Source organism: Rhizobium leguminosarum (genome assembly GCF_001679785.1).
Classification (GTDB): Bacteria; Pseudomonadota; Alphaproteobacteria; order Rhizobiales; family Rhizobiaceae; genus Rhizobium; species Rhizobium leguminosarum_R.
The window spans coordinates 169,398-227,068 of the sequence record NZ_CP016291.1; the positions used below are offsets into that span (position 1 = coordinate 169,398).

Genomic DNA, 57,671 nt, shown 5'->3' on the forward strand with positions numbered 1-57,671 from the left:
GCAGGTGGCCATAGGCGCCGAAACCGCGCAGTGTGAGGCTTGCGACGATCCAGACGAGCGCGACCAGAAGGAAGGTCAGGAGCGGCGGATTGCGGAACGCGGACCTGATGATGTTCATCGCCTTGCCCTCCATTCTCCGAGAAGTTCCGGAACGGCGACTGCGCCGACGATGATCAGGCCTTGAGCAACGTATTGGGCGACCGGCGGGAAGCCCAGGAAGAACATGACGTTGATCATCACCGAGAGCAGCAGGCTGCCGCAGATCGCGCCGCGCATCGTGCCCTTGCCGCCGAGGAAACCCACGCCGCCGAGCACGGCGGCGGCGATCGAGTTCAGCGTGAAGGGCGTGCCGATGACCGGATCACCCGATCCGGTCTGCGCAGCGACGAAGAGACCGGTCAGGGCGGCGAGAAGACCGGACAGGGCGAAGGCGACAACCTTCACCCGTTCGATCGGGACACCTGAGCGGAAGGCGCCGACCGGATTGTCGCCGGCCGCGTAGATGCCGAGGCCGAGCGGCGTTGCCAGGAAGATCTTCCAGAGCGCCAGGATCACGACGAGCAGCAGGAAGGCGACGGGCGTGTGGCCGGCCAGCGTCGTCGACAGCCAATCGGGAATGAACCCGCCCGGCCGCGGCAGCAGGATGAGCGCGACCCCGCCGATGATGAAGGAGCCGGCTAGCGTGACGATGATTGCGGGAAGCCTCAGATAGGTGACGATGACGCCGATGGCGGCGCCGATCGAAAGGCCGGCGAGTGCGACCGCAAGAATGCCGCCCGGCACGCCGAGCACCCCTTCCATCGTCGTCGCGGCAATCACCGCTCCAAGGCTGACGAGCGGGCCGATCGCCAGCGTGATGCCGCCGTTCAGCATGAGCAGCGCCTGCGCCATGGTGACGAGCGCGAGCGGGAACCAGTTCTGCGTGAACTTGGAGAAGCCGCCGATCGAAAGGATGCCGGGAAAGAGCAGCGCATAGAGGATGAGAAAGGCGGCGACAACCAGATAGAGGCCGGCAAGGCCGCGGTTGCGGCGAAGCTGGATTGAGCCGTAGAGCCGGGATGACGAACTTGTGCTCATGCTGCCTCTCCCTGCGTCGTCGTGGTGATACCCATGGCCGCGCCGACGATCGCTCCTTCGCTGATTTCATCTTGCGACAGCACCGCCGCGACGCGGCCCTCGCGCAGAACCACGACGCGGTCGCAGAGATGCACGAGCTCCGGCGTATCGGAACTGGCCAGAATGACGAGCCGCCCCTCGGCGGCGAAGGCGCGGAGCATGAGGTAGATTTCCCGCTTGGTCTCGATGTCGACGCCGCGCGTCGGATCGTTGAGGAGCAGAACGGAGGGATCGAGCGGTAGCCATTTGGCGAGCGCCACCTTCTGCTGATTGCCGCCGGAAAGCGCCTGCACCGGGCGGGCCGTGTCGCCCTTGATCGTCAGCCGGCGCGCGAGATCGGCGACCAGTCCGTTTTCCGCCGGCCGGTCGCGCAGGCCCTTGCGGGCGAGCCGTCCGAGCGAGGGCAGGATGAGATTGGAGGCAATGGAATGCGGCAGCACCAGCCCCTCATGCTTGCGGTCGGCCGGGACATAGACGATGCCGGCGGCATTCGCCTCGCCGACATCAGCGGGGAGGCCTGGTTTGCCGGATACCTCCGCTCTAGACGCTGCGGCCGGAATCGCGCCGTAGAGACCGAGCAGCAGGTCTTCCTGCCCTTGTCCCACGAGCCCGCCAATACCGACGATCTCGCCGGCGCGGGCAGAGAAGCCGACGTCACGCACCATGCCGGCGGAAAAACCTTCGACGCTGATGCGCATCGGGCCGGGCGCTGCGGCCAGCCGCGGCGGGAACAGGTCGCCAGTCTCGCGGCCGACCATCAGCCGCACCAGGCCCTCGCCGTCGATGCCGGACAGTGACTGGTCGGCGGTGACCAAGCCGTCCTTCAGCACCGTGACATGCGAACACAGCGCCTGAACCTCGTTGAGGCGGTGGGAAATATAGAGAAGTGCCGTGCCGCGGTCCCTCAGCGTCTCGATCAGGCGGGCAAGGATGCCGGCTTCGTGCGCGGAGAGCGATGAGGTCGGCTCGTCCAGAATGAGCACACGCGGCTTGCGGAACAGCGTCTTGGCGATCTCCACCATCTGGCGGCGGCCAAGCGCGAGGTCGGCGACGGGCATGTCGAGCGGCTCGGTGAGCCCGACCATATCGCAAACATCGCGCACGCCGCGATGAAGCGCTTTGTAGTCGATGAGGCCGAACCGGCGCGGAAAGGCGCCGAGCCCGATATTTTCGGCAATCGAGAGACTGGCCGTGAGGCTCAGCTCCTGCTGAACGACGGCAATACCCGCACCGCGCGCAGCCGCCGGGCTGAAGCGCTCGACCGGCTTGCCGTCAACGAAGATGGAACCGCCGTCTGGCTGGAGAGCGCCGGACAGGAGGTTGATCAGCGTGGACTTGCCGGCGCCGTTTTCGCCGGGCAGGGCGTGAACCCTGCCCGGCAGAAGGGCGATATCGACGCCCTTCAAAACGGGATTGCCGAAAAATCCCCTGAACACCTGCCGGGCTTCCAGCAGGGGTCTTTCTTCCGTCATGACGGCTTTCCTCAACCCGAGTTACTTGGGCGGATTACTTGGCGGCAAGCAGCTTGTCGAAGAGCGCCTTGTCGTAGTCCGAGTAGATATAGCCGTCAGCCGGGAACTTGTCGGCCCGGGCGAGGTAGCTGCCGATCGTGCTGTCGTCGATGACAGGCAGCGGCACCTTGACGAAGGCCGGAACGTCCTTGCCTTCCAGCGCCCGCACGGCGGTGTAAACGGACAGCGCGCCGAGCCAGTTGGGCTGCATGGTCGCCCAGCCCTTCAGTCCCTTCTCCTTCCAGAGCTCCAGGAACTGCCTGGCGTTTTCGCCTGTTGTCGGCACCTGGTCGCGGCCCTGGCGCTCGAAGGCCAGCACCGAGCCGGCCGATAGCGCGCCGCCGAGCGACAGCACGCCGTCGATTTCGGGATTGGCGAAGAGCAGGCTGGTCATCGCTTCCTGTGCCGGAGCGACGTTATATTCCGTGTTCGTCTCGGTGATCACCTGGAGACCGGGATTGGCGTCAAGGACCGGCTGGGCGCCCTTGCGGCGGTCGTCGCTCACCGAAATGCCGGCCGGGCCGTTCATGATGATGATCTTGCCCTTGCCGCCGAGCTGGCTGACCATCCACTTGGCAGCGGTCGTGCCCCATTCGTTGGAATCGGTGTTGATCTTCGCCGTCACCTTGTCGGTATTGACCAGACTGTCGAAATTCACGACGGCAATGCCCTTGTCGCAGGCATCGGATATGACGCGGTCGAGCGCGTTGGAGGAACCGGCGATCACGACGATGGCGTCGACATTGGCGTCGATCATCGACTGGATATGCTGGATCTGCGTCTGGGCGTTACCCTGCGCGTCCGTGATCATCAGGTCCTTGACCAGGCCCGCCTTCTTCAGCTCCTCCACTTCAGCTGTGATGGTGCCTTCAGTCTGCTTCATCCAGGTCGGCACCGAATAGATATTCGCCCAGCCGATCGTATAGGGCGCCTTCCTGTCACCCTTGATGCAATTGGCGGCGGCCGAGGCCGTACCTGCCGAAAAGACGAGGAGTGCCGCAGCGGCGGCAGCGCCCGCAAGAAGGCGGCGGCGTAGCGAAGCGGAAATGCCGTTTTCAAGATTCTTCATGTCGATCCCCTTTTTTGTGTGCGGCAGCGTTGACGGCTTGCCATCAGTATCCAATATAATGTACATGTGATCTATATATTGGACGAGGTGATCTTATGCCGATTTTTCTTCCTCGCAAGAGGGGTGGGAAAATTTCATTCGCTAGGAATGACGGGATCGATTGACAGATGCGTCAGACGGCTCGAAAAGCTTGGCCGGACAAAAAGGGATCGAGAGCAATGGATGCAGTTCAGGACGAAGCAGCCGGCAAGCGCGCCCGAGGGCTCGACCGCGCCTTCGAGATCCTCGATTTCCTGCGCCAGAAACGGCAGGCCCTGAAGCCGAATGAAATCGCCGCGCAGATCGGCGCGCCGCGCTCATCGGTTTACGAACTCGTCAACCTGCTGCTGCAGAATGGCATCCTGGAATTCACCGGCGGCGAGGGGCGTGTCTATCTCGGCCGCAAACTCTATTTCCTCGGCGCAGCCTATGAGAACCATTTCGACTTCACCCGCGAATGCGAGGCCGCACTGGAACAGCTTGCCGACGAGACGCGGGAAACGGCGCAGTTCTGCATGCTGGATGGAAACAGATACACCGTCGTCCGCATGCGCGAAGGCGCGCGCCCCTTCCGCATTTCGACGGATGTCGGGCAGTCGGTGCCGATCCCGTGGACGGCGTCGGGCCGCCTGCTCGTCGCGCATCTGTCGGATCAGGAAATCCTGAACTTCATTCCGCCGCAGGATTTTCGCCTGCCGAACGGCGAATGGCTCGAGCCGCAAACCTTCATCACCGAAGTGCGCCAGGCCGAGCGTGAAGGTCTCTTCACCTTCAACAGCATCGTCGACAGCTTCACCCATTGTTTTGCCGTACCGGTGCGGGGCGAGGAAGGCCATGCAGCCGCAACGCTCTGCCTCGTCACGCCACGCGACGATGGCATCGCCAACCGCGACCGCTACCTCGACTGCCTGAAGAAGGCGGCCGCCGGCCTCGACCATGCCCCGACCCGGCCAAAACGAGGCTGATGCCTGCGCACATCAAGGCATTGATACCCGTTACGGACGTCCCTTTGTAAGCCGGCATTGCTACCGCATAGGAAACCGCCCAGGAGTTCTATCGGGATATCAAGGTACGCGCCCGTGGTCTCGGCCGAAACCCCGATCATATTCTCGTCATGCCCGGCGTATCCGCTTTCGTCGGCAGGACCGAGGCGGAGACGCGAGAGAAATACGACCGTCTGACCTCGCTCATCGTCGAAGAGGACGGGATCGGCCTCCTCAACGGCCTGACCGGCGGCACGCTCGACCTGCACGGTTATGACCTCGACGGCCCTCTGCCGCCGGCGCCGCCGACGGAAGGCATGAAGAGCCGCCAAGCCCTCATCCGCTAGATCGTTCTGGCAGGTCTTAAGGATTCCGACACGGGAGAGGTCCTCGTCGATGGCAAGGCGGTGCGAGGCGTCGGCGCAGAGCGTGCCGTCATCTTTCAGGAACCGCGCCTTCTGCCCCTGGCTGACCGTGCTCGACAATGTCTCCTTCGGGCTGGAAACAAGAGGCCTATCGCGTGAGCAGGCGAGGGGACGGGCGCGCCACTATGCTCGTCGGCCTGCAGCAGTTCGAGGCTGCCTATCCCGGCAGCTGTCGGGCGGCATGGCCCAGCGCGTCGGCATCGCTCGGGCTCTGGCCGTCCAGCCCGAGATCCTGCTGCTCGACGAACCGCTCGGCGCGCTCGACGCGATGACCAAGATCGGCATGCAGCAGGAACTCGCACGGATCTGGCGCGATGAGGATGTGACGACATTCTCGTCACCCATGATCTCGAGGAGGCGATCTACCTGGCCGACCGGATCCTGATCCTGCCACGGGAGAAGGGCGGCGAGCCGCGCCTGATCGAAATCGATCTGCCCCGACCCCGCGACCGCAGCGCACCGGAATTCGTTCGACACCGCGAAGAGTTGCTGAACCTGTTCGGGCTGCATTGAGTCTGCGCGAAACCAAGGCGCCCGCATCGAATTTTGTTCGTGCGACGGGCGGCGGCGATACGAAGACTGCCGGACACTGCTATCTCGACCTGTTCTTCGGGCCGGTGGGCCACCGATCCAGTTCCGCCGACCTGTAGAACTGCGCAGCCGCAGCAGATCCTTGTGGGCGGCCAGGCCGCACAACTTGCCCGAGGCGGGGTCGGCGATGAATGCGCCCGCGAAGTGATCGAGCTTCTCCTCGAGCTCCAGAAGACCGCGCAGAAAGCTGGATGACTGCCGCGAGAGCTCACAAACTCTCGGCGACCAGTGGCTGGATGACCGGCTGACCGCGGCGATCCCGCAAGACCTCGACCTCGACGCCATAGGTCTGCGCGATCAGCGATGGCGTTACGATCGATTGCGGTTCACCGCTCGCCTTCATCGTGCCGTTTGCGATCACCAGCAGGTTGTCCGCATACTGGCAGGCAAGATTGAGATCATGCAGCACGACCATGGTTATCCAGCCATTGGCGCGCGTTTCCCGGCGCACCAGATCGAGCAGGGCAACCTGATGCTTCAAATCAAGCGCGCTGACGGGTTCGTCCAGCAGCATGATGCGGGGCTCGCGCATCAGTACCTGCGCAAACAGCGCCATCTGCCTTTGGCCGCCGCTCAGCGAAGCGATGTCGCGACCGGCGAGATGGGCGATACCGGCCTGCGAAAGGCGCATCATCGCCATGTCGAGCGTCTCGTCGTCGATATGCAGCGACAGTCGGCCAAGCCGCCCGAGAACCACGACTTCGAGAACCGAAAGGGCGATATCGGCGGCAGTGTCCTGGGGCATATAGGCGAAGTTTTCGCGCCAGGCCTTCAGCGCCCGTCCGCTCGTCCGTGCCGCGGACAGTCTGTTGTCGCCGAACGTCAGCCTGCCCTCGGCCAACGGCAGGTCGCCGAACAGCGCGCGCAGAAGCGTGGTCTTGCCTGCGCCGTTCGGACCGATGACGGCATGGATCTTTCCGGCCTCTAGACTGGTGTCGATACCGGAGACTATTTGCTGGCCGCCGTGCCGGATGGCGATTTTTTCGAGACGGATCATGCGCCATGTCTCTTCGGCGCAAAGATCAGCCACAGCAGGAACGGCACGCCGACGATGGCGGTGACGATGCCAACCGGAAACAGGGCGCCGGGAATGATCGATTTCGATACGACGGAGGCGGCCGACAGCATCAGCGCGCCGCTGACGACCGACATCGGCAGAAAGAAGCGTTGATCCTCGCCCACCGTCATGCGGGCGATGTGCGGGGCGACCAGACCGATGAAGCCGATCACACCGACGAAACTCGTGGCGGTCGCCGTCATGATCGCAACGATGACGAGGATCTTCATGCGCAGCAGCCGGACATTGACGCCGAGGCTCGCGGCCCGCATCTCGCCCATGCGCAAGGCCGCCAGTTTCCAGGAATCCGCCATCAACAAGGCGCAGCAGACCGATGTCACGGCGGCGGTCAGGCCGAGCGTCGGCCAGGTCGCTTTCGTCAGGCTGCCGAACAGCCAGAACAATATCTGCTGCGACAGCTCTGGCGAGGAGAGGAACTGGATGAGCGACAAAAGCGACTGGAACAGGAACAGGAGGGCAATGCCGCCAAGAATGATGGTTTCCGCCGTCATGCGGCGCATGGAGGCGAGCGTGAAGAGAAAAAGCGCCGCCAGCATGGAGAAGACGAAAGCGCCGAGCGGCACGGCGATCATCGGATCGAGGCCCAGCCCCCCGAGCGCCAGAACGAGTGCAGCGCCGAACCCTGCCGCAGCCGCCATGCCGAGCGTATAGGGGCTGGCCATCGGGTTGTTGAGAAGCGTCTGCATCTGCGCGCCTCCGGCCCCGAGTGCGGCACCGACCGCAAGCGCCATCAGCGCCATCGGCAGGCGCAGGCCGCGAACGATGGAATCCGTCATCACAGCCCGCTCGCCGAGCCCTGTCAGCGACCGCATCACTTCTGCCGGCGACAGCAGCGAGGGGCCTGTCGTGATGTCGAGAACGAGGCATGCCGCCATCAGAAGCACGAAAATCAGGACGATGCGCCAGCGCCGGCGTTCACGCAGCCGGTGCGCGCCGATCGCTTCGGCATTGCTCGAGGTAGCTGTCATGGGAAGCCTTGTCTCAACGGAAAACGAGCGCCATGAGACATGGCGCCCGCAAAACTAGGCAGGTCAGGATCAACCCTTGGCGGCAATGGCAAAGGTGCCTTCGGGAACCACCGGCAGATACTTCTTGTAGTAGCCGAGGTAATCGGCAACAGGATCGACATCCTTGAACTGCTCCGGATAGAGCTGCTTGGCGATATACTGCACCATCGCAAAGTCCGAGAGTGTGCGGGACGCGCCCTGATAGACGCCGAAGACCTGGCCGTCCTTGACGGCGGGCAGCTCGTTCCAGCCCTGGCGGGTTTCGAACGCCTTGAGCTTTTCGCGGGCTTCTTCGGCCTTAACGCCTTGCCCCATCGGCAGGGCCGTCTCGTTCTTGTTGTTTTCACGGCCGGAAATGAAGATGGCATCGGGCTTGGATGCCAGGACCTGCTCCGGATTGATCGGTCCCCACCATTCGACGAAGGGCGCCGCGATGTTGTCGCCGCCGGCTGCGGTGGACATGGCGCCCCACATGTTCTTGCCGTAGGTGAAGGAATATTCCGCCGGTCCCTTGTTGCCGAACTCGACATAGACCTTCGGCTTCGGTTTGTCCGATGCAGCGATGCGGTCGGCAACGTTCTTCAGCGCGCCGGCGTAGAAATCGGCGATCTCCTTGCCGCGTGCGTCCTGACCGGTCAACTGCCCGAAAAGCTGGGTCGAAGCGACATGGCGCTCGACCGTCTGGGCGTTGTAGTCGACGACGACCACCGGAATGCCTTGCTCTTCGAGACGATGGGCGTCTTGGCCGAGCGCCTGGTACTGCCAGTCCGCCAGGATGACCAGGTCAGGATTGAGGCTCAACACCTTCTCGATCGAAAAGGTCTGCGCTTCCACTTCGCCGACATCGGCGATGTCGCCGATCGACGGGCGGTGGGCAAGGTGCATCTTCCAGTTCGCGGGAACCCAACCCTCCCATGCTTCGCGGGAAATCCCGACGACGGAGTCATAGGCCTTCTCGCCGCCAACGGCCATGTAGTCCTCGAAATAGAAGCCGAGCACCACGCGCTTGGCCGGAAGATCGACCTTGACCTCACGGCCGATCACGTCGGTGATCGTCTTCTGTTCCGCCATGGCGGACGGTGCGAAGAAAACAGCGGAAACAGAAACAAGCGATGCAGCCAGCCAGCTGGCCACGGATCTAGAATTCATGACGACCTTCCATCAATTTGAGACAGCGCCGGGTTATAAAAGTTGATCAAATAAATCAAGTTATTTATCAAGGGGGCTTATTGCCCGAGAAAATATTGGTGCTTCAATCCCTAAGCGTCTTCCTCAGGCGATGGATATGGGCAGCGCCGATGCCGCAGCAGCCGCCGATGATCGTCGCGCCGGCTTCGGCCCAGGAGCAAGCATAGCGCGAATAGGCATCGTCATTCAGGTCGTTGCGGGTCTCATGCAGGCCTTCATTGGCGGCTGCCTCGCCTGTTTCCCCTTCGAAGGTATTGGCATAGACGCCGATTTCGATGGAAGCGTCCATTGTCCGGAACACCCGCGCTGCCGTCTCCACCGCCGCCTGCATGACCTCGGGCTTGCTGCAATTGAACAGGAGTGCTTCGGCGCCCGATGAAACCGCCCACGATGCCGCGTCCTCGACTCTTTCTTCGGAGCGAAGCTTCGGTTCGCCGCCCCTTATGGCTGCCTCGTCGTCCGCCAATGTGAACGAAATCCAGAATGGCTTGCCTGACGTTGCCACCGCATTGCGGACAGCCTCTGCCTCAGCGATCAGGCTCAATGTCTCGCCGAGCCATACATCGACGAAGGGGCCGAGGTTTTCGACAAGCACCTCGAGATAATCCTGCACCTGCGAAGGCTGAAAATTCTGCGGCTCGTATGAGCCGAAGATCGGCGGCAGCGAGCCGGCGACCAGCACCTTCCGATCCGTGACGGCATCAGCCGCCTCGCGCGCCAAGCGGCCGGCGAGACGGATCAGCGCCGCCCCCTCCTTCCAGAACCGGTCCGCACCAATATGAAAGGGCACCAGCGCATAGCTGTTTGTCGTAACGACTTCAGAGCCGGCGGCGATGAATTCCTGGTGTACCCTACGGACGATATCCGGCGCATTGATCAGCGCCAATGCCGACCATTCCGGTTGTTTCAGCTCGGCGCCCAGCCGCAACAGTTCGCGGCTCATGCCGCCATCGAGAATTCGCATCGTACTCATGAAGAGGTCTCCATTCAGGCTGTCGCGCCGTCAGCGGCGGCGGGCTTTTCATAACAAAGTGGGCGATATGTAGGTGGTTCGTGCGCCAGCGAGTTCATAGCCAATCTCTTTCCTGTCGGCCTAGCGGCGAACCGGCACCTGCGCTTCGAGACTTCTGAAGACGCGGGCGATGACGGCGGTCAGCGCCAGATAGAAGAGGGTAACGACCAGCAGCGGTTCATAGACGAGCAGCGTGTCCTGCCGAACCTTGTTGGCCACGGCATAGAGATCCATCACCGTCACCGTAAAGGCGAGCGGTGTCGCCTTGAGCTGCATGACGATTTCTCCTGCAATCGTCGGCAGGGCAATACGAATGGCGCGCGGCAGCCAGATGCGGCGGGTCAGCATCCAGGGCGAGAGGCCGAAGGCCCGGCCGGCTTCGAGCTCGCCCTTGGGAACGGCAAGCAGCGCGCCGCGCAACACCTCCGCCTCATAGGCTGCGTAGTTCAGGGTAAAACTGACGGCGGCGAAAAAGAAGCCCTCGCGCAGGATCGGCCAGAACAAGCTCTGGCGGATACCGGGGACCATGGGCAGCAGCGAGCCCACCCCATAGTAGAGAAGCCACAGCTGTATCAGCAGCGGCGTGCCGCGAAAGAAGGTGCAGTAGCTCCGCGCCAGGAGCCGCGTCAGTCTGCCGCCGCTGACCTGTGCGAAGGCGAGGCCTATGGCGAGGACGAAGCCGAACACCACGGAGATCACCAGCAGGCAAACAGTCTGCCAAGCGCCGGTCAGAAGCAGCGGCCAATAGGAAGAGATCCAGGTGAAACTCATGGGGCGCTTTCCTCAGGCAAGGCGCGGCTGTCCCCGCCGTACCCGTCCCTCGATCAGTTTGAAGACGACATTGGAAACAAGCGTGATGGCGAGATAGAGAAGGGCCGAAGCAAGGAAAAAGACGAAGTAATGCTTGGTGCTTGCCCCGGCAAGACGGGTGGCTAGCGCCAGTTCCTGGTAGCCGACGACCGCCACCAGCGCGCTGTCCTTGGTGACCGACATCCACAGATTGGCAAGACCCGGCAGCGCGTTTGGCAGGAGCGCCGGCAGCAGGACCCGGCGGAACCTCAGCACCGGTCCCATGCCGAAGGCTTTGGCGGCCTCGATCTGGCCGACGGGAATGGCGAGGATCGCGCCGCGCAGCACCTCCGTCATGTAGGCACCCTGGACGAAACCGAGCACCGCAACGGCCGCGACGAAGCCGTTCACATTAACCGGCGGCAGCTCCAACACGGCGAGCAGCCGGTTGAGGCCATCGGTGCCGGCATAATAGAGCCCGACGATCAGGATCAGCTCGGGAACGGCGCGGATCAGCGTGGTATAGAGATCGAGCATGAGACGAAGCATGCGATTGCCCGAAAGCTTTCCAAGCGCGCCGCCCGTGCCGAGCAGCAAGCCGATCGCAAAAGCGCAAGCCGAGATGGCGACCGTGGACACCGCACCTGCCAAAAGAACGCCGCCCCATCCCGGAGGATAGGGAGACAGCAGGTCCAGAATACCTTGTTGCGCGGTCGCCATTATCAGGACTGCTTACTTTGCGCCGTAGATGTCGAAATCGAAGTATTTCTTGTTGATGGCGTCATACTGGCCACTGGCACGGACGGCAGCGATCGCCGTGTTCAGCTTGGCCTTCAGCTCAGTGTCTTCCTTGCGCAGGCCGCCCGAAACGCCGGCGCCCAGAATCTCCTTGTCGTCGGCAACGTCGCCCATCTTGGCGCAGCAATCCTTGCCGCCATCGCTTTTCAGGAACGCGTCAAGCGCCAGTGAATCGCCGAAGACATAGTCGATACGGCCGGAGGCGAGATCCTGGAACGCCTCATCGAGCGTCTGGTAGGTCTTTTCCTCGGCAGCGGCGGCGAAATACTTCTTGTAATATTCCGACTGGATCGTCGACACCTGAATGCCGATGGTCTTGCCCTTCACGTCCTCGGCGGTGGCGCCCGGCTTCTGGTCCTTGGGACCGATCAAGGTGCTCGGCGTGTTGTAATATTTGTCGGTGAAGTCGATCACCTTCGAGCGTTCCGCGGTGTTCGACATCGACGACCAGATCACGTCGAACTTCTTGCTCTGGAGCGCCGGAATGAGACCATCCCAGGAGATCTCGACGATCGAGCATTTCTCCTTCATCTCTTCGCATACGGCATTCATCAGGTCGATTTCCCATCCCTGCCATTGGCCGGAGGCGTCCTTGGCGAAGAAGGGCGGATAGGATTCGTTCATGACGCCGAAGCGGACTTCGGCCTGTGCCGTGACGGCGGAAAGCACGAGTGCCGCGCCGGCGAACAGTGTGGGAAGCAGTTTCATTCGCAGGATTCTCCTGGTTTGTGTTGTGTTGTCGATGAGAGATCGAAATGCATCAGTGGGTGCTGAGACCGGTGAATTCCCGGCAGCGGGCGCTGACGGGCGCCCCGAATATCTGCTCCGGCGGGCCTTCCTCCTCGATCCGTCCCTGATGCAGGAAGAGAACACGGCTGGAGACATCGCGGGCGAAGCGCATTTCATGCGTGACGATCAGCATGGTCCGGCCTTCTTCCGCGAGATCGCGGATGACCTTCAGGACCTCGCCGACCAGTTCCGGATCAAGCGCCGATGTCGGCTCGTCGAACAGCATGACATCAGGATCGACGCACAGCGCCCTCGCAATCGCCGCGCGCTGTTGTTGACCGCCGGAGAGGAACGCGGGATAGGCATTGCGTTTATCGAAGAGCCCGACCTTGTGGAGCAGGGCCTCGGCCTTTTCGATGGCCTCGCGCCGCGAAATGCCCATGACATGCACCGGCGCCTCGATGACGTTTTCCAGCACCGTCCGATGGGCCCAGAGATTGAAACTCTGGAAGACCATCCCGAGCCCGGTCCGCAGCCGTTCGATCTGCCGCCAGCTGCGCGGCTGCAACCGGCCGTCCCGCCCCATCTTCAGCGCGATCTCCTCGCCGTTCACGGCGATGCGACCGCGATCAGGCGTTTCCAGGAAATTGATGCATCTGAGAAAAGTGCTCTTGCCGGAGCCCGACGAGCCGATGATCGAAATCACGTCAGACTTGTAGGCCTGCGCGGAAATACCCTTGAGAACCTCTTGCGAGCCGAAGCTTTTATGAAGATCTTCGACGCGAAGAGCAGGAAAGGGTTGATCTGGCATGCATGGTTCCGGGTGAATTGAGCTTGCGAAGGATAATGATAAAATAACGCGGTTTTTTCGCGCAGTTTTCATCTATTATGCATATTTTATGCAAAATATTCTTCTTCGTGCGGCAAGTACGGCAGAATGCGCGAGTTGCTGCGGCGAGAACTAGGATTGGACAATGGAACAGCTGGATCGTTTTGACCGTGACATTCTCGATATCGTTCAGCGCGACTGCCAGCTGAAAGCCGAAACGATTGCCGAACGGATCGGACTGTCGGTCTCGGCCGTGCAAAGGCGATTGAAGCGGCTGCGCGAGGAAGGCATCATCAAGGCCGAGGTGGCCGTCGTCGACCGCAAGGCGACGGGTACAGCGATGGTGTTCATCGTCGGAATGGAGATCGAGCGGGACAATTACGACGCGTTGGCGAAGTTCCGCCTCTGGGCGGAAAAGCAGGATCACATACAGCAGGTCTATTATGTCACCGGCGCGGTCGATCTGATCGCGATCGTTACCGCCCGCGACGTCGAGCATTATGACGATATCGCGGCCCTGATTATGGCTGACAATCCGCAGATCCGCCGCATGCACACGAATGTGGTGCTGCGGGACGTCAAGCTCGGCCTGTTCGTCCCGCTGGACTAGCGCACACGCGATGCCCCGCCGGCATTGGTTCCGGCTGCCACGGATCGGGCACCGACAAGCCGCTGGACTCGCATTTGACAAAGGGCATAATTCCCGGCGCAAATTCTCGGGAGGAATGATCGTTGACGTTACGACACCAGATCATCGCATTGGCGATCGTTCCGCTCGTTATTTCGATCCTTGCGATCACCACCTTCATCACCTGGCAATCGGCAAACCTCGCCAAGAACAGCATCGACACGTTCGAGCAGAACATGCTGAAGACCAAGGAAGCCGAAATCCTCAATCTGACCAACCTTGCCCTGTCCGCCATCCAGACGATCTATGACAAAGCCGGTGCCGACGACGAAGCCGCCAAGCAGCAGGTGGCAGCGATCCTGACTTCGCTCGACTACGGCAAGGACGGATATTTCTTCGTCTACGACTACGACGGCAACAACATCGTCCATCCGCGCCAGAGTTTCCGCCATGGGCACAACTGGCTCGACCTTACCGATCCGGATGGCGACAAGGTCATTGCCGAACTGATCGCCACGGCAAAAGCGGGCGGGGGTCTGCATCAGTACAAATGGCAGAAGCCATCGACCGGACAGATCGCCGACAAGCTCTCCTTCGTCGTCAGTCTCGACAAATGGCACTGGGTCGTCGGCACCGGCGTTTATCTGGATGACGTCTTTGCCCAAAGTGCCGCCGCCAACGCCGGGATGCGCGCCAACATAAAACGGACCTTCGTCATCGTCGCGCTGATCGCCGTGCCGTCAGTGCTCGTCGTTTTCACCACCTGCATGCTGCTGACGTTCCACGAGCGCCGCATGGCCGACAGCCGGCTCAAGCAGCTGACGCAGCGGGTCATCGATACGCAGGAAGAAGAGCGCGCACGGCTTGCACGGGAGTTGCATGACGGCATTTCCCAGAATCTCGTCGGCGTGCGCTATGCCATGGATCTTGCCGGCCGCAAGGTCAGAACCAATGTCGACGATGCTGCTGTCACCATCGACCGCGGTGTCGAGGCGCTGAACGGCGCCATCAAGGAAATCAGGCGGCTGTCGCACGATCTGCGCCCGCGCGTGCTCGATGATCTCGGCCTGACGGCTGCCCTCGAGGCGCTGTGTTATCACTTTGCCGAGCGAACGGGGATCGAAACGAAGATCGACGCTTCAGGCTTCACCGACACGCTGAAGGCCGAGGCGAACACCGCCCTTTATCGTGTCGCCCAGGAAGCGTTCAACAATGTCGAGCGCCACTCTGGCGCCTCCCGGCTTGCGGTCAAGCTCTGGAGCGACAACGGCCGCGCCCGCATGACCGTATCCGACAACGGCACTGGCTTCGACGGCACCAACGACGACCTGTCCGGCAGATCGGGTCTCGGCCTGCGCAACATGCAGGAGCGAATGGCCCACTTCCGGGGCCTGCTGCTGATCAACAGCAGCGAGGCGGGCACGACGCTGACGGCGATGCTGCCGAAATCGGCCAATCGCCCCGCCGGCAAGCAGGCAGAAGCGGCATGACGGAACGCCCGAAAATCAGGGTGCTCTTGATCGACAACCATCCGCTGGTGCTGGACGGATTGAAGGCCGTGCTCGAGACATTCGACCATATCGAAGTTGCCGGCACGGCCGGGCTCGCGCAAACGGGGCTGGAGATCGGCCGGCAGGTCCTGCCGCAGGTCGTGCTGATGGACATCAACATGCCGAAGCTGAGCGGCATCGATGCGATCGAACTGTTCAGGAATGAACTCCCCCAGGCACGGGTGGTGATGCTCTCCATGCATGACAGCCGCGAGTATATTTCCTCCTCGGTCATGCATGGCGCTGCAGGTTACATCCTGAAGGACGTTTCGACCGACGAGATCGTCTCGGCCATCGAGACCGTGGCGGGCGGGGGGACATATTTCTCGTCCGGCGTCTTCGACGCGCTGATGGGCGAACGCGCGGAGGAGGGAACCGATCCCCTGACGCCGCGCGAACGCGACATTCTCGGGCTGATCGTTGCGGGCAGGAGCAACAAGGAGATCGCCGAAACGCTCGGGATCACCTCCGCCACGGCGGAAACGCATCGCAAGAACCTCAAGAGGAAGCTCGGCATTACGACCACGGCTGGGCTTATCCGCTATGCCCTCGATCACGGCATCGTCTCGAAAGTCGGGTGAATCTACTGCACAATTCAGAGCTCTACAGCGTGCTTCGCGCGTCTGAAAAGACGCGACACTGTCGTCTACCCACTTCTGGGTAGACCCCGGCATTTCAGCGCCGCGCCCATCTTGTGAGGACAAAACCAACGCCATAGGACTCCATCCACGGCTGGCCGAGTGCGAGCCGTTGGGAGGAATTCACATGCGTTACATCAGCTTCCGATCGGTCGGAAAACCTCAAGCGACCCGAGCCGGGCCTGCCGCGTCCGCCGGCTGAAAGACCTGCCTTCCACGCCGACAACTGGAACATGGCGACCGCGTTGCGGCGCCTGAAAGGTATCCCGACATGGAAAAACCACGTAGCAAGGCAGCGCTCTGGCTGCTTGTCATTCCCTATCTAGGTCTGCTCTGGCCGCCATTTTACAATGTCCGCGAGCCATCTCTGTTCGGCTTTCCCTTCTTCTATTGGTATCAGCTTCTCTGGGTGCCGATCACCGCGACGTTGACCTGGATCGCCTATCGGAGCACCCGCCATGACGACTGACATCAACGGCACGGCACTTGCCGTCTTCATCTTCTTTTTCGTGCTCGTCACCGTCTTGGGCTTCGTCGCCAGCCGCTGGCGCAAGCCCGAGACACTGGCCCATATCGATGAATGGGGCCTCGGCGGACGCAACTTCGGCACCTGGATCACCTGGTTCCTCGTCGGCGGCGATTTCTATACCGCCTACACCGTGATCGCCGTCCCGGCGCTGGTCTATACGGTGGGAGCCTACGGCTTCTTCGCACTGCCATACACTATCGTCGTCTATCCCTTCGTCTTCATGGTCATGCCTGTCCTGTGGAAACGCGCCAAGGATTTCGGCTATGTGACGGCTGGCGACGTCGTCCACGGTCAATACGGATCGCGCAGTCTCGAACTCGCCGTGGCGGCAACAGGCGTCATTGCCACCATGCCCTATATTGCCCTCCAGCTCGTCGGCATGACGGCGGTGCTGAAGGCGCTCGGGCTGCATGGCGAACTGCCGCTGGCGATCGCATTCATCGTGCTGGCGCTCTACACCTACTCCGCGGGCCTGCGCGCCCCGGCTCTGATCGCCTTCGTCAAGGACATCATGATCTATATCGTCGTGATCGCGGCCGTCGCACTGATCCCGTCGAAGCTCGGAGGCTACGCCAATGTCTTCGCCTCGGCCGATGCGGCCTTCCAGGCCAAGGGTTCCGGCAACCTGCTGCTTGGTGGCAACCAGTATGTCGCCTATGCCACGCTCGCTTTGGGCTCGGCACTCGCGGCCTTCATGTATCCGCATACGCTGACCGGCATCTTTGCCTCCAACAGCGGCAAGACGATCCGCAAGAATGCGATCATGCTGCCCGCCTATACGCTGCTGCTCGGCCTTCTGGCGCTGCTCGGCTATATGGGGCATGCCGCCAACCTGAAGCTCGACAGCGCCAACGACGTCGTTCCGACGCTGTTCAAGACGCTGTTTTCGGGCTGGTTCTCCGGCTTCGCCTTCGCGGCGATCGCCATCGGCGCGCTGGTGCCGGCGGCGGTGATGAGTATCGGCGCCGCCAATCTCTTCACCCGCAATTTTTGGAAAGCCTATGTCGATCCTGACGTCAGCGATGCGGGCGAGGCCAAGGTCGCAAAGATCACCTCACTCGTCGTGAAGGTTGGAGCGCTTCTCGTCATCATCTTCCTGCCGACGCAATTCGCACTCGACCTGCAGCTGCTCGGCGGCATCTGGATCCTGCAGACGCTTCCGGCCCTGGTCTTCGGCCTGTACACCAACTGGTTCCGTGCACCCGGCCTGCTTGCCGGCTGGTTCGTCGGCTTTGGCGGCGGTACTTTCCTCGTCTGGGATGCCGGTTGGAAGCCGCTGCATCTGATCAGCCTCGGCGGCGAACCCTTCACCGTCTATACCGGACTACTGGCGCTTGCGGCCAACATCGCCGTTGCGGTCGTGGTCAACGCCTTGCTTCCGGCCACGGCTCCGGCCCGGGCATAAGATTCAAATGCGAAGGGCAGCAAACGCTGCCCTTCGCAAGAATCATACGGCTTTGCTTTCCAGTATCAGCCGGAAAGAGATCAGAGCGACTTAAAACTCTTCCCAATCGCCGGCCAATGCCGCATTCCCATTCGTCTGGAACGACTTACCTACCTTGGCAATCATCTGGCGCGCGGGCGAGGGCGCCGGTTGAGCGCGAGGCGCTGCGGCAGCGGGCGGCGATACGCGCTTCGGTGCCACCGCTCCGCCAATGTTGAACTGGCCCAGCAGTTGGAACAGCGCGTCGGCTTCCTTGGCGAGGTTATGAGCGGCCGCCGTGGCTTCTTCGACCATGGCGGCGTTCTGCTGCGTCCCCTGATCCATCCTGTTGACGGCGGTATTGATCTCTTTCAGCCCCGTCGCCTGCTCTTGCGAAGCGCCGACGATGGCCCCCACATTGCCGTCGACCTGCTGCACCTGCTCGGCAATCTCCTTCAGCGCCTTTCCGGTCTCGCCAACCAGGGCAACACCGCTTTTGACGTGGCCGTTCGAAGCGTTGATGAGTTCCTTGATTTCCTTTGCGGCCTTGGCGGAACGTTGCGCCAACTCGCGCACTTCCTGAGCGACGACCGCAAAGCCCTTGCCTGCCTCACCGGCGCGGGCGGCTTCGACGCCGGCATTAAGCGCCAGCAGATTGGTCTGGAACGCGATTTCATCGATGACGCCGATGATGCTGCCGATTTCGGTGGCGGAGGATTCGATCTTGCCCATGGCATCGACTGCATCCCGAACGACGCTGCCCGAGCGCTCGGCACTGTCCTTCGTCTTGCGAACGAGCTGGCCGGCTTCCTGAGCCTTGTTGCTCGAGTCGGCAACGGTGGTCGTAATCTCTTCCAGAGCAGCGGCGGTTTCCTCGACGGAGGCTGCCTGCTGTTCGGTCCGCTTGGCGAGATCGTCCGAGGCGGAGCGGATCTCCTGTGCACCGGCCGCGATGGCGCTGGCGTTCTGGGCAACCTTCTGCATGGCGGCACGGAGCTTTTCGACTGCAGAATTGAAGTCGGCTCTGAGCTTTTCCAGAGACGGAATGAACGGAGTGCCGATCTGCTGTGTCAGGTCGCCGTCAGCCAGTGCTTGCAGCGCATCGCCAAGCTGGCCGACAGCCTTGTCCGTCTGTTCGGCAAGGGTGCGGCGTTCATCGGCATCCTGCTCGAGCCGATGCCGCTCCGATACGGCTCTCTGCGCCTCGGCGTCGGCTTCCCGTTCGGCCTTTGCCGAAATTGCGTCGCGCAGCCCTGCCACCGCCCGTGCAAGCTTGCCGATCTCATCGCCCCGCGCTTCGAGGCGGCGATCGCCGTTGAGATTGCCGTCGGCCATCGCTTTCAGCGAAAGCTGAAGTTTTGCCAGCGGGCCGACGATCGTGCGTGCGGTCACGGCGGCGGCAACCAGTGAAAGAACGGCCGCAATGCCAAGCGCGGTCAGGGCCAATGGCTTGAAGCCGCTTGCCGTGCTGCGAACCTCGCCGCCAATCGATTTGTTCAGCGCTTCCTGGTAGTCGATGAATTTGTTGATGGCGCCAAGCCAGGCAACGAAGGCCGGCCGAGCCTGTTCGAGCAGGATCTTGCGGGCCGCCTCGCCGTCGCCCTTCTCCTGCAGCGCAATGATCTGGGCGACCAGAGGATTGGTCTTCGCCTGGATGTCTGCGATCTCACCGAGAATGGTCTTTTCCTGTTCCGTCGCACCGGCCGGAGATGCAACCATATCCGCCATGCGCTTTTCATTCTCGGCGTAAGAGGCTGCCAGCTTCTCGATCAATGCCTCGGCCGTCTTCCGTTCATCGTCAGACGTCACCAGAGTGACGTCGCGGATGGCGATTGCCCGATCATGCACGCTGCCGCGATAGTTGATGGCAAACCGCTGCTTCACGCTGTTGACGTCGTTGATGGTTCCAAGCTTATCGTTGATCTGCGCAACTTTTCCCGTCGAATAGATGGTCAAGCCGACCATCAGCAAGAGGAGAACGCTGAAGCCAAGCGCCAAGCGCGCCACAACCCCGAAACTCATGATATTCTTCATATGCACTCTCCCCTCGCGGTGAGGTTTGTTGGAAGGATGTCTCGGCAGCCAGGATTGCTTGTCATATCTCGTTCAAATGCAGAGCCTCGGTGTCTCCGAGTGCATCCGACGGGCACCCCTGTGCCCGGAATCGCGCTTGAGATACGGGACATCCGTCAAAGCAATAAGAGCCGATTTCATGCGAAATTCGGGTGCCTGGCCCGCCATCATGGCGGAGGTGACGGTCCTCAAGAACGTCGCCCCGATATCTAAAAAAATTAGAGTAATATATTTTAGAGAGTGTAAACGGAGCCGACGGAGCATGGCTATCCGCTTTATTTGGATAGCGTTTGCGCTTTTCGGATGGACAATTTGACGAGCGCTCTCCCGATGGTTGCGAAATCACCAACTTCCCCCGCATAGCAAGGTTCTGCGGCTTGCCCGCGACTACCCGACGCCGTCCTGGCATCGGGTAGTGATTTACCGAAAGGTCTTGGCAATCGGCATGAATTGCAGTTGCGGTGCCGGAGCGCTGGCGCTTCGCGCTTCAGCTACGCAGCAGCGGAAGAAGCTGATCGCCCTGCCGCTTGATTTCCGAGAGATAGGGCGTGTCGGACAGCACGAAATGGGTGATGCCGAGATCCTGGTATTTGCGCAGCGATCGGGCGACGTCTTCCGCCGAACCGACCAGCCAGGTGGTGCCGGCACCGCCGCCGCCGAACTTGCCCGGCGCGGTATAGAGGTTGTCATCGAGGACGTCGCCGCGCTCATGCAGATCGAGCAGCCGCTGCTGGCCGACAGCGAGCGCGCGCTGGTGATCGTGCCAGCCGGTACCCTTGCTTCTGGCCATCTCGGCGACCTTCGCCTCGGCATCGGCCCAGGCCTGCTCGGTGGTGTCGCGGACCAGCGTCGTTATCCGCAGTCCGAATTCCAGCGGCGGGAGGTCGCGGTCCAGCTCCCTGCTCAACGCCTTCAGTCGCGCGATCCGTTCGCCGACACCGTCGAGCGGCTCGCCCCAGAAGAGCTGGACATCGGCCTCGGTGGCGGCCACCCGCTCGGCCGCCTCCGAAGCGCCGCCAAAATAGAATTTGGGGTGCCGACGGTCGTCGCGGACCTGGATGCGCGGCACCACGGTGGATTCAGCGACGCGGAAGTTCTCGCCCGCCGACATGACGTTTTCTTCGGTCCATAATCTGCGGACCAGCCGCATGAACTCCTTGGTCCTGGCATAGCGGTGTGCCTGATCACCCTCGCTGTCGCCGTAGGCAGCCAGGTTGTCCTTGCCCGACACGATGTTGATCCGCACGCGGCCGCCGGTCAGGTGGTCCAGCGTCGCCGCCGCGGAAGCGAAGTTCGCCGGTCGCCAATAGCCTGGGCGGATCGCAATGAGCGGTTCGAACGTGGTCGTCCGGGCGGCGAGCGAGGTTGCGATGGTAAACGTGTCGGGGCGGCCCCAACCGGTGCCGATGAGCGCGCCCTTCCAGCCATGTTCTTCCAGCGCCCTGGCGTGGCTGGTCAGCGTATCCAGGCTGTTGTGATTCTCGACGGCGGAATCACCGCGATGACCGGCTTTGACGTCGTTCGGAATATACCAGAGAAATTCGGAATTATTGCTCATGCGATGCTGCGGTTCTGTATGTGATTGGAACAAAACGAGCGGGAGGGAAGCCCCCTCAAGAGATCATACGGCCGCCTGCACCTGCTGCTGCCCCGCCTGAACCACAAAGCCATTTGGCGGGCGTTGAAGGCCAAGGTTTTCCCGCAGCGTCGTGCCTTCGTATTCGTGCCGGAACAGGCCGCGCTTGCGCAGGATCGGGACGACCTGATCGACGAAATCGGTCAACGCGGTGGGCAGGATCGGCGGCATGATGTTGAAGGCGTCGGCAGCACCGTTCTCGAACCAGCTCTGCATCGCATCGGCGATCTGCTCCGGTGTTCCGACGACCGTCCGGTGGCCACGAGCGGTGGCGACCGCCAGATAGAACTGGCGCAGCGTCAGATTGTTGCGCGATACCAGATCGGAAACCAGCTTGAGGCGGCTTTTGTTGAGTTCGGTATTATCAGGCAGGGCAGGGGCGGGATCGTCCAGCGAGTAGCCGGAAAGGTCGACGCCCTTGAAGTGGCGGGCAAGGATATTCCAGGCGATGGAGGGATGAACCAGCGATTGGATATGGTCGTAATTCGCCTGGGCTTCCGCTTCCGTCCCGCCAAGCACCGGGAATATGCCGGGACTGATCAGCAGTTCGTCCGGCCGGCGTCCGTAGCGGGCCAACCGCCCTTTGACGTCGGAATAGAATTCCTGCGCATCCTCGAAGGTCTGGTTGGCAGTAAAGATCATCTCGGCCGTGCGGGCGGCAAGTTCGCGCCCCGGTTCCGATGCGCCGGCCTGCACGATCACAGGATAGCCCTGCACCGGGCGGCCGACGTTGAGCGGACCGGCCACCGAGAAGAACTTGCCCTTGTGATCGACGAGATGCACCTTGTCGGGGTCGAGATAGATCCCGCTTTGCTTGTCGCGGATAAAGGCATCGTCCTCATAAGAATCCCACAGGCCCTTCACCAGGTCGACGAATTCCTCGGCCCGCTCATAACGATCGGCATGGGCGGGATGGCCTGCGATTGAAAAATTCTTCGAAACATCGGCGCCTGTCGTGACGACGTTCCATGCGGCGCGGCCCTTGGAGATATAGTCCAGCGACGCGAACCTGCGGGCGAGAAGGTAGGGGTCCTCGTAGGTGGTCGATGCCGTGGCGACGAAGCCGATATGTTTGGTCACCTGTGAGAGGGCGGCCCAAAGCGTCAGCGGCTCGAAATGCGCGCCCTGGGCGGTGCGGCGAAGCGCTTCCGGGTCCTTGGCGCGGTCCCATCCAGCCGGACTGTCGGCGACGAAGACGAGATCGAATTTGCCGCGTTCGGCGGTCTGCGCGAGCTCCCGGTAGTGATCGATATTGAGGCCGGCATCGGCCTGCGCCTCCGGATGGCGCCAGGCGGCGATATGATGGCCGGTCGCCATGATGAATGCGCCAAGCCGCATTTGCCTTTTCGATGTGCTCATTGGCTTATCCCCAGATCAAATTGAACTGTTGCTGATGTCAGGCGGCCTTGCGGCCCGGAAGCTCGACACCGAGCCGGCTGAGAAGACGGTTTCGGAATTGCCCAAAGCGCGGATCGCCGTGGTCGCGCGGCGTCGGCAGATCGATCTTGAGATCCTCGATGAGGCGCCCTTCGTCGAGAACCAGGATGCGGTCGGCCAACGAAATCGCCTCATCGACGTCGTGGGTGACGAGCAACACGGCAGGACGGTGTCTTGCACACAGCTCCCGCAGCAGATCGTGCATTTTCAGCCGGGTCAGCGCGTCGAGCGCGCCGAACGGCTCGTCGGCGAGAAGCAGGGCCGGCTCGCGCACCAGCGAACGGGCAAGCGCGACCCTCTGCTGCTCACCACCCGAAAGCTGGTTCGGCCACGCCGTTTCCCGGCCTGCAAGTCCTACCTCCGCCAAAGCCTTCCGCCCGGCTTCCTGGCCGGAGGCGCCAGTCAAGCCGAGCGTGACGTTCTGGATGACGGTGCGCCACGGCAGCAGGCGGGCATCCTGGAAAACCACCGAAAGGCTCTCCGGCGTCTCGAGGGTGCCCGTTCCCTCGACACCGTGATCGAGACCGGCAAGAGCCCTGAGGAACGTGCTTTTGCCGGAGCCGCTGCGGCCAAGCAGGGCGACGAACTCGCCTTCCTCGATATCGAGATCGACGCCGTCGAGGATCGTCTTCGTCGCAAACCGCCGTGCGAGGTCTCGCACGTGGACGGCTTTGTTTGCAGGCTTCAGTTTGCCAGGGTGCGGCGCCATGAGAGGGCCCTCCGTTCAAGCAGGCGGACGAGACCGTCCGAGACGAGACCGAGCAGCACATAGACCACCAGGCCGACGAGAATGACGTCGGTCTGCCCGTAATTGCGGGCAAGATCGATCATGTAACCGAGCCCGCTGGTGGCGTTGATCTGCTCGACCACGACGAGAGAAACCCAGCAGAGGGTGACGGCAAACCGCAGACCCAGAAGGAAACCCGGCAAGGCACCAGGCAGCACGACCTGAAGGATGAAGTCCTTCTGGCTCATCCGCAGGGTTTCGGCCAGTTCGACATAACGGCTGTCAATGCTGCGGAGCGCGTTGTGGGTGTGGATATAAATCGGCACGATCACGGCAAGCGCGATGGTCGTAACCTTCATGCTCTCGCCGATGCCGAACCACAGGATCAACAAAGGGATCAGGGCCAGCGTCGGTATCGCGCGCTTGATCTGCACCGGCCCGTCGATCAGGGCTTCGCCGATCCGCGAAAGGCCGGCGATGACCGCCAGGATCGTGCCTATCAGCAATCCGATACTAAGGCCGAGCAGGGCGCGTGTCGCTGACGTCACGAAATTGTCCTGCAGGCGACCCTGCTCGATCAGCCTTACGAAAGCCTCGGCCACTGTCCACGGCGCCGACAGGATCCGCGGGTCGATCCATCCGAGCGCCGAGCCAACGACCCAGGACAAGACGAGTAATGCCGGCCCGATCTGCAATCCGAAAGGGATCGCCGGTCCGGGGCCCAACCTGCGCCGGGCTCGGGGGCCAGCGGAACCAGCCGGGTTTACGAGGCGAGAACCTGCCCGCACAATTCTACCGCCGGACGACCGCGACAGTTTCGCCTCATCTGCATCCCAAGTGGTTGCCATGCTTCAAATCTCCTCTCCGAAGGGGTGTCGAGCGTTACTGGCTCTTGGCCAAAGCCGCGGCGCCGAGCTTTTCGAAGCGATTGTCGAAAATCTGCTCCACATTGAAGGGCTTGTAGCCGAGCTCGCCTGCCAGCAGGTCGATGGTTTCCTGGTGGCGCTTCTTCACTTCGCTCCAATCGCTGGGAACGACCTGTTCGCCGGTCAGCTTGACGAGATATTCCCCGTCCTCCTGGCTCAACCCCTGCTGACCGACGTAATATTCCTTGATCCAGAGATCCGGGTTCCGGTTCACCCATTCGGTGGCGCGTGCCCACAGGCCGACATATTCGGCGAGAGCTGCCGCCTTGGCGGGATCGTCCAGAACCGATTGCGGCGCATAAAGATGGCTCGGATCGTCGCGCAGGCCATGTTCCACGAGGGTCGCGCCATCAGGCCCGTATTGGGTGATATAGCGCCTGATGTAGACGCCGCCGAGCGGCGCGATGTCGACCTGCTTGCTCGCCAATGCCTTCGGGTAGACGTCACTGGTGCTCGGCAGTTCCACCAGGGTGACGTCACCGCTCTTCAGACCTGCCGCGTGCAGCGCGCGTAGAACGAGCGTGCCCTGTGCCTGACCCGGGCTGAAGGCGATGCGCTTGCCGCGGAAGTCCGCGAGCGTCTTGACGGCCGCGCCTGGCGCGATGCCGAAGCGGTAGATGGGATTGGCGATCGGGTCACGGCGTTCGCGATAGGCGATGTTGCGGACGGGCAGATTGTTCCAGTTGGCGAAGATCGAAGGGATCTCGGCCACCGACCCGACATCGAGTGCATGGGCGCGGAAAGCTTCCGACGTCTGCGGCCCGCCGCTGATATTGGCCCATTTGACCTCGAAACTGAGCTCCTTGCCCAGGCCGGACACTTCGAGCGCTTTCTGCGTGACCGGATCGCCGACCGTCAGCACCGTGCCCGGCGGCACTTTGGGAAGCAGGGGAGCGTCTGCCTGGGCTGCCGCCGGACCGTGAATGGCACTGAGACCAAGCAGACTGAACAACGCAATTTTGAATGTCTTTGCCAATGTCATCGTCGATCTTCCCGTTTAGGATTGCTGATTGCAGGAGCGATGCACGGTAAGATGGAATATAATCTACTAAATCGATAGACTATTTAGTTTAATGAAAGTGGCGCTGAGGGAAAATTGTCCTCAAAAGTCGGGCAACCGGACCGATCGCATCCGGCGCGTCCGAAGGATGCTCGGCGCGTCCCGACATGAAAAAAGCGCCTGGGACGTTCGTCCGCGGGCGCTTTCCGGGTCTTTGTTCAAACCCTTACTTTTGTTTAAGGCCGGGCGCGGACCGCAGCGACCGCCCTTCAGACGCCAAGCCGTCGCGGACGTCGGGATCGCCTTATGTCAGGCAATATGCGGTGCATATTCGTTGGCCGCGAATACATGATGATGCACTTTGCCGGTAAAGAGCTGCAGGAGTTCGCCGGTGACCTCGCGGCTCTGCGACCGCACATCGGAGAGAAGTGCCGCGTTCACCGCATCCATATCGGGATAGCGAATGGCGAGCGCCATGGCATAGATCGGGGCGCCTTCGTCGCGCTCCATCCCATCCAGCACCCGGATTTCCTCGGCGCCCGGAAACTTCGTCCAGAGAGGGACGAGCCGCTGCCGCACGAATTCGCGGAATTCCCCTTCTCTGCCGGGATGGATTTCGCCTTCAAACAAAGCATAACGAATGATCATAGGTTCTCTTTTCCAAAACTCGCCGGAGCTGGATCGATGTTGGCGTGCTCTACAGCGCCGCGCGTCTTTTTAGACGCGCAAAGGACGCTGTAGCGCTTTGAATCTACGCATCGTGCTTCCGATGCGTCGTAAGATCGGGGCGTATCGATCGATACGCCCCGATTGGAAGGGTTATTTGCCCCAGATTTTCTTGTATTGATCGCGATAACCGTTGTCGGGATCGAAGCTGTTCTTCGGCCCACCGTCAAACTCGACGTTCTCACTGGTCACCACATGGAGCGGCGACACGTAGCCGGACCATGGAGCACCCGCAAAGGCGCGGTTCAATTCGTCGACGAGCTGCCAGCCCTGGAGGTTGAGCGGCTCGGCGACGGTGACGGCCTGGAACTGCTTGGCACGGATACGCTGATAGGCGCTCTCCGAACCGTCGCCGGCTGCAACGTTCACCGGCTTTCCATCACCGGCAATGCCGGCCGAGGCGAGCGAAGGTCCCATGAAGTCGTAATAGAGGTCGTTAATCGCCAGCGAATGCGTCCACTTCGCGCCATACTTCTGCAGAAGCGACGTGGTTAGCTGCGGCATGCGCTGAGAGGTTTCGGCGATCGGCGTATCGACATATTCGAGCACCGTGCCGCCGAGATCCTCGATCTCCTTCTTCATGCGATCGGCCTTGGCAATCGCGATCGCATAGGTGGAGTCGGTAAAGATGATGACGCCCGGCTTGCCGGCGGCATCGGTAAAGGCCCAGTCCGCCGCGGACTTCGACACTTCCATCGCATCGGTGGTCACGTTTGCGAAGACACCGACTTCGGGAACCGGACCGACCGCCGAGGCAGCGTGCCAGGAAACCATCGGAATGCCGGCAGCCTTGGCTGCTTCCATCGCCGGCTTCTGCTCGACCGCGTCAAAGCCGTTGATGATGATGCCATCCGGCTTCAGCGCCATGGCCTGGCCGAAAGCCGCGGTCCGCCCGCCGATCGAGCCGGCGCCGTCAAGCGCCTTCACCGTCCAGCCGAGCGCGCCTGCCGCTTCCTGAACGCCATTGACCACGCCGAGGATGCCACCGTTTTTCATATCGCCGGCAAGAATGACGATGTTCTTTCCGGCAGCGCCCTTGGGGCCGCTCGTCGGGCCATCCCAGGCGCTCACCTTGGAAGCATACTTTTCGACCACGGCTTTGGCGTCGGCCATCGAATCGGCCCATGCCGGCATGCTGAGCATAACGGCGACGGTTGCGACCGTTGCCTGCAATAACGTTCTGCGCTTCATGTTCACTCCTCCATTTTGTTTGTTATGAAATGCCGGGATCAGCCGGCATCCTCATTTGGATGCGGGTGTGATCCTCCTCACAGCTCCGCGCTTGCGCTGGGCGTAGCCTGCTATGCCGATGGCAATCAGCAGGGTGACGCCGTTGAACAGCGGTTCGACGAAGAACGACCCGCCGAATTGCTGAATTCCTGATATTCCGACCGCCAGGATGATGACGCCGATCAAGGTGCCCCAGACGTTCACCCGCCCAGGCTTGATCGTCGTCGATCCGAGGAACGCGCCGACAAGCGCCGGCAGCAGATATTCGAGGCCGACGCTCGCCTGGCCGATGCGCAGTTTCGAGGCGAGAAGGACCCCGGTCAGAGCCGCGAGCAGCCCCGAGGTGACGAATGCGCCGATCACGAATTTGCGGACCGGAATGCCATTGAGGGCCGCCGCCTTCGGATTGGCGCCGATGGCGTAGAGATAACGGCCGATCGGCAGGTATTCGAGCACGATCCACATGCAGATGGCGATCAGCAGCACGTAGAAGCCGGTGATCGGCAGGCCGAACAGCATGGTGCCGTTCAGCGCATAGAAACCATCAGGCAGGACGCCGACCACCTGCCGGCCGCCGGTGTGCCAGAGGGCCAGCGCATATAGGACGGTTCCGGTGCCGAGCGTCGCTATGAAGCTGTCGATCTTCGCGACCTCGACCAGCAGGCCGTTGATGCAGCCGGTCAGAACGCCGAGCGCGAGCACGATGACGACCGCGACCGGCCAGGGCAGGCCGTAGGCCGTCTGCAGGCTGATGGCGAGAATGTGCCAGAGCACGATGCCATAGCCGACGGTCAGATCGATGCGACCCGATGCCATCGGGATCATCGCAGCCAACGATAGAAGCGCGATGATCGCCTTGTCGGACACGATCGAGCGGACATTCAACACGGTCGGGAACGTATCGGGCAGAAGGATCGAGAAGATCACGATCAGGCCGACGGTCAGGATCACCAGCCCGTAAACCGGGATCAGGCGTCCGATCTTCTGTCCTGTGGACAGACCGGCCATTTCGCTCTTGGTCGGCTCCAGGGCCGTGGATTCAATGGATTGCATGGCTGTTCTCCCGATGGCTCAAGCGGCTTCCGATGCGGATGCGGCCGTGATGACCGCCTCCGTCGTCAGAGCGCTTCCAGTCAGTTCGCTGACGATTTTCCCGCGCGAGAAAACCAGCGCGCGGTGGCAGATATGGGCGATTTCCTCGAAGTCCGTCGACACCACGACAACCGCGAGACCGGCCTCGAGCGCCTGGGTGATCAGACGGTAGATCTCCGCACGCGCGCCGATATCGACGCCGGCGGTCGGATCTTCCGCGACGAGCAGCTTGCGGCCGGTCGCCAGCCAGCGGCCGACGACCACTTTTTGCTGATTGCCGCCCGACAGGGCCTCCACCGGCAGATCCGGGTCGTTCGGTCGCAGGCCGACGGAATGGCCGATCTTATGGGCAAGATCGGCTTCGCCGCGCGGCGACAGGAAGGACAAAAGCCCACGCCCGACGGCTCCCGGATTAAGATAGGTATTTTCCCGAATGGACAGCGAGAGCGCCACGGATTCCTCTGTCCGGTCACGGGCAATCAAGCCGATGCCCGACGCCATTGCCCCTCGCGGGCTGGAAAGGTCGGGGGCCTCGTCATGCAGCAGAACCGAGCCGTTGAAGGGCTCGCAACCAAACAAGGCGCGGCCGATCCGTTCCTGACCGGCGCCGCGCAATCCAGCCAGTCCCAGAAGCTCGCCCTCGCGGATATCGAAGGATATCGGGCCTGTGCCGGCGCAGACGAGATCGCGGACCTCGACGATCGCCTTGCCGGGCGTGATCGCCGTTTTGGAAAAGAGGCTGTCGCCGCTGCGGCCGATGATCATCGTCACCAGTTCCTCGGGGCTGGTCTCGCTGACGGGCTTCTGTCCCACCATGCATCCGTCGCGCAGAACGGCGACCCGATCGGCAATCCGGAAGATTTCGTCGAGCCTATGGGAAACGTAGATCATCCCGACGCCCCGATCCTTCAACGGACGGATCGCATTAAACAGCCGATCGACTTCATCGGCGGGAAGGCTAGCCGTCGGCTCGTCGAGCACCAGCACGTCGGCTTCGACGGCAAGCGCACGGGCAATGGCGACAAGCGACTTTTCGGTGCGCGACAGCGCCGAGACCCGGGTGGTGGGATCAAAATCGCAGCCGACCAGTTTCAAGGCTTCCTTGGCGCGCGCCTGTGTCCTGTTCCAATCGATCAGGCCGCGACGCATCGAGAAGCCCTGCGACAGGCCCATGTTCTCGCCGACCGTCATCCACTCAATCAAACCGAGATCCTGGTGGATGAAGGCAACCGGCTGCCGCTCGTTCGGCTTCGGGGGACGATGGTGGTAGCTCTGGCCGCGAAACAGGATGTCGCCGCTATCGGGCTTGTAGATGCCCGCAAGCGTCTTGATGAGCGTCGATTTGCCGGCGCCGTTTTCTCCCAGCAGCGCGAGGATTTCTCCTTCGCGCAGGTCGATCGAGACGTCGCGCAGCGCCTGCGTGCCGCCGAAGCTCTTGGTGATCGACTGGAATTCCAGCAGTCTCTTGGCTTCCACTGTGGCTCCTCCCAAAGCTGCGGTTTTCATGGACGTATGTTATCGATAACATTTATGGATGGTCAAGCGGAAAGATGACGATCTCGAATTTCTCGGAGAGTTTGACGTCAATCGGCCTGAAATCCATCGAGAAGGCGCATCATCTCGGCCGAGTCTTTTGGCCCAAGCCCGGCAGCGCAGAGCAGGCGGTGGATCTCGACCACAGAGCCGGTCATCGGCAATGGCGTCTTCGTCTTCAGCGCAAAGGCTTGAAGCGAATCCAGGTCCTTCAACATGTTGTCGATTCTGCCTGTCGGCGAGAAATCCCGGGCGGCGAATTTAGCCATGAATTCCTGCAATATGCGGCTGTCCGCCCTGCCGCCGCCAAGGGCGGCCGGAATGGCGGCCGGATCGACGCCGCCGGCTTCAGCGAGCTTGACCGCCTCCGCGACGGCCTGAAACAGCACGGCGCAAAACAATTGATTGATCAGCTTCGTGGTCTGCCCCGCGCCGGATACACCCATCAGCGTGTAATTGGCGGCAAGATGCCGCATCACCACGCGTGCCCGTTCGAAATCCTCAGAGCTGCCGCCGGCCATAATCGTCAGGCGTCCGCTCAGCGCACCTGGCACGCCGCCGGAAAGCGGGCAATCCACCCATGCCATGCCGGTTTCTCGACGCAGCCGCGTCGCCATGTCGGCCGTGTCGGCCGGGTCGATCGAGGACATATCGATCAGCACCTTGTCGGCATCCGCCGCCGCCGCAACGCCCTTTTCGCCGAAGACGACAGCGCGGACGATGTTTGCGTGATTGAGGCTGAGCACGCAAAACGTCGACCATGAGACCGCTTCCTCCACGGAGCCGGCCGCGCGCGCGCCCTTGGCCTGCAAAGCCGCAACTTTTTCGGTATCCAGGTCGAAGACCGATACCTTATGCCCGGTTTCGATCAATCGGGTGACGATCGCCGTTCCCATGATGCCGGCACCGATGACGGCGACATCTGCTCTGTAGTCATCCTGCATGATAATCTCCTCCCTTGACGGCCATGCCGCTCAGTCCCTTGCAAGCCAGTGCCACAATATCATCCAACGCATTATCGATCGCCACCGTCACGACATTAGCTTCACCGGTCGGCGGCTCCAGCGTCTGCAACTGGCTGTCGAGCAAAGTCGCGGGCATGAAATGGCCCTGACGGGCCTGCATCCGCGACAGCAACAGGTCGCGGGATCCTTCCAGGAAAACAAAGGCGAGATGCCCGTCCGCCGCTTGACTCAACCTGTCCCGATAGCTTCTCTTCAGCGCCGAACAGGAAATCACCAGCCCTTGCGATACTTTTTGCGCGGTCCTTATTTCCTCGCCGATCCGGTCGAGCCACGGCAGGCGGTCGTCGTCGGTCAACGGTATGCCCTGCGCCATCTTCTCGACGTTTTGAGCCGGGTGGAGCTGGTCGCCCTCCAGAAACGGCACGCCGTTTCGAGCTGCGAGATGCTCTCCAACCGAAGATTTACCGCAGCCACTGACGCCCATGACGACGACGGCCAGAGGTGGCGCCTTTTTCTCGAAATCCATGGTCTCGTCTCTATCAGAGGCAGGTCGTGATGCCGCCGTCGACATAAAGCGTGTGCCCGTTGATGAAGGACGAGCCCCGGCCCGACAGGAAAACGGCGACGCCGACCAGTTCCTCGACATTGCCCCAGCGTCCGGCCGGCGTTCGCTTCTCGAGCCAGGACGAGAACTCGGGATTGTCGACAAGCGCCTGATTGAGCGGCGTCTTGAAATAGCCCGGCGCAATCGCATTGATCTGCAGGCCGTACTTGGCCCAGTCGGCGCACATGCCGCGGGTAAGATTGCGCACCGCGCCCTTGGTCGCCGTATAGGGAGCAATGCCGGGGCGCGCCAGTTCGCTTTGCACGGAAGCAATGTTGATGATCTTGCCCTGCCCGCGGGCGATCATGGGTTTGGCCGCCGCCTGGCCGACATAAAACACGCTCGAAATATTCGTGGTTAGCAGCAGCTCCCATTTGTCCGCCGGGAAATCTTCCAGCGGCGTGCGAAACTGCATGCCGGCATTGTTGATCAGGATGTCGAGCGGCCCGATATCGGATTCGATCGCGTCTATGCCTTCTTTGGCGGCATCCTTGCTGGTCACGTCGAAGATCGCCGCATGGGCAGACAGGCCTTGATCCTTGAGGCTCTCGACCGCGCGTTTGACGGTTTCGGGTGTGCGGCCGTTGATGATCACCTCGGCGCCATACTGCGCCAGGCCTTCGGCCAGGGCATAGCCGATCCCCTGGCTCGAGCCGGTGATCAGGGCGCGCCGTCCGGTAAGATCAAACAAGTTCTTCATGCAAATCACTCCTCCGGTCTCGCCGCGGGCGACGGCTTACGCTGCCGCTGACGGTGAAACTCACTTGACATCCCTTTTCCGAATTATATGTTATCGATAACATAATCAACTGTCAAAATGCGGGATGGAAAACGGAATGCCTGAGGTAGAAATCTTGATGACCGGAGCTTATCCGGAATGGGACATGGTGGATCTGGAGGCGACCTACCACATCCATCGCCTCTGGGAAGCGGCAGACCGGCAGGAGCTGATCTCCAGGGTCGGCAAGGATATCCGCGCCATAGCGACCCGTGGCGAACTCGGAGCGTCCGCAGAGTTGATGGCGCAATTGCCGAAACTGGAAATTGTCTCCTGTTACGGCGTCGGCACCGACGCCATCGACTTGTCCTATGCCCGCGCCAACGGCATTCGCGTCACCAACACCCCTGATGTGCTCACCGAAGATGTCGCCGATATCGCCATCGGACTGCTGCTTGCGACGGCAAGGCAGGTCCCGCAGGCCGATGTTTTCGTCCGCTCCGGTCAATGGGGCAGCGTTGCCATGCCGCTGGTGACGCGCGTCTCGGGCAAGAAGGTGGGGATCGCCGGCATGGGGCGGATCGGCAAGGCGATCGCCGGAAGGGCTGCCGCTTTCGGCTGCGACATCTCCTATTTCGCCCGCCATGATCACCAGGATGTTGCCTACACCTACGAGCCCGACCTGATCGCGCTTGCCGGTTGGGCCGATTTTCTGATCGTCATCGTCCCCGGTGGGGAGGCGACCATGAAGATCATCAACGCTGAAGTGCTTGAAGCACTCGGCCCGAAAGGCATCTTGATCAATGTTTCGCGCGGAACGACCGTCGACGAAGAGGCGCTGATCGCAGCCCTTCAAGACCGCACCATTCAGGCTGCGGGCCTTGACGTCTTCCTGAACGAACCCAAGATCGATGCACGTTTCCTGACCCTCCAAAACGTCGTGTTGCAGCCCCATCACGGCTCTGGCACTGTCGAGACCCGCAAGGCCATGGGCCAACTGGTCAGAGATAATCTCGCTGCGCATTTTGCGGGTCACCCGCTTCCAACTCCCGTCGTGTGAGGGTCCCGATATGAAAGCCATCGTCATTCATGCCGCCAAGGATCTCAGGATCGAAGAGCGCGAGCCGGAGGTTGCGGGCGCCGGGCAGGTGGAGATTGCCATCGAAGCCGGCGGCATATGCGGTTCCGATCTGCATTATTACAATCATGGCGGGTTTGGCACTGTTCGCCTGCGCGAACCGATGATCCTTGGCCATGAGATCGCCGGCACGGTCAAGGCGCTGGGCTCCGGCGTCGACGATCTTGCCGTCGGAGACCGTGTCGCGGTTTCCCCGAGCCGGCCGTGCAACCATTGCCAATATTGCCTGAAAGGACAGCAAAACCACTGCCTCAACATGCGGTTTTACGGCAGCGCCATGCCGATGCCGCATATTCAGGGCGGTTTTCGCCAGCGGCTGGTGGCAGAGCGTTGGCAGTGCCACAAGGTTACGGACGGCATTTCCATCCATGAGGCAGCCTTTGCCGAGCCCTTTGCCGTGACGCTGCATGCGGCAAACCGCGCCGGGTCGCTGCTCGGCAAACGGGTGCTTGTCACCGGTTGCGGCCCCATTGGGATGTTGGCGATCGTCGCGGCGCGCGTCCTCGGCGCCCGTGAGATCGTCGCGACCGACGTGACCGACAGCGTTCTGGCGATTGCCCGCACCAGCGGCGCCGACCAAACCATCAACGTTGCCACGCATGCTTCCGACCTTGCGGCCTACAGTGCCGAAAAGGGATATTTCGATGTCATGTTCGAGGCGTCGGGCAATGAGAAAGCCGTGCGCGCAGGCCTGGAGACGCTTAAACCCCGCGCTATTCTCGTGCAGCTCGGCCTTGGCGGCGATGTTTCCATTCCGCAAAACATGATCGTTGCGAAGGAAATCGAGATGCGCGGGACATTCCGTTTTCACGAGGAATTTGCGCTCGCCGTCGAACTGATCAACGCGCGTCGAGTCGATCTGAAGCCGTTGCTGACGAGTGTCTTTGGGATCGAAGAGGCCGTTGCCGCCTTCGAATTGGCGAGCGACCGCAGCAAGTCCATGAAAGTCCAGATCGCTTTCTGACCGACTGCACCACTCCTTAAATCGGAATCGATTTGAGGATAAAATTATCCAGCCATTCAAAGTTTTACAGCGCCGCGCGTCTGAAAAGACACGCGGCGCTGCAGTACTCAAGCGGTTGGCGCGCCGTTACGATCCGTGCTTTCGCGCAAGACAACCTTATAGCTCGTCAATGTGATCTCATCGCCAGTCGCCTCGCCGGTATGGAGGGCATCCAGCAGGCGGGCGGCGGCCTGACGACCGATGCCGTAACAGTCCACATTGATGGTGGTGATGCGCGGATGACATATGGACGAGATCTCGTAATCGCCGAAACCGGCAATGGCGATGTCCCGCGGAACCTTCATGCCCCTGCGCGTGCATTCCATGATGGCCCCGAAGGCCGAAAGGTCGGAGACGCAGAGAACCACTTCCGTGTCCGGCCAGCGCTCCAGCAGGCTGACGACCGCCTGGCCGCCCTGTTCCATGGTGATGGGCGGCACGCCGAAGGAAATCATTCGTCCCGGTCCGAGGCCGAGTTCTTCGACTGTTCTCTGGAAACCGCTTCGCCGCTGGCTGCCGCGCGTATCGCGCGCCGTCGTTCCACCGATATAGCCGAACTTCCGATATCCCTGACTGGCAAGCGTCCGCACCAGCAGGGCCATCGCCTCGCTGTTGGAAAAGCCGACGACCTGATTGATCGGATTTTCCGGAAGCTCCCAGGTCTCGACAACGGGAATGCCGGCTTTTGCCAGCATGCGCCGCGCGCGCGCCGTGTGCGAACCACCGGTCAGGATGATGCCTTCAGGCCGGCGGCGCAGCATCGCCTCGATCAGCTCTTCTTCCTTCTCCGCCGAATAGTCGGTATAGCCGAGAAGGAGCTGAAGGCCGGTATTCTGCAGCGCATCGGTCATGCCGCGGGCGGTGTCGGAAAAATTCGAATTGTTGATCGAGGGCACCAGGGCAGCGATGAAGCCGCTCCGCCTCGACGAAAGACTGCCGGCAGACAGGTCGAGCACATAGCCGAGTGCGTCGACGGCCTCCATGATGCGCTTCCGAGTCTCCTCGGAAACGCTCGCATCCTGGCGAAAGGCACGCGAAACGGTCATGGCAGAAACGCCGACATATTTGGCGACCTCCGCCATCGTCAGCTTTTGAGCGTCTCCCGGCTTGAGACGTTTGTCTTTCGGCTCATCCTCGTTTTTCACTGGTCTCCGCTTTCACAAGGCTTCCTGATTGGGTAATTCGTAACGATAAAGTTATCGCTATCATCCTACAATCGATATTATTACAGCAATACACCATTCCAGTGCCCAGAAACCACCATTCTCTAGGAATTTTCGCAAACGCCACCAGATCGGGCATCTGTACGAAGCCGTCAAAACACGGCAATATGATATCGATAACAATTTCAGCAAAAATGGAGGAGCATCATGTTCGGGCAAATTGACGGGACGGGGTTTGAGGTTCTCGACCCTCGCTTTGAAAGCTGCTTCGTCGGTCACGCCCGCGTCGAGCGGCTTTGGACCGGCGGCCGCTGGCTGGAGGGGCCAGCCTGGTTTGCCGCCGGGCGTTATCTGGTTTTTTCGGATATCCCCAACAACCGGATGATGCGCTACGACGATACCAGCGGGCAGACGTCGGTATTTCGTTCGCCCAGCAACAATTCGAATGGCAATACCGTCGACAATCAGGGCCGGCTGATCACCTGCGAGCATCTGACGCGCCGTGTCACACGGACGGAATTCGACGGCAGGATCACCGTTCTGGCCGATCGAATTGCAGGCAAGCGGCTCAATTCTCCAAACGACGTCACCGTCAAGTCCGATGGAACCATCTGGTTCACCGACCCGAGCTACGGCATCCTCCACGATTATGAGGGCGACTACGGCACAGAAGAAATCGGCGGATGCCACGTCTACCGGCATGATCCGGCATCAGGCACGACCGATCAAGTGGCGTCCGATTTCGTCAAGCCGAACGGGCTGGCTTTCTCCCCCGATGAGACAGTGCTTTATATCGCCGACACCGGGGCAACACACCTGTCCGGCGGTCCGCGTCATATTAGAAAGCTCGCAGTCTCGAATGAGGGAAGGCTGAGTGATCTCGGCGTTTTCGCAGAATGTACTGCAGGTCTGTTCGATGGTTTTCGCGTCGATCGGAAGGGCAGGATATGGACGAGCGCCGGCGATGGTGTGCACGCTTACGATCCGGATGGAACGTTGATCGGCAAGATCCATATTCCTGAGGGCGTCTCCAATGTTGCTTTCGGCGGAGAGAAATTGAATCGCCTGTTCATCACCGCGAGCACGTCTCTCTACGCTGTTTATCTCACCGCCAACGGGTCGAGACTGGGATAACGCCGAAAAGAGGCCGCCTTCCGGGACGGCCTCTCGTTTGGCGCGGCTTTTACGTCTTGCCTCATCGTTGGCTGAGGCCGTCCGCCAAACGAACGAGGCTGAGGAAATCCGACCTGTAGCCGAAGGTGTCAGTCCCCCGTGATGCCGCGGCGAGATCGGCAATCGCCTGGTAGGAATACGAGTCGAGAGCGGCGATGCGGCTCAGTTTCTGACTGAAGGCGGCGACGGCCACCGAGAAGCGGACATCCTGCGGCGCGGCATCGATGGTGGCGACCGCGTTGCCGTCATTAACAGGGGTGGTGATGAGAGCGCTCTTGTCCTCTCCCGGCCGCTTGTAGCGCATCTTGACGAAGGCAAGCTCGCCTTGACGGGTGCTGTCGGCGGTGTCGGCCGGCACCTTATTGGCTGCGCCATAACGCAGGTCGTCATTCATCACCGCGGGGCTTCCCTTGGGCGTAATCTCGTAAATCGCCGTGACGCTGTGGCCGGAGCCGATATCGCCGGCATCGACGCGGTCATTGTTGAAATCCTCGCGGTTCAGCGCCCGCGTCTCGTAGCCGATCAAGCGGTATTCGGCGATCCGTTCCGGGTTGAACTCGACCTGGAACTTGACGTCGCTGGCGATCGGAAACAGCGTCGATCCGGCCTCTTCGACCAGCGTCTTTTGCGCCTCGGCCAAGGTGTCGATATAGGCGGCGCTGCCGTTGCCGTTCTGCGCCAGCGTCTGCATCAGAGAATCGTTGAGATTGCCCCGCCCGAAACCGAGAACAGTGAGGAAGATACCGTCCTTGCGTCTTTCCTCGATGATGCGCTTCAAATCCTCATCGCTCGACGGGCCGACATTGAAGTCGCCATCGGTCGCCAGCATCACCCGGTTGACGCCGTCCTTGACAAAGGCCTGTTTGGCAAGGTCATAGGCCGCCTCGATGCCTTCTGCGCCGCCAGTCGAACCTCCGGGCTCCAGCCTGTCGATCGCCGACAGGATCTTCGATTTCTCCGCCACGCGTGTCGGCTGGAGCACCGTGCCGGCATTGCCGGCATAGGTGACGATCGAGACGGTATCGTCGGGTTTCAGCCTGTTGACGAGGAGCAGGAAGGCGCTCTTCAGCAGCGGCAGCTTGTCCGGCTCGTCCATCGAGCCCGACACGTCGATCAGGAAGACCAGATTGGCGTGCGGCGTGGTCGCCGGCGCGATGTCATAGCCCTTGATCGCCACATGCATCAATTCCGTGTCGTGGTTCCACGGGGTCGGCATGACAGTCACCGTCGCCTTGAACGGCTGGTCGGGATTGTCAGGGCCCGGCCAGTCATAGGGGAAATAATTGATCATCTCCTCGACCCGAACCGATTGCGGATCGGGCATCGTCCCGCCGGTCAACGACCGGCGGGCGAAGGCATAGGACGCGCTGTCGACGTCGGCGGCGAAGGTCGAAACCGGATCCGTCGCGACGCTCTTGATCGGATTGGCCGCCGCATTGGCAAACCGCTCGCGATTGGGATCGAGCTGCATCTGCACGCGCCCCTCCGCAGGCGGAGCAGGCGAAGGGGCGATGGCGGCCATCGGTTCGGCAAACTGCTGCTGGGGGGCGATGCCGGGAGCGGCAGGCACGGAGCGTTTGGCCCCTCCGAGTGCAGCGGCAGAACCTTCCGATTTATTCAGGAGAGTGGATATCTCGTCGGCGCTGAAATCAGGGAGCTGCGACGCAGCCGATTTCGCGGCGGCTTGCTGCTCCTTGTCCTGCAAAGCTGGCGCGCTGTCAGCAGCGGGTTGTTCGGCAAGTCCGCTCGTTTCGGGGATTGCCGGCCGAAGCTGAGGCACAACCGTAATGGGTTTCGCAGACTGGCGCGCCGCTTCGTCGATCGGTTTCGGCGCGTTATTCTTCGAAAGGTTACCGGCGATCTCAGTCTGGTCGACGATTGGCAATTGGTTGCGGGTCAGCTCGATCGCGAGATAGCCGGCGGCGGGAATGACGAGCAGTGTCGCAAGGGCTGAACCGGCGAGGAATTTCTTGTTCACGACAGGGCTCCATATCCAGTTGATGATGGAGCTTTGACGCCAGCCTTTCGCATTTCCTTGGGCGGCCGGCGCATTATTTTCTGCGGTGTCGAAGGCCTGCATCGCGGCAGCAAGCGCACGCGCACGCGCCTCCGACGTCGCGGCCGGCGGTGTCAGGCGGGAGAGCTTTTCGAGTTCCTTGTCCACGGTCATACCTCTTCCTTGCCGAGCACGGCCTTCAGCCTCTTGCGCGCCTCATGAACCTGCCAGGACACGGTCGCCTCCGAGCAGCCCATGACATCGGCGGCGGCAGAATGACTGAGACCTTCGCCGTAAACGAGCAGCACCGCGTCGCATTGCCTTTCCGGCAAGGCGCGCACGGCTGCCCATAATTCGCTCGATAGCTCGTCGTCATTTCCGGCCGGCGCATCCTGCTGCGGTTCGGCGGCGTAAGCGCGGAATGTCTGCGCCTCTCGTGCAAGCTTGCGTCTATGGTCGCGGGCAGCGTTCAGCGTCAGGGTATAGAGCCATGTCCTGAAGCGGCTGGCGCCGCGAAAGCTGCGGATCGCCGCGCCGAGCTTGACGCAGACCTCCTGGGCGATGTCGTCGGCGTCGGTGGAACTGCCCGACCACCGCCACGCCGTCGCATGGACGAATTCATAATGGCGCGACACCAGTTGCTCAAAGGCCTCCCGGTCGCCGACCTGCGCTCGTTCTATGAGCTCCGCGTCCAATTCCGCACCTACCCCATGCTACCAAGCAAGACGCTATTTCGAGATTGAGACGTTTCTCGGATGGCTTTCCTTGGGTCGGCGATGAAAAAATTATCGCGAATTTTGAAAGCCGCGACATCCATGGGTCGCGGCCAGACAGATCGTCCCCGTCGCAAAGGCGCATGATGAGGACAGAGTCGGCCAGGGACATGATCTGTCATCTCCCAAATCGCGAAAGGACCTCCATGTCCGCTCAACCGCCTGTCCCCACCGAAAGGGGCATCCTGCAGTTTCTCGCGATTTGCGATTCCTTCTATCCGCCAGACGCCGTTCAAGCATCGATCGAACAGCAGCGACATTGGTACGACGCTCTCTGCGCGCGTTTCGACCGCCCGCTGCCCCCGGAGATGATCTTTGCGGACGGCATGCTCCAGCGCATACCGATCCGGCGTTACCGTCCACGGAAAATCGGCACGCGCACCATTCTGCTCTATCTTCATGGCGGCGGCTTCGTTGTCGGTTCGCTCGAGAGCCATCATGCCATCTGCGCCGAGATCGCCGATTTTGCCGGCGCGGAACTTGTTTCGGTCGATTACCGGCTGGCCCCTGAATATCGCTGGCCGGCGCAGACGGATGACGGCTTTACCGTATTGAAGCATCTGCTTTCCGCCAACAGCAAGGTCGTGTTGATCGGCGACAGCGCCGGGGCCAATCTGGCGGCGGGCCTTGCATTGCGCGCGCGCGACGAGGGCCTGTCCGGAGTCGTCGGCCAAGTTCTGATCTACCCGACGCTCAGCGGGAACCTCGATGCGGGTTCCTATGCCGAAATGGCTGCAGCGCCGGGACTGACGACGGCGGATGTCGCTTATTATCGTGAGATGCTGCAGGCGCCGGCAGGCAATGAGATCGCCGAGCCGCTGCAGGCAGCTTCGCTTACCGGACTGCCGCCGGCCTTCATCACGGTCGCCTATTTCGATCCCCTCCGGGACGACGGCCGGCACTATGCCGCCCGGCTCGCCGCGGAGGGCGTTGAAGTCTGGTTCCGGGAGGAGCCGCAGATGGTGCACGCCTGGCTCCGCGCCCGCCACATGAGCGATGGCGCACGCGATGGCTTCCGCGCCGTCTGCGAGGCCGTCCGGCGTTTGGCAATGGCCTAACGATCACATCAGGTCACGCGCGATCCGCTTTTCCGCAAAGACCTTTTCGAAGATCTGCACGTCGTCCTCGAAGGCGGTGACGACAGCGCTGATGATCCAATCGGTCCGGGTGCAGGCAATCCGTGCGGTCGCCACCGTCCGGGCGAACCAGCCGGGGCGGCGCATGTCGCAGGTCCAGGTCGAGGTCCCGGTCATCGACTGGGGATTATCGGGTGAAATCGACCAGACTTCTTCCCGCGATTGCCGGGTCGAGAGACCTGTCTCAGGGTGTTCGGTGAGCCCCGTATCCTCGTGGATGTGATAGTCCGTTCGGGCGGCTGAGAGGTCGCGGACGACCTGCCGCTTCGTTACGGCGGCCGCGTGCTCGATGTATTTCGGCAGGGGATCGGGATTGGCCGGTTCCTTAATGTCGATCCGCTGGTGCTCGCCGAGCACCGGCAGCCCCAGGCCGAGCGCCGCGATATCGACCTCGATGCCTTCGTCATCAGGCGGCGGCAGGATCATCGGCCAATATGCGGTGGAAAGCGAAAGGCGGATGCGATGCCCCTTGCGGAAGCGGTAACCGCAAGTATCGAGCACGAGCCGGATCGACACCGTCTCGCCTGGCATCAGCGGCTTGGGATCGGCATTGCCGTCGCGGTGGGTAAGATTGACAACGCCGAAGGCGACACGCGTTGCCGTGCCATCGGGATGGACATCGACGAGCCGGGCGCAGAGATTTCCGTTTGCCGCCCGGGAGCGCAGGCCAAGTGTCAGCACCGGCCGGCCGAGATAGTCGTGATCCCTCGTAAGCGGCATCGAATCGAAGACTAGCGAGCCGGCATCGTCCGAGCGTTGATCGATCGCCATTTCCGCATCGGGTTTCAGCGTGAAATATTCACCCGATGCCGTCCCGGTGTCGAGCGGAGAGCGGAGATAGACGGGATGTTCGGGCGCGTGCGGAATCGGCATGCCTTCCGTCAACTTGCCGAACTGCTCGACATAGAAGCACTGCATCTGCGGCGGCGACCAGAGATCCTTGGCGATCCAGAAACCCGGATCGCTGTCGCGTCGCGGCGCAGGGCGGATGGCATCGAGAATATAGGCGCGGGCCTGCGGCAGCCTGTCGATCCCATTGTCCTCCCCCCGCAGCCATTTGTTCCACCAGGCGATCGCTTCGCCATGAAAATCGGTGCGCGGCTTCGGCCAGGCGAAATGCGGATACTTGTGGACCCAGGGGCCGATCAGCGCCTTTGCCCTGTCGCCCAGGCCTTCGACCGCCATCAGAGGCGTATTGCGATAGCCGTCAGCCCAGCCGGCGATGACCAGCGCCGGGATTTCCACGCTCGAAAAATCCTCCGAGATCGAGCCATGACGCCAGAAATCATCGCGCCGCTGATGGGCCAGCCACTCCTCCATGAAGAAGGGTTCGCCTGCCAGGCGTTCCAGCCACATTTCCTTCCAGCGCTCGCCGACAAGCGCGGGGTCGGGCGGCCGCGACTGGTAGCCAAGCATCGTCGCCGCCCATGAGAGCTGGGCGGAGAGATGGCAGCCGTTCTTGTAGTGGATGTCGTCGTTGTATCGGTCGACGGTCGAGGCGATCGAGATGACGGCCTTCAGCGCCGGCGGGCGCAATGCTGCGACCTGCAGGCTGTTGAAGCCGCCCCAGGAAATGCCCATCATGCCGACCGCGCCGTTCGACCATGGCTGCGCGGCAATCCAGGCGATCAGCTCGCAGGCATTGGCAAGCTCGCTTTCGGTATATTCGCCGTCGATGACCCCGTCGGATTCTCCGGATCCGCGGATATCGACACGCACGCCGGCAATGCCTGCGGCCGCGAATACCGGATAGGTCGACTCGTCCCGCAGACTGGTCCCGTCCCGCTTGCGATAGGGCAGGAATTCGAAAACGGCGGGAACGGGATCTTCGCTAGCGCCATCCGGCATCCAGATGCGCGCGGCAAGCCGCGTCCCATCCTTCAGTATAATCCATTCATTCTCGATGGTGGTGAAGCCGCGCGAGATCATGCTCATTCCTTGATGCACATTTCATGAGACGAGGGTTCCGCCCCCGTCAGGTCAGTTACCGGCGCTCTCCATGCGGCGCGTGGCAAGCACCCGTTCCAGCCAGCCGATTTCCATTTCCGGCACGGATTTCAACAGCAGATCGGTGTAATCGTCAAACGGCGGCGACAGCGCCGTCGATTTCGGACCGAACCGCACCAGCTGGCCGCGATGCATCACCGCCACGCTGTCGGCGATCGCCCGGACGATTGCGATGTCGTGGGTAATGAAGACGTAGGACAGCTGCTCTTCTTCTTGCAAGCGCAGCAGCAGCTTGAGGATACCCTCCGCCACCAGCGGATCGAGCGCCGAGGTCGGCTCGTCGCAGAGGATGAGTTCCGGCTTGGCGGCAAGCGCTCGCGCGATCGCCACGCGCTGCTTCTGCCCGCCGGAGAGTTCGGCCGGGTAGCGATCGACGAAGCCCTTGCCCATCTCGATCTGATCGAGCAGTTCCTTCACCCGCGCAGTTTTCTCGGCACCTCTCAGACCATAATAGAAGGTCAGCGGGCGGCCGATGATGTCGCGGACCGTCTGGCGCGGGTTCATCGCCGTATCGGCCATCTGGTAGATCAGCTGGATTCGCCTCAGATCGTCGTTCGGCCGGCTCTTCAGACCCGGCATCAGCGGCTTGCCGTCAAAGACGATGCGCCCGCTGCTCGGCGGCAACAGGCCGGTAATGACGCGCGCCAGGGTCGATTTGCCGGAACCGGATTCGCCGACGACCGCGAGCGTCTGCCCCTTCGGCACGTGCAGCGTGACATCGTGCAGCACTTTGAAGCCGTTGGAATATTCGGCGCTGACATTTTCGACCTTAAGAAGTGCCGTGGACTGGTCGGCGGCTTCCTCGCGGTAGGCCTGCCTGACATTGACGAGAGCGCGGGTATAGTCCTCCCGCGGCGCCTCGATGATCTGCTGGACACTGCCATATTCTACCTGCTTGCCATAACGCAGGACCATGATGTCGTCCGAAATCTGGGCGACGACGGCAAGGTCATGGGTGATGTAGAGGGCGGCCGTGTGCGTTTCCTCGATGGCATGCTTGATCGCCGCCAGCACGTCGATCTGCGTGGTGACATCAAGCGCTGTCGTCGGCTCGTCGAAGACGATGAGTTCGGGGTTGGAGCAGAGCGCCATCGCCGTCATCGCGCGCTGCAGCTGGCCGCCGGAGACCTGGTGGGGAAAGCGCTCGCCGAAGGTTTCGGGATTGGGCAGGCCGAGAACCCCGAACAGATAAAGCGCCCGTTTGCGCGCCTCGTCTTTGCTCATCAAACCATGCTTGACCGACGCTTCGATCACCTGATCGCCGAGCCTGTGCGCCGGATTGAAGGCGGCCGCCGCCGACTGCGCGACATAGCAGACCCGGGCGCCGCGAATTTTACGGATGCCGTTCTTGCCGAGCGCCAGGATATCGGTGCCGTCGAGCCGCACCTCGCCGCCGGTGATTTCGGCGCCGCCCCGGCCATAGGCAAGCGCGGAAAGGCCGATCGTCGACTTGCCGGCGCCCGATTCCCCGATGAGGCCGAGAACCTTACCCTTCTGCAGGTCGAAGGAAACGCCGTCGACGATCGTCACCCGCCTGGGCGGTTCGCCCGGCGGATAGCTGGTCGCTTCGATCTTCAGATTGCGAACGGAAAGAAGCTCAGGCATCGCCGCGCCCTCCCTTGAGGCTGGATGTGCGTTTCAGGAGCCAGTCGACGACGAGATTGACGCAGACGGCAAGTGTCGCGATCGCGGTGCCCGGCACCAGCGCTGCCGAGATACCGAAGATGATGCCGTCCTTGTTGTCCTTGACCATGCCGCCCCAATCGGCCGCGGGCGGCTGAATGCCGAGGCCGAGGAAGGAAAGCGTCGAGAGGAACAGGATCGAGAAGGCGAAGCGCAAGCCGAATTCGGCAAGCAGCGGCGACAGCGTGTTCGGCAGGATTTCGCGGAAGATGATCCAGAGCTTGCCTTCGCCGCGCAGCGTCGCAGCCTCGACGAATTCCATCACCGCGACATCGAGCGCCACGGCGCGGCCGAGACGGTAGACGCGGGTGGAATCGAGGATCGCCATGACAAGGATCAGCACGACGATATTCTGCGGCAGCACCGCAAGAACCACGAGCGCGAAGATCAGCGTCGGGATCGACATCATCAGATCGTTGAAGCGTGAGAGGACGGTGTCGACCACGCCGCGCGAGACGGCGGCGGTGAAGCTCAGGATGATGCCGAGCGAGAAGGAGATGACGGTGGCGGCGGAAGCGACCACCAGCGTCGTGCGTGCGCCGTAGATCAGCCGCGAGAAGATGTCGCGGCCGAGATTGTCGAGGCCGAAGATATATTGATCATCCGGCATCTGCCAGACGTCGCCGACGACCTGCGTCTCGCCATAAGGAGCGATCCATGGTGCGAAGATTGCGAAGATGAAGGCGATGGCGATACCGGCCATGCCGATCCAGGCGGTGATGGGGATGTCTCTCAATCTCATCTTGGATGCCTCAGCCTGGGATTGGCGATAATCGCGAGAATATCGGCCGTCATGTTGAGGAAGATGTAGACAGCCGCGAAGATCAGGCCGCAGGCTTGCACGACGGGCATGTCGCGCACGGTGACCGCATCGACCATGTACTGCCCCATGCCGGGATAGACGAAGACCACTTCGACAACGACGACACCGACCACGAGATAGGCAAGCGTCAATGCGATGACGTTGATGATCGGCGCGAGCGCATTGGGGGCGGCATGCTTGACGATCGACCGGAAGGCGCTGAGTCCCTTCAGCTCTGCGGTCTCCATATAGGCCGACGACATGACGGAGAGGATTGCTGCGCGCGTCATGCGCATCATATGCGCGAGTACGACGAGCACGAGGGTCGCCGTCGGCAGCGCGATTGCCTTCAACCGCTCGACGAAACCCATGCTGTCATAGACCGTCGCCGGAAAGGTGGCCACGCCGAACTTGACCGCGAAGAACAGGATCAGCAGGTAGCCGACGAAGAATTCCGGCAGCGAGATCGCCGCAAGCGAGATGACGTTGATGATCTTATCCGGCAGGCGGTTGCGGAAATGCACCGACAGCATGCCGAGCCCAACGGCGAGCGGCACCGATATCACGGCCGCGAAACCCGCCAGGAAGAGCGAATTGCCAAGGCGCTTGCCGATCTGTTCGCTCACCGAATTCTTGCTGGCCCAGGAGGTGCCGAAGTCACCCTGGACGGCGTTGCCGAGCCACTCGACGTAGCGCGTCGTGATTGGACGATTCAGCCCGAGATCCTCTCGAATATTGGCGACGGCCTGCGGTGTCGCCGACTGGCCGAGATAGGTGGTGGCAAAATCGCCGGGCAGGGCTTCAAGGCCGCCGAAGATCACGATGGAAACGGCAAAGAGCAGGACGATACTGAGCAAGAAGCGCTCGAGGATAAGGGCAAGCAGCGGAAAACGCTGCCGAAACCCGAGGCCGGGCAAGATATTGCTTGGGGCAGGATTGGTCATGGCGAGGACCTCGCGCTAAAACGTCGGGAGGACCGCGGGTTTTCATCCCCCGGTCCAGGCTTCGTTGGAGATCGGAGGGGCAAACGCCCCCATGCCCTCAGGCGTCCAGCCAGACGCGGGTCGCGACGTAACCGTTCGACATGTCGTTGCCGATGTCGTGGACATAACCCTTCACCTGCTTGGTGGAGGCGTTCACGAAATCGTTGAACATCGGCAGGATGACCCCACCTTCGTCGCGCACCGTCATCGCCATGTTGCGATACATGTCCTTGCGCTTGGCTTCATCAAGTTCGGAGCGGGCCTCCAGCAACAGCTTGTCGAAGTCAGGACGCTTGAACTTGGTGTCGTTCCAGTCCGCCGTCGAGAGATAGGCGGTGGAATACATCTGGTCCTGGGTCGGACGGCCACCCCAGTAGGAGGTCGAGAAGGGTTGGACGTTCCAGACGTTGGTCCAGTAGCCGTCGCCCGGTTCGCGCTTGACCTCGATCTCGATGCCGGCCTTCTTGCAGCTTTCCTGGTAGAGGACGGCTGCATCGACACCGCCGGGGAAGGCGACTTCGGAGGTGCGCAGAAGCACCGAACCGCTATGGCCCGACTTCTTGTAGTGGAACGCGGCCTTGTCAGGATCGTAAACACGCTGCTCGATGCCCTCGGGAAACAGCGCATAAGTGCTGTTGATCGGGAAGTCGTTGCCGACCTTGCCGTAACCGCCGAGAATCTTCTCCACCATGGTCTCGCGGTCCATGGCGTATTTGAGGGCGAGGCGCAGGTCGTTGTTGTCGAACGGCGCCTTGTCGCAATGCATGATGAAGACGTAGTGGCCGCGGCCGGCGGTCGAGAGGATCTCGACGTTCGGGGCGCGCTTCAGCAGATTGACGGTCTTCGGGTCGACGCGGTTGATATAGTGCACCTGGCCGGACGACAGGGCCGCGATGCGGGCGGTAGCGTCGTTCATGCCGATGATTTCGATCGAATCCACATAGCCGCGGTCGGTGCGCCAGTCGTCCTTGTTCTTTTCGAAGGTGGCGCGGACGCCGGGCTCAAAGCTCGTCATCTTGTATGGGCCGGTGCCGATCGAGGCGAGAGGATCGTCGACGCCGCCGTTCGGCTGGATGACCAGGTGGTAGTCCGACAGCAGCAACGGCATGTCGGCATTGCCTTCGCTGAGCGTCAGTACGAGATTGCCGCCGTCGGCCTTGATCTCCTTGATCGAGCCGAGAACACCGAGCGCGCCGGACTCCGACTTCGCGTCGGTATGACGCTTCAGCGTCGCAACGACGTCGTCGATCGTCAGTTCCTTGCCATCGTGGAACTTGACGCCCTTGCGGATCTTGAAGGTCCAGGTAACAGCGTCCTTCGACGGCTCCCAGGATTCGGCAAGCGAGGGCACGGCCGCACCCGTCAGTGGATCGGACTCGACCAGCATGTCGCCCCAGCAGCGGCCGATGCAGAACATGACCTGCGACAGAAACTTTGCCGGATCCTTCGAATCGGTGGCTGCACCGCCTTCGAGGCCGAGCTTCAGGTGGCCGCCGCGCTTCGGTTCAGCGGCTTCGGCACTTTCGGTGAAGAGCTTGTCGGCGACGGCAAGTGTGATGCCGGCCGCCATGGCGCGTCCCATGAATTCGCGGCGGCTGAGCCCGCCGGCGGTGACACGGCTTGCGAGATATTTGGTGTAGTCGTTCATTCCCCAGTTCCTTCTTTATGGTGCGTTGACAGAACTTCCGGGCAGGTCCGCAGGCGGTTTCCTCTCCACCTCCGGTGCCCGCATCATGCGGGAAAACAGTGCGGTTGCTGCCGCCTCGTTATTGTCCTTTCCAAATGGGGCTTCGCTTCTCGGCAAACGCCCGTGCGCCTTCCAATTGGTCCTCGCTCGAATAGAGCCTGTCGACCGTCGCAAACTGCCGCTTGGTGATCTTGTTCATGGCAGTCTGGAACGTCGAACCCTCCGCTTCGCGGACGATTTCCTTGATCGCCGCATAGACGAGCGGCGGCCCGCTCTCGAGCAGCCGGGCAAGCTCCCAGGCTCTTTCCATCAGCCGGTCGGCCGGTAGGATCTCGTTGACGAAACCCCAGCGATGCGCCTCGTGAACGTCGAGCCAGCGTCCGGTCAAAAGCATGTCCATGGCGATGTGGTAGGGGATGCGTTTCGGCAGCTTGATCGAGGCCGCATCGGCAACCGTGCCCGAGCGGATTTCCGGCAGGGCGAAACTCGCATGCTCGGCGGCAATGATCAGGTCGGTCGACAGCGCGATCTCCAGACCGCCGCCGCAACAGATACCGTTCACCGCACAAATGACCGGCTTGTTGAGGTCGCGCAGTTCCTGCAGCCCGCCGAAGCCGCCGACGCCGTAATCTCCGTCGACCGCATCGCCTGATGCCGCCGCCTTGAGATCCCACCCGGCACAGAAAAACTTCTCGCCGGCGCCTGAGACGATGGCGACGCGCAGCGTTGGGTCGTCGCGGAAATTTCGGAAGATCAACCCCAGGGCGCGACTGGTCGCAAGGTCGATGGCATTCGCCTTCGGCCGGTCGATGACGACTTCGAGTACTCCGCCGTCATGTCGTGTGCGAATGTGGTCGCTCAACCTATGCTACCTCCTCCGCCGTATCAGAGCATCGACTGCAATAACGCCATGCCCTTCGGGAAGAACCATCAATGGATTAATGTCCAGTTCCTCCATGCATGCCGCGTTCTTTACGACATAATCTGCCGCTGCTGAGACAGCGCCGACAGCGGCCTCGAGATCGCCTCTCGGCCGACCACGATAGCCATAGATCAATTTCGCAAGCTTGAGACGTGAAATCGCCGCGTGAATCTGAGTTTTCGTCGCCGGAAGAGGCAGGATGACGGAATCCTCAAGCAATTCAACGAAGATCCCGCCCGCCCCCAAGGTGAGCGACAATCCGAAGACGGGGTCGCGGATGGCGCCGACAATGAGCTCGGCGACCGGCATATAGATCATCTTCTCGACCAGAAAACCGGCGTTTGGCGGCATGGCCGCTGCCGCATTCGACACGGCTTCAACATCCTCCAGGTTGAGCGCGACGGCCCTGGCCTCGGTCTTGTGGGCAATGCCGAGCGCTTTCAGCACGACGGGAAAACCGAGCCGCTCGGCCTGCTCGGCCGCTTGACCGGGAGAGGAGGCCAATAGCCCTTGCGGAACCGGAAGGCCGAAGGCAGCAAGCTCAGCCTTCGCATCGGCCTCCGTCAGCGTCTCGATTTCGCCGTCCATAGCAGACACGTCAAGCAGCGGCAGGGGAGGCGGACGATCCCACGCCTGGCCGATGCCGGCGGCGACTTCCGCAGCTGTGATGGCTTCGTCGATACCGCAGAAGGCAATGATGCCGTTTGCCATCAGCCGCTCGGCGATAGGCTCCGGCATGTTTTCCGGAAGGGTCGCCAGAAGGCCAGCCAGCGCACTGGTCGCGGCGGCAGCCGCAATGACCGCGTCTGCCGTCATCGCCCATTCGGACGCATCGCAGCGGTCACCGCGCGGAAAGTCGAGGACGACGAGATTGAGCGCGTAGCCGCCATCGAACATGGCGCTAAAGGCTTCGGTCTGGCGTGCGAGATCGCCCCAGACGAAGGTGTGGTAATCAAGCGGATTGGACAGCGTCACCATCTCGCCCAGAACGCGCCGCAGCCGTGGCAATTGTTGCGGCTGCAGTGCAGGGAATTCCACGTTGCGACCGACGACAGCATCCGCCATCAGCGAGGCTTCGCCACCGGAACAGCTCATCGACGAGATCGAATGGCTTGTGAGCGGACCGGCGACATGCAGCAGCTTCAGGGTTTCCAAGAGCGCCGGCAAGGTCCGGACACGGCCGATGCCGAGGCGGGCAAGCACTGCGTCCGCGACGGCATCGCCGCCGGCGAGCGAGGCGGTGTGCGACACCGCCGCGCGTTTTGCCTGCTCCGACCGACCGACCTTCAGCACGACGACCGGCTTTCTCGACCGCCGGGCAAGGGCGGCCAGGCGTTCGAGTGACGACAGATCTCCGAAGCCTTCGACATGAAGGCCGAGCGCCGTGACGCGCGGATCGCCGATCAGTGAGCAGGCGACATCGGCAAGCGATGTCCGCGCCTGATTGCCGGCCGTGACCACATAGGCGATCGGCAGGCCGCGGGTCTGCATGGTCAGGTTGATGGCGATATTCGAAGACTGCGTGAGGATCGCAACGCCGCGTTCGATGCGCTGCATACCATGCTGGTCAGGCCAGAGCAACGCACCGTCGAGACCGTTGATGAAGCCGTAGCAATTCGGCCCGAGGATCGGCATGTCGCCAGCAGCCTGCAAAAGGGCCTGCTGCAGCTCGGCGCCGTCGCCGAGTTCACCCGTCGCCTCGCTGAAGCCCGATGCATAACAGACCGCGCCGCCGGCACCGGCCTCGGAAAGGCTGCGGACGATTTCGACGGTCAGCGTCCTGTTGACGCCGACGAAGGCGGCGTCCGGCGCCGAAGGCAGATCGGAGACGGAGCGATAGCAAGGCCGCCCGAGCACCTCGTCGAGCTTCGGATGGACAGGCCAGATCTCGCCGGCAAATCCCAGGCGGTCGCACTGCTCGATCACCCTGCGCGCCTCGCGGCCGCCGAAGACGGCGATCGTTTGCGGTCTGAGCAGGCGGTCGAGCGGGCTAGATGTCATCGGCTCACGCTCCCAAAGGTCGAAGCAGATCGCGGCTGATGATATGCCGCTGGATTTCGGAGGTGCCGTCCCAGATGCGCTCCACACGCGCATCGCGCCAGAAGCGGGCGAGCGGCAGGTCGTCCATCAGGCCCATGCCGCCGAAGATCTGGATCGCCTCGTCGGTGACCCGGGCCAGCATTTCGGATGAGTAGAGTTTGGCCGAGGCGATCTGCCGGTCTGCGGAGAGCCCGGCATCGAGCCGCCAGGCGGCGGCGAGCGTCAGCCAATCGGCAGCGTCGATCTCGGTAATCATATCGGCGAGCTTGAACGACACGCCCTGATTGGCGCCGATCGGCTTGCCGAACTGCTTGCGCTCGGCGGCATAGGGCAGCGTCATGTCGAAGACGCGCCGTGCCCGGCCGACGCAGGTGGCGGCTACGGTCAACCGCGTGCCGTGGAGCCATTGATTGGCGATATCGAAGCCGCGATGCACCTCGCCCAGCACTTGGGATTTGGGAATCCGGCAATCCGTGAAGCTGAGGGTGCTATTATGGTAGCCGCGATGCGACACGGAATCGTAGCCCCTGAGGATTTCAAAGCCCGGCGTGCCGCGATCCACCAGGAAGGCGGTGATCTTCTTCTTGATGCCTTTCGACGTTTCCTCCTCGCCCGTTGCGGCAAAGACGATGACGAAGTCGGCGACGTCGGCATGGGAGATGAAATGTTTCGTGCCGTTCAGCACGAAGTCGCCGCCGTCCTGGCGGGCGGCGCATTTCATGCCGCGCACATCGGAACCGGCGTCCGGCTCGGTGATGGCGAGCGCATCGATCTTCTCGCCGCGCACCGCGGGCAGGAGATAGCGCTCGCGCTGCTCGCCCTCGCAAGCCATCAGGATGCCCGAGGGCCGGCCGAAGAAAACAGTCAGCCCGAGGGAACCGCGCCCGAGCTCCCGCTCGACCAGCGTGAAGGTGACATGGTCGAGGCCGGCGCCGCCAACCTCTTCCGGGAAATTGCAGGCGTAGAAGCCGAGATCGATGCATTTGCGCTGGATCTCGCGTCCGAGCTCCGGCGGGACGGCGCCGCTGCGCTCGACCCCGTTTTCATGCGGATAGATTTCAGTTTCGACGAAGGCGCGGACCGTCTCGACGATCATTTCCTGTTCTTCGCTCAGTCCGAAATGCATGCCGATCCTCCTACCGCCTCTGGCCGACGTGACGGCCGGCGCCTTCAGGTGCTGCCAACTTCGCGTGGGCTCCAGCAATCGCCTTCGCGTGGTTGATGATATCAGCCGGCGCCGGTAGGGCCTTGCCGGCCTTGCTGTCGACATGTAGCAACATGTGCTCGGCGGTTGCGAGAGCCTCGCCCGTCGCCGTGTCGTGAAGTGTGTGGAAGACGTGCAGCCGTTTCTCGTCGACATCTAGGATCTGGCTGGTCGAATGGATCGTCTGGCCGAGCTTCGCCTCGCCGAGATGGCGGATGTGGGTTTCCACCGTGTAGTAGCTGTGTCCCGCCTCGACATAGGCGAGATCGACGCCGATGAGGCGCAGTAGCGCATCTGATGTATCGCCGAAGACCTGCAGGTAGCGGTGCTCGGTCATATGGCCGTTATAGTCGACCCAGGCGGGGCCGACTTTCGTCTCGACGAGCCTCAGCGGCTTCGATGGGTCGAAAGACGCGGTCGTCCCGCCGCCTTGCGCCCAGAGCGATTGCTCGAAGTCCTTCAGCAGCTTGCCGGCGCCCCAGCCCTTGCCGCCATCGCCGCCCTTGAGGGCCTGCAGGATGCCGACGAGGTTTTCGTCGCGGATGCGTTCGAGCTCGCGGATCGACAGGCCGGCCGCCTGCTCGTCGGATTGCCGGCCGATCTTTTCGATCAGCGCATCGTCGAGATCGACGACATCGGTGAGCTTGGTCCAGGGCCAAGCAAGGCAGGGGCCGAACTGGGCGAGGAAGTGGCGCATGCCGGCCTCGCCACCGGCGATGCGGTAGGTCTGGAACAGGCCCATCTGCGCCCAGCGCAGGCCGAAGGAGTAGCGGATGACGTCATCAAGCGTCTCGACGGTGCAGATCTCGTCGTGGATCAACCACAAGGCCTCGCGCCAGAGCGCTTCGAGCAGCCGGTCGCCGACGAAAGCCTCGATCTCCTTGGCGATGTGGACGCCCTTCATGCCGAGCGGCAGCAGTCTTTCGATCGCCGCCTGGATGGTTGCCGCCGAGGTCTTCTCGCCACCAACGATTTCGACGAGCGGCAGCAGATAGACGGGATTATAGGGATGGGCGACGAAGAGGCGCTCGGGATGCGTCATATCACGCTGCAGATCGGTCGGCAGCAGGCCTGACGTGGAAGAGCCGATCAGGGCGTCCGGGCGCGCCACAGCATCGATCTCAGTCAGGACGCCGCGCTTGAGGTCGAGCCTTTCCGGCACGCTTTCCTGAATCCAGTCGGCGCCGGCGACGGCTTCCGCGAGCGTCGTGCAGAAGGTCAGCCTGCCGCGGGGCGGCAAAGGTGCACCGGTCAGCATGGCATAGGCTTTTTCGGCATTGGCGAGCACTTCGCCGACGATGCGGCTCGCTTCCGGATGCGGATCGAACACATCAACGTCGATGCCGGCCAGCAGAAACCGCGCGATCCATCCGCCGCCGATGACGCCGCCGCCGATACAAGCCGCCTTATTGATCCCAGTCATGCCGTCCTCAGCGCTTCGTCAGTTTGAGTTTCCTGCGAACGTCTTCCGGGCCGATGATCCGCGCACCCATGCCCTCGACCACCTGCACGGCCTTTTCGACGAGCTCAGCATTGGTGGCGAGCTGGCCCTTGCCGACAAAGAGGTTGTCCTCCAGGCCGACGCGCACGTTGCCGCCGGCGAGAACGGCTGCCGCCGGATAGGCCATGGCGTTGCGGCCGATCGAAAAGGCCGAAAAAGTCCAGCTCTGAGGCACGTTGTTGACCATCGCCATGAAGGTGTTGAGATCGTCGGGCGCACCCCATGGAATGCCCATGCAGAGCTGGATCAGCACCGGGTCTTCGATCAGGCCTTCCTCGGCAAGCTGCTTGGCAAACCAGAGATGGCCGGTGTCGAAGGCTTCGATCTCGGGGCGCACGCCGAGATCCGTCATTTTCTTCGCCATCACCCGCAGCATGGCCGGCGTGTTGGTCATGACATAATCGCCGAGGTTGAAGTTCATCGTGCCGCAGTCGAGCGTACAGATCTCAGGCAGGCATTCGGCGACATGGCTGACACGCTCGGTGGCGCCCGCCATATCCGTTCCCTTTGGATTGAGGGGAAGGGGCTTTTCGACATCCCCGAAGATCAGGTCCCCGCCCATGCCGGCAGTGAGATTGAGGACGACGTCGACATCGGCCGAGCGGATGCGGTCGGTGACCTCCCTGTAGAGGTCGTTTCGGCGGCTGGCAGCACCCGTTTCCGGGTCGCGGACATGGCAGTGAACGACCGCAGCACCGGCCTTTGCCGCGTCGATGGCGGAATCGGCGATCTGCTTGGGAGTGATCGGCACGTGGGTGGATCTGGAAACCGTATCCCCGGCGCCGGTGACGGCACAGGTGATGAAAACATCGCGGTTCATCGCAAGAGGCATGTTTTTGTTCTCCCTCGTCTTGTCCGCATTACGCGACAGGATGGACGGCGATGCGTTGCAATCTCGGAAGTAATTGATACATTATCGGAACTTAAGGGAGGTGATCTTGCTGCAGCGATCGACGGAACGCCTCGATATCGACGTTCTCGTCCTGCCGGATGCGAACCTGATCCTGATCGCCTCGGTCATCGAGCCGCTGCGCGGCGCCAACCGCATTTCCGGCAGCGAACTCTATCGCTGGCGGCTGCTCACGCCGGACGGAGCACCGGTCCTGACCACCAGCAATATTGCCGTGCCCGCCCAGGGCGCTTTCAAGGCGACGACCGAGGATGCGCCTCTGTTTGTGCTGGCCAGTTACAACTGGCGGCGCAGCGCGACCCCGGCGCTGAAGATGCAGCTCTCCCAGGCTGCCCGCTATCGCACGGTGATTGCCGGCATCGAGTCCGGCACATGGCTGCTGGCCGAAGCCAGCCTGCTCGACGGGTTGCAGGCGACCGTCCACTGGGAAGACTATGAGGATTTTGCGCTGGCCTATCCTGAGGTACAGGCCGTCAAGGATCGTTTCGTCATCGACGGCAAGCGCCTGACGACCTCGGGTTCGCTTCCGACCGTCGACCTGATGCTGGAGGTGATCCGGCAACGGCAAGGCTATTCGCTGGCGCTCGAGGTCAGCCGGCTATTCCGTTACGAGCAACCGTCCTTCCATGCCGATGAGCCTCTTTCCGCAGCCTCGGCCGGACTGCGCATGCACGATCCCCGCGTGACGCAGGCAGTACGGCTGATGGAGGAGCATATCGAGCAGCCTCTGGTCCTGACACGGCTCGCCCGCCGGGTGGGCATCAGTGCCCGGCATCTGCAGGATCTCTTCCAGCAAAGCATCGGCGCACCGCCGCATGTGCATTATCTCGCGCTGCGCTTGAATGCGGCGCGCCGCAAGGTGATCGAGACGACCGCCTCTTTCGCTGACATCGCCGCGGCGACCGGCTTCAACTCGGCCTCAGCCTTTGCGAGAAGTTACCGGGCGAATTTTTCCGAAAGCCCTTCCGAGACCCGCCGCCGCTTGCGCCGCCGCATCACGTCATCGCAGGTGCTGGGATAGGCTGGAACGCATCCCGTATCATTTCAGCAAGTTCCCGGACGGCTTCGCTGGAACGGTAGGTGCTCCGGCGGAGCACGACCTTGGAGGAATCGACCGGCGGGAAACCGTCTTCGCCGGTCAGCTCCCGGCAGCCGGGCGGGATGTTGCTGCGGGAAAGCGTGGTGACGGCAAGACCGGCGATGACGGCATTCTTCAACCCCGAGCCGGTATCGGCGATAAAGGCGATCCGGTAGTTGCGGCCGATCTGCTCCAGCGACCGGAGCGCAAAATCGCGGCACCAGGTGGAATTGCGATAGATCGCAATCGGCAGGGGATCGATATCGTGCAGCCGATGGACCATCGATGTGACCCAGACCGTGGGATCAATGCAGATGACCTCGCCTTTCGTCTCATCGCTCCAGTCGAAAACGACGGCCAGATCGAGCTCATCCCGCTCGAGGGCGGCCAGGTTGCGGACCGTGTAGTCGCAGGACACGGTGACCTCGACGGCCGGGTGGCGCACAGCGAAAGCCGCAAGGGCTGCCGGCAGCACCGTCTGGCTGTATTCCTCCGGAATTCCGATGCGCACCGGTCCGTCCAGCGGCTTGCTGCGGATCGTCGCAGCCGCCTCGTTCAAGAGGTCGATGATCCTGCGGGCATAGGGCACCAGCTGGATGCCCTGGCGTGTGAGCAGCACGCCGCGGGCGCCGCGCTCGAACAGCGTTTCGCCGATCGTCTGCTCGAGCCTCTTGATCTGGGTGCTGACGGCCGACTGCGTCCGCCCGATGCGCTGGGCGGCGGCGGAGAAATTGGAGGTTTCGGCAACGACCAGGAAGGTTCTCAGCAGGTCACTCTCAATCGGCTCGTGCATCTGAATAGCCATAGAAAAAATCGATGGTAGTCATCTCTACTATTCGTTTGTCCGATGTCAATTCCTGGTGCAAAAAGGAGCCGCGTTCGACTTCCTTCTTTGAGAATATCTGCGTGACAATTGAAAATCCGGCCAGACGCCTCGCAGGCAGCGAGCACGAGAAGGGTGTGCTTCTCATCATTGCTGCGACGCTTGCCTGGAGCGCGAGCGGCGTCTATTCGCGGCTCCTGACGACCGACGTATGGACGGCGATCGCCTGGCGGTCGTTGTTCGGCGGCCTGTTTCTGCTGATCCCCTGCTTTTTCCTCGAAGGGGGCATGTCACGGCAGCAATGGCGATCCGTCTTCCATCCGTCCGGTCTTGCCATGATCGCATGCCAGACCTTCAGTCAGGTATGCTTCATCGGGGCGCTCTATATGACCACCGTCGCCAATGTGACGATGATCTATGCGACCGCGCCTTTCATCGCAGCGTTGCTCGGCTGGTTCCTCCTCAGGGAGAGGGTTGCCAGGCGGACGTTGATTGCCGGCGGCATCTCGCTCCTCGGCGTCGCAGTCATCGTCGCCTCGTCGATCGGCGGCGGGACCGGTGTGGGCGATTTGCTGGCGCTTGGCATGACCATCTCCTTCGCGCTCGTCATCATCATCCCGCGCATCAGTCCCGACGTGCCGAGCCTGCCGCCGACCGTGGTCAGCGCTTTTCTGACGCTTGCCATCTTTGCCCCGTTCGGTTCGGTCGGTTCCCTCGACCTGCACAACTGGATCGTTCTTGCCGCCTTTGGCGCAACCAATTTCTCGCTGGCGCTGGTGCTCTTCCTTGCCGGCGCGAAACGGATGCGGCCGGCAGAAGCCGCGCTGATCGGCACGATGGAGATCGTCCTCACACCATTCTGGGTCTGGCTGCTGTTTTCCGAGCAGCCGCCCATCGCCACCTTTTTCGGCGGCGCGATCATCCTCGGCGCCGTGTTCTGGCATACGGCAATCGACGTCAGCCGCAGCCGGCGACCGCATCGCGCGTAAACTCCGTCCTCAAGGCAGACGGCAATCAAATCTCCCGGAGGATCCGGAAAACCGCCGTATT

52 protein-coding genes and 1 pseudogene (1 of these 53 only partly in view) are annotated in these 57,671 nt (G+C 62.0%); 14 read left to right on the top strand and 39 right to left on the bottom strand.

The window, feature by feature from the left end:
• The 4 genes in view from BA011_RS37880 to BA011_RS37895 are tightly spaced (at most 34 nt apart) and all read right to left on the bottom strand, a layout consistent with a single transcriptional unit that may run on beyond the window.
• Positions 1–118, bottom strand: the 5' portion of a protein-coding gene (locus BA011_RS37880; RefSeq protein WP_065284669.1) for an ABC transporter permease. 824 nt of this gene lie to the left of the window's left edge; 118 of the gene's 942 nt are visible here — the first part of the coding sequence; it begins with the start codon at positions 116–118; the stop codon falls past the left edge of the window.
• A complete protein-coding gene (locus BA011_RS37885; RefSeq protein ID WP_065284596.1) occupies positions 115–1,077 on the bottom strand; it encodes an ABC transporter permease in 963 nt (320 codons plus the stop codon). Before BA011_RS37885 ends, BA011_RS37880 begins: the two co-directional genes overlap by 4 nt.
• Positions 1,074–2,588 carry a sugar ABC transporter ATP-binding protein gene (locus tag BA011_RS37890; RefSeq protein ID WP_065284597.1) on the bottom strand — a complete coding sequence of 505 codons (1,515 nt, stop codon included), beginning with the start codon at positions 2,586–2,588 and terminating at the stop codon, positions 1,074–1,076. Before BA011_RS37890 ends, BA011_RS37885 begins: the two co-directional genes overlap by 4 nt.
• Positions 2,589–2,622: 34 nt before the next feature.
• Positions 2,623–3,696 carry an ABC transporter substrate-binding protein gene (locus tag BA011_RS37895; protein WP_065284670.1) on the bottom strand — a complete coding sequence of 358 codons (1,074 nt, stop codon included), beginning with the start codon at positions 3,694–3,696 and terminating at the stop codon, positions 2,623–2,625.
• Positions 3,697–3,914: 218 nt separating this feature from the next.
• On the opposite strand from BA011_RS37895, the gene BA011_RS37900 reads away from it, so the two are divergent.
• From BA011_RS37900 to BA011_RS37905, 3 genes and pseudogenes are all read left to right on the top strand, one after another.
• A complete protein-coding gene (locus tag BA011_RS37900) occupies positions 3,915–4,700 on the top strand; it encodes an IclR family transcriptional regulator (protein WP_065284598.1) in 786 nt (261 codons plus the stop codon).
• Between the two features lie 71 nt (positions 4,701–4,771).
• A pseudogene (locus BA011_RS45805) lies at positions 4,772–5,062 on the top strand (nitrilotriacetate monooxygenase); the annotation flags it as partial.
• 52 nt (positions 5,063–5,114) lie between these two features.
• A complete protein-coding gene (locus tag BA011_RS37905) occupies positions 5,115–5,528 on the top strand; it encodes an ATP-binding cassette domain-containing protein (protein WP_420493458.1) in 414 nt (137 codons plus the stop codon).
• 414 nt (positions 5,529–5,942) lie between these two features.
• Here BA011_RS37905 and BA011_RS37910 read toward each other — a convergent pair whose 3' ends face one another.
• The 8 genes from BA011_RS37910 to BA011_RS37945 form a co-directional block, all read right to left on the bottom strand.
• Positions 5,943–6,731, bottom strand: coding sequence for an ABC transporter ATP-binding protein (locus tag BA011_RS37910; RefSeq protein ID WP_065284599.1), 789 nt, complete (start codon positions 6,729–6,731; stop codon positions 5,943–5,945).
• Complete coding sequence (locus BA011_RS37915) at positions 6,728–7,780, bottom strand: FecCD family ABC transporter permease (protein ID WP_065284600.1); 1,053 nt, start codon at positions 7,778–7,780, stop codon at positions 6,728–6,730. The genes BA011_RS37910 and BA011_RS37915 overlap by 4 nt, the downstream gene beginning before the upstream one ends.
• Positions 7,781–7,849: 69 nt before the next feature.
• Entirely contained in the window at positions 7,850–8,968 is a 1,119-nt protein-coding gene (locus BA011_RS37920; protein ID WP_065284601.1) for an ABC transporter substrate-binding protein, read from the bottom strand.
• Between the two features lie 103 nt (positions 8,969–9,071).
• Positions 9,072–9,980, bottom strand: a complete 909-nt coding sequence (locus BA011_RS37925; protein ID WP_065284602.1) for a homocysteine S-methyltransferase family protein — start codon at positions 9,978–9,980, stop codon at positions 9,072–9,074.
• A 120-nt stretch (positions 9,981–10,100) separates the two neighbouring features.
• A complete protein-coding gene (locus tag BA011_RS37930; RefSeq protein WP_065284603.1) occupies positions 10,101–10,790 on the bottom strand; it encodes an ABC transporter permease in 690 nt (229 codons plus the stop codon).
• Positions 10,791–10,802: 12 nt separating this feature from the next.
• A complete protein-coding gene (locus BA011_RS37935; protein WP_065284604.1) occupies positions 10,803–11,528 on the bottom strand; it encodes an ABC transporter permease in 726 nt (241 codons plus the stop codon).
• 12 nt (positions 11,529–11,540) lie between these two features.
• Positions 11,541–12,314, bottom strand: coding sequence for a transporter substrate-binding domain-containing protein (locus BA011_RS37940; protein ID WP_062940416.1), 774 nt, complete (start codon positions 12,312–12,314; stop codon positions 11,541–11,543).
• Positions 12,315–12,366: 52 nt separating this feature from the next.
• Positions 12,367–13,146: an ABC transporter ATP-binding protein gene (locus tag BA011_RS37945; RefSeq protein ID WP_065284605.1), complete on the bottom strand. Its 780-nt coding sequence runs from the start codon at positions 13,144–13,146 to the stop codon at positions 12,367–12,369.
• A 163-nt stretch (positions 13,147–13,309) separates the two neighbouring features.
• On the opposite strand from BA011_RS37945, the gene BA011_RS37950 reads away from it, so the two are divergent.
• From BA011_RS37950 to mctP, 5 genes are all read left to right on the top strand, one after another.
• Positions 13,310–13,774, top strand: a complete 465-nt coding sequence (locus BA011_RS37950; RefSeq protein WP_003555489.1) for an Lrp/AsnC family transcriptional regulator — start codon at positions 13,310–13,312, stop codon at positions 13,772–13,774.
• Positions 13,775–13,896: 122 nt separating this feature from the next.
• Positions 13,897–15,282, top strand: a complete 1,386-nt coding sequence (gene mctS / locus BA011_RS37955; protein WP_065284606.1) for a sensor histidine kinase MctS — start codon at positions 13,897–13,899, stop codon at positions 15,280–15,282.
• Positions 15,279–15,923, top strand: coding sequence for a two-component system response regulator MctR (mctR, locus tag BA011_RS37960; protein WP_065284607.1), 645 nt, complete (start codon positions 15,279–15,281; stop codon positions 15,921–15,923). The genes mctS and mctR overlap by 4 nt, the downstream gene beginning before the upstream one ends.
• A 328-nt stretch (positions 15,924–16,251) precedes the next feature.
• The gene (locus BA011_RS37965; RefSeq protein WP_018486084.1) at positions 16,252–16,449 is read left to right on the top strand and encodes a DUF3311 domain-containing protein; all 198 of its coding nucleotides are present in this window, start codon (positions 16,252–16,254) and stop codon (positions 16,447–16,449) included.
• Positions 16,439–17,914, top strand: a complete 1,476-nt coding sequence (gene mctP / locus BA011_RS37970; protein ID WP_065284608.1) for a sodium:solute symporter family monocarboxylate transporter — start codon at positions 16,439–16,441, stop codon at positions 17,912–17,914. The genes BA011_RS37965 and mctP overlap by 11 nt, the downstream gene beginning before the upstream one ends.
• A 90-nt stretch (positions 17,915–18,004) precedes the next feature.
• Here the strand turns inward: mctP and BA011_RS37975 are convergent, their stop codons facing one another.
• The 13 genes from BA011_RS37975 to BA011_RS38040 all read right to left on the bottom strand — a co-directional run bounded on the left by BA011_RS37975 (position 18,005) and on the right by BA011_RS38040 (position 32,581).
• Positions 18,005–19,966, bottom strand: a complete 1,962-nt coding sequence (locus BA011_RS37975) for a HAMP domain-containing methyl-accepting chemotaxis protein (RefSeq protein ID WP_065284609.1) — start codon at positions 19,964–19,966, stop codon at positions 18,005–18,007.
• 526 nt (positions 19,967–20,492) lie between these two features.
• Complete coding sequence (locus BA011_RS37985; RefSeq protein WP_065284611.1) at positions 20,493–21,563, bottom strand: LLM class flavin-dependent oxidoreductase; 1,071 nt, start codon at positions 21,561–21,563, stop codon at positions 20,493–20,495.
• Positions 21,564–21,626: 63 nt separating this feature from the next.
• Positions 21,627–23,000 (bottom strand): LLM class flavin-dependent oxidoreductase, encoded by a 1,374-nt coding sequence (locus BA011_RS37990; protein ID WP_065284612.1) that lies wholly within the window; start codon positions 22,998–23,000, stop codon positions 21,627–21,629.
• Between the two features lie 37 nt (positions 23,001–23,037).
• Positions 23,038–23,787 (bottom strand): ABC transporter ATP-binding protein, encoded by a 750-nt coding sequence (locus BA011_RS37995; protein ID WP_065284613.1) that lies wholly within the window; start codon positions 23,785–23,787, stop codon positions 23,038–23,040.
• Positions 23,763–24,653: an ABC transporter permease gene (locus tag BA011_RS38000; protein ID WP_065284614.1), complete on the bottom strand. Its 891-nt coding sequence runs from the start codon at positions 24,651–24,653 to the stop codon at positions 23,763–23,765. Before BA011_RS38000 ends, BA011_RS37995 begins: the two co-directional genes overlap by 25 nt.
• Positions 24,654–24,687: 34 nt before the next feature.
• Positions 24,688–25,713, bottom strand: a complete 1,026-nt coding sequence (locus tag BA011_RS38005) for an ABC transporter substrate-binding protein (RefSeq protein ID WP_065284615.1) — start codon at positions 25,711–25,713, stop codon at positions 24,688–24,690.
• A 327-nt stretch (positions 25,714–26,040) separates the two neighbouring features.
• Complete coding sequence (locus tag BA011_RS38010) at positions 26,041–26,379, bottom strand: hypothetical protein (RefSeq protein WP_065284616.1); 339 nt, start codon at positions 26,377–26,379, stop codon at positions 26,041–26,043.
• Positions 26,380–26,550: 171 nt separating this feature from the next.
• Positions 26,551–27,648, bottom strand: coding sequence for a substrate-binding domain-containing protein (locus BA011_RS38015; RefSeq protein WP_065284617.1), 1,098 nt, complete (start codon positions 27,646–27,648; stop codon positions 26,551–26,553).
• A 51-nt stretch (positions 27,649–27,699) separates the two neighbouring features.
• Entirely contained in the window at positions 27,700–28,740 is a 1,041-nt protein-coding gene (locus tag BA011_RS38020) for an ABC transporter permease (RefSeq protein ID WP_003555504.1), read from the bottom strand.
• 18 nt (positions 28,741–28,758) lie between these two features.
• On the bottom strand, positions 28,759–30,255 hold the full coding sequence (locus BA011_RS38025) for a sugar ABC transporter ATP-binding protein (protein WP_065284618.1): 1,497 nt from the start codon (positions 30,253–30,255) through the stop codon (positions 28,759–28,761).
• 107 nt (positions 30,256–30,362) lie between these two features.
• Positions 30,363–31,256, bottom strand: a complete 894-nt coding sequence (locus tag BA011_RS38030) for an NAD(P)-dependent oxidoreductase (RefSeq protein WP_065284619.1) — start codon at positions 31,254–31,256, stop codon at positions 30,363–30,365.
• Positions 31,246–31,803: a gluconokinase gene (locus tag BA011_RS38035; protein ID WP_062940402.1), complete on the bottom strand. Its 558-nt coding sequence runs from the start codon at positions 31,801–31,803 to the stop codon at positions 31,246–31,248. Before BA011_RS38035 ends, BA011_RS38030 begins: the two co-directional genes overlap by 11 nt.
• Before the next feature lie 13 nt (positions 31,804–31,816).
• Entirely contained in the window at positions 31,817–32,581 is a 765-nt protein-coding gene (locus BA011_RS38040; RefSeq protein ID WP_065284620.1) for an SDR family oxidoreductase, read from the bottom strand.
• A 136-nt stretch (positions 32,582–32,717) separates the two neighbouring features.
• Between BA011_RS38040 and BA011_RS38045 the strand changes: the two genes are divergently transcribed.
• Positions 32,718–33,659 (top strand): 2-hydroxyacid dehydrogenase, encoded by a 942-nt coding sequence (locus BA011_RS38045; RefSeq protein ID WP_065284621.1) that lies wholly within the window; start codon positions 32,718–32,720, stop codon positions 33,657–33,659.
• A gap of 10 nt (positions 33,660–33,669) precedes the next feature.
• Positions 33,670–34,701, top strand: a complete 1,032-nt coding sequence (locus BA011_RS38050) for an L-idonate 5-dehydrogenase (RefSeq protein ID WP_065284622.1) — start codon at positions 33,670–33,672, stop codon at positions 34,699–34,701.
• A gap of 107 nt (positions 34,702–34,808) precedes the next feature.
• Here BA011_RS38050 and BA011_RS38055 read toward each other — a convergent pair whose 3' ends face one another.
• Positions 34,809–35,885 carry a LacI family DNA-binding transcriptional regulator gene (locus BA011_RS38055; protein ID WP_065284623.1) on the bottom strand — a complete coding sequence of 359 codons (1,077 nt, stop codon included), beginning with the start codon at positions 35,883–35,885 and terminating at the stop codon, positions 34,809–34,811.
• Between the two features lie 225 nt (positions 35,886–36,110).
• Here BA011_RS38055 and BA011_RS38060 point away from each other — a divergent pair, with 225 nt between their 5' ends.
• A complete protein-coding gene (locus BA011_RS38060; RefSeq protein WP_065284624.1) occupies positions 36,111–37,037 on the top strand; it encodes an SMP-30/gluconolactonase/LRE family protein in 927 nt (308 codons plus the stop codon).
• A gap of 61 nt (positions 37,038–37,098) precedes the next feature.
• Here BA011_RS38060 and BA011_RS38065 read toward each other — a convergent pair whose 3' ends face one another.
• Complete coding sequence (locus BA011_RS38065) at positions 37,099–39,246, bottom strand: vWA domain-containing protein (RefSeq protein WP_065284625.1); 2,148 nt, start codon at positions 39,244–39,246, stop codon at positions 37,099–37,101.
• Positions 39,243–39,767 (bottom strand): RNA polymerase sigma factor, encoded by a 525-nt coding sequence (locus BA011_RS38070; protein ID WP_065284626.1) that lies wholly within the window; start codon positions 39,765–39,767, stop codon positions 39,243–39,245. Before BA011_RS38070 ends, BA011_RS38065 begins: the two co-directional genes overlap by 4 nt.
• A 224-nt stretch (positions 39,768–39,991) precedes the next feature.
• Between BA011_RS38070 and BA011_RS38075 the strand changes: the two genes are divergently transcribed.
• Positions 39,992–40,903 (top strand): alpha/beta hydrolase, encoded by a 912-nt coding sequence (locus BA011_RS38075; RefSeq protein ID WP_065284627.1) that lies wholly within the window; start codon positions 39,992–39,994, stop codon positions 40,901–40,903.
• Between the two features lie 3 nt (positions 40,904–40,906).
• Here BA011_RS38075 and BA011_RS38080 read toward each other — a convergent pair whose 3' ends face one another.
• From BA011_RS38080 to BA011_RS38125, 10 genes are all read right to left on the bottom strand, one after another.
• Positions 40,907–42,910 carry a CocE/NonD family hydrolase gene (locus BA011_RS38080; protein WP_065284671.1) on the bottom strand — a complete coding sequence of 668 codons (2,004 nt, stop codon included), beginning with the start codon at positions 42,908–42,910 and terminating at the stop codon, positions 40,907–40,909.
• A 51-nt stretch (positions 42,911–42,961) separates the two neighbouring features.
• Complete coding sequence (locus tag BA011_RS38085) at positions 42,962–44,593, bottom strand: ABC transporter ATP-binding protein (protein WP_065284628.1); 1,632 nt, start codon at positions 44,591–44,593, stop codon at positions 42,962–42,964.
• A complete protein-coding gene (locus tag BA011_RS38090) occupies positions 44,586–45,413 on the bottom strand; it encodes an ABC transporter permease (RefSeq protein WP_065284629.1) in 828 nt (275 codons plus the stop codon). The genes BA011_RS38085 and BA011_RS38090 overlap by 8 nt, the downstream gene beginning before the upstream one ends.
• Positions 45,410–46,417, bottom strand: coding sequence for an ABC transporter permease (locus BA011_RS38095; protein WP_027668833.1), 1,008 nt, complete (start codon positions 46,415–46,417; stop codon positions 45,410–45,412). The genes BA011_RS38090 and BA011_RS38095 overlap by 4 nt, the downstream gene beginning before the upstream one ends.
• A 97-nt stretch (positions 46,418–46,514) precedes the next feature.
• Positions 46,515–48,104, bottom strand: a complete 1,590-nt coding sequence (locus BA011_RS38100) for an ABC transporter substrate-binding protein (RefSeq protein WP_065284630.1) — start codon at positions 48,102–48,104, stop codon at positions 46,515–46,517.
• A gap of 118 nt (positions 48,105–48,222) precedes the next feature.
• Positions 48,223–49,005 carry a carnitinyl-CoA dehydratase gene (locus BA011_RS38105; protein WP_065284631.1) on the bottom strand — a complete coding sequence of 261 codons (783 nt, stop codon included), beginning with the start codon at positions 49,003–49,005 and terminating at the stop codon, positions 48,223–48,225.
• A 6-nt stretch (positions 49,006–49,011) separates the two neighbouring features.
• A complete protein-coding gene (locus BA011_RS38110; protein ID WP_065284632.1) occupies positions 49,012–51,066 on the bottom strand; it encodes an acetate--CoA ligase family protein in 2,055 nt (684 codons plus the stop codon).
• A gap of 4 nt (positions 51,067–51,070) precedes the next feature.
• Positions 51,071–52,231, bottom strand: a complete 1,161-nt coding sequence (locus BA011_RS38115; protein WP_065284633.1) for an acyl-CoA dehydrogenase family protein — start codon at positions 52,229–52,231, stop codon at positions 51,071–51,073.
• A gap of 10 nt (positions 52,232–52,241) precedes the next feature.
• Positions 52,242–53,732 carry a carnitine 3-dehydrogenase gene (locus tag BA011_RS38120; protein ID WP_065284634.1) on the bottom strand — a complete coding sequence of 497 codons (1,491 nt, stop codon included), beginning with the start codon at positions 53,730–53,732 and terminating at the stop codon, positions 52,242–52,244.
• A 7-nt stretch (positions 53,733–53,739) separates the two neighbouring features.
• Complete coding sequence (locus BA011_RS38125; protein ID WP_065284635.1) at positions 53,740–54,642, bottom strand: 3-keto-5-aminohexanoate cleavage protein; 903 nt, start codon at positions 54,640–54,642, stop codon at positions 53,740–53,742.
• A gap of 100 nt (positions 54,643–54,742) precedes the next feature.
• Here BA011_RS38125 and BA011_RS38130 point away from each other — a divergent pair, with 100 nt between their 5' ends.
• On the top strand, positions 54,743–55,741 hold the full coding sequence (locus tag BA011_RS38130; RefSeq protein ID WP_065284636.1) for a GlxA family transcriptional regulator: 999 nt from the start codon (positions 54,743–54,745) through the stop codon (positions 55,739–55,741).
• Here the strand turns inward: BA011_RS38130 and BA011_RS38135 are convergent.
• Entirely contained in the window at positions 55,716–56,591 is an 876-nt protein-coding gene (locus BA011_RS38135) for a LysR substrate-binding domain-containing protein (RefSeq protein ID WP_065284637.1), read from the bottom strand. The two genes, BA011_RS38130 and BA011_RS38135, sit on opposite strands and share 26 nt — an antisense overlap.
• A gap of 113 nt (positions 56,592–56,704) precedes the next feature.
• On the opposite strand from BA011_RS38135, the gene BA011_RS38140 reads away from it, so the two are divergent.
• Positions 56,705–57,610: a DMT family transporter gene (locus tag BA011_RS38140; protein WP_065284672.1), complete on the top strand. Its 906-nt coding sequence runs from the start codon at positions 56,705–56,707 to the stop codon at positions 57,608–57,610.
• The last annotated feature ends 61 nt before the right edge of the window (positions 57,611–57,671 follow it).

Excerpts from the sequence above, each read along its gene's own strand:
- BA011_RS38100 (WP_065284630.1), bottom strand. The coding sequence starts at position 48,104 with ATGAACGACTACACCAAATATCTCGCAAGCCGTGTCACCGCCGGCGGG.
- BA011_RS37935 (WP_065284604.1), bottom strand. The coding sequence starts at position 11,528 with ATGGCGACCGCGCAACAAGGTATTCTGGACCTGCTGTCTCCCTATCCT.
- BA011_RS38030 (WP_065284619.1), bottom strand. The coding sequence starts at position 31,256 with ATGCAGGATGACTACAGAGCAGATGTCGCCGTCATCGGTGCCGGCATC.
- BA011_RS38065 (WP_065284625.1), bottom strand. The coding sequence starts at position 39,246 with ATGACCGTGGACAAGGAACTCGAAAAGCTCTCCCGCCTGACACCGCCG.
- BA011_RS38060 (WP_065284624.1), top strand. The coding sequence starts at position 36,111 with ATGTTCGGGCAAATTGACGGGACGGGGTTTGAGGTTCTCGACCCTCGC.
- mctR (WP_065284607.1), top strand. The coding sequence starts at position 15,279 with ATGACGGAACGCCCGAAAATCAGGGTGCTCTTGATCGACAACCATCCG.
- BA011_RS37920 (WP_065284601.1), bottom strand. The coding sequence starts at position 8,968 with ATGAATTCTAGATCCGTGGCCAGCTGGCTGGCTGCATCGCTTGTTTCT.
- BA011_RS37910 (WP_065284599.1), bottom strand. The coding sequence starts at position 6,731 with ATGATCCGTCTCGAAAAAATCGCCATCCGGCACGGCGGCCAGCAAATA.
- BA011_RS38080 (WP_065284671.1), bottom strand. The coding sequence starts at position 42,910 with ATGATCTCGCGCGGCTTCACCACCATCGAGAATGAATGGATTATACTG.
- BA011_RS38085 (WP_065284628.1), bottom strand. The coding sequence starts at position 44,593 with ATGCCTGAGCTTCTTTCCGTTCGCAATCTGAAGATCGAAGCGACCAGC.
- BA011_RS37990 (WP_065284612.1), bottom strand. The coding sequence starts at position 23,000 with ATGAGCACATCGAAAAGGCAAATGCGGCTTGGCGCATTCATCATGGCG.
- BA011_RS38000 (WP_065284614.1), bottom strand. The coding sequence starts at position 24,653 with ATGGCAACCACTTGGGATGCAGATGAGGCGAAACTGTCGCGGTCGTCC.
- BA011_RS37885 (WP_065284596.1), bottom strand. The coding sequence starts at position 1,077 with ATGAGCACAAGTTCGTCATCCCGGCTCTACGGCTCAATCCAGCTTCGC.
- BA011_RS38135 (WP_065284637.1), bottom strand. The coding sequence starts at position 56,591 with ATGCACGAGCCGATTGAGAGTGACCTGCTGAGAACCTTCCTGGTCGTT.
- BA011_RS38010 (WP_065284616.1), bottom strand. The coding sequence starts at position 26,379 with ATGATCATTCGTTATGCTTTGTTTGAAGGCGAAATCCATCCCGGCAGA.
- BA011_RS38115 (WP_065284633.1), bottom strand. The coding sequence starts at position 52,231 with ATGCATTTCGGACTGAGCGAAGAACAGGAAATGATCGTCGAGACGGTC.
- BA011_RS38125 (WP_065284635.1), bottom strand. The coding sequence starts at position 54,642 with ATGCCTCTTGCGATGAACCGCGATGTTTTCATCACCTGTGCCGTCACC.
- BA011_RS37890 (WP_065284597.1), bottom strand. The coding sequence starts at position 2,588 with ATGACGGAAGAAAGACCCCTGCTGGAAGCCCGGCAGGTGTTCAGGGGA.
- BA011_RS37950 (WP_003555489.1), top strand. The coding sequence starts at position 13,310 with ATGGAACAGCTGGATCGTTTTGACCGTGACATTCTCGATATCGTTCAG.
- BA011_RS38040 (WP_065284620.1), bottom strand. The coding sequence starts at position 32,581 with ATGAAGAACTTGTTTGATCTTACCGGACGGCGCGCCCTGATCACCGGC.
- BA011_RS37975 (WP_065284609.1), bottom strand. The coding sequence starts at position 19,966 with ATGAAGAATATCATGAGTTTCGGGGTTGTGGCGCGCTTGGCGCTTGGC.
- BA011_RS38005 (WP_065284615.1), bottom strand. The coding sequence starts at position 25,713 with ATGACATTGGCAAAGACATTCAAAATTGCGTTGTTCAGTCTGCTTGGT.
- BA011_RS38075 (WP_065284627.1), top strand. The coding sequence starts at position 39,992 with ATGTCCGCTCAACCGCCTGTCCCCACCGAAAGGGGCATCCTGCAGTTT.
- BA011_RS38095 (WP_027668833.1), bottom strand. The coding sequence starts at position 46,417 with ATGACCAATCCTGCCCCAAGCAATATCTTGCCCGGCCTCGGGTTTCGG.
- BA011_RS37930 (WP_065284603.1), bottom strand. The coding sequence starts at position 10,790 with ATGAGTTTCACCTGGATCTCTTCCTATTGGCCGCTGCTTCTGACCGGC.
- BA011_RS37925 (WP_065284602.1), bottom strand. The coding sequence starts at position 9,980 with ATGAGTACGATGCGAATTCTCGATGGCGGCATGAGCCGCGAACTGTTG.
- mctP (WP_065284608.1), top strand. The coding sequence starts at position 16,439 with ATGACGACTGACATCAACGGCACGGCACTTGCCGTCTTCATCTTCTTT.
- BA011_RS38045 (WP_065284621.1), top strand. The coding sequence starts at position 32,718 with ATGCCTGAGGTAGAAATCTTGATGACCGGAGCTTATCCGGAATGGGAC.
- BA011_RS38050 (WP_065284622.1), top strand. The coding sequence starts at position 33,670 with ATGAAAGCCATCGTCATTCATGCCGCCAAGGATCTCAGGATCGAAGAG.
- BA011_RS38110 (WP_065284632.1), bottom strand. The coding sequence starts at position 51,066 with ATGACATCTAGCCCGCTCGACCGCCTGCTCAGACCGCAAACGATCGCC.
- BA011_RS37895 (WP_065284670.1), bottom strand. The coding sequence starts at position 3,696 with ATGAAGAATCTTGAAAACGGCATTTCCGCTTCGCTACGCCGCCGCCTT.
- BA011_RS37995 (WP_065284613.1), bottom strand. The coding sequence starts at position 23,787 with ATGGCGCCGCACCCTGGCAAACTGAAGCCTGCAAACAAAGCCGTCCAC.
- BA011_RS38020 (WP_003555504.1), bottom strand. The coding sequence starts at position 28,740 with ATGCAATCCATTGAATCCACGGCCCTGGAGCCGACCAAGAGCGAAATG.
- BA011_RS37915 (WP_065284600.1), bottom strand. The coding sequence starts at position 7,780 with ATGACAGCTACCTCGAGCAATGCCGAAGCGATCGGCGCGCACCGGCTG.
- BA011_RS37900 (WP_065284598.1), top strand. The coding sequence starts at position 3,915 with ATGGATGCAGTTCAGGACGAAGCAGCCGGCAAGCGCGCCCGAGGGCTC.
- BA011_RS38015 (WP_065284617.1), bottom strand. The coding sequence starts at position 27,648 with ATGAAGCGCAGAACGTTATTGCAGGCAACGGTCGCAACCGTCGCCGTT.
- BA011_RS37905 (WP_420493458.1), top strand. The coding sequence starts at position 5,115 with ATGGCAAGGCGGTGCGAGGCGTCGGCGCAGAGCGTGCCGTCATCTTTC.
- BA011_RS38035 (WP_062940402.1), bottom strand. The coding sequence starts at position 31,803 with ATGGATTTCGAGAAAAAGGCGCCACCTCTGGCCGTCGTCGTCATGGGC.
- BA011_RS37945 (WP_065284605.1), bottom strand. The coding sequence starts at position 13,146 with ATGCCAGATCAACCCTTTCCTGCTCTTCGCGTCGAAGATCTTCATAAA.
- BA011_RS37965 (WP_018486084.1), top strand. The coding sequence starts at position 16,252 with ATGGAAAAACCACGTAGCAAGGCAGCGCTCTGGCTGCTTGTCATTCCC.
- BA011_RS38090 (WP_065284629.1), bottom strand. The coding sequence starts at position 45,413 with ATGAGATTGAGAGACATCCCCATCACCGCCTGGATCGGCATGGCCGGT.
- BA011_RS37985 (WP_065284611.1), bottom strand. The coding sequence starts at position 21,563 with ATGAGCAATAATTCCGAATTTCTCTGGTATATTCCGAACGACGTCAAA.
- BA011_RS37940 (WP_062940416.1), bottom strand. The coding sequence starts at position 12,314 with ATGAAACTGCTTCCCACACTGTTCGCCGGCGCGGCACTCGTGCTTTCC.
- BA011_RS38120 (WP_065284634.1), bottom strand. The coding sequence starts at position 53,732 with ATGACTGGGATCAATAAGGCGGCTTGTATCGGCGGCGGCGTCATCGGC.